Genomic DNA, 55,862 nt, shown 5'->3' on the forward strand with positions numbered 1-55,862 from the left:
TTTTGTATTTGCTTCAGTAAGCTTCTTCCCTTGATCTGATACTACATTGTTTAAATCACTTACTGTGGAAGATAATCCACTTGCTGTTTGCTCCACTGTAGACATACGCTTTTCAAATCCAGCTTGGCTGTTTTGAACATTCGTTACGCTAGTTTTCACGCCATCCACACTTTTTTCAATCTCTGTTGTTTTCTTGGTGAATTCATCGGTCGTTACTTGCTCTTCTGCTGCTGGTCTATATTCAGTTGCTTTATTTCCAAGTTCAATTTGCCATTCTTTAAGTTCAACCATGCCTTTTACATTTCGAATTAAACTATTTATATAACCAGTTTTAATTGCTTTGTTTTTTATTGTAACAACAGCAGAATAACGAACCCAACCTTGAGAGGTAGCGACTTTGTCTTCTATACGAATAGGCAGCCAAACTTGCTCATTATCTTCATACGTCACTGATAATTCCATACCGATCCAAGGGCTAGGTGTTCCCTTCGAAAAAGCTTGTGTTCTAGCTGTAATAGACAGAGCAACTTCTTGGCCTCTAATCATTTCAAACGTATCAGGAACAAATTTAAAAGATTTTGAATTAGTATTTGAAATGTTCGTTCCAGTGTCAGATTTAAGTGTGCCACCTGTATTTAACAGAAGGTTACGTCCGCTAAACTTCATATCATCAAACTTTTTCTCTACGCTAGTCAACTTTTCGGTGATTTTCCCTGCTTGTTCTTTAATTTCATTTGTTGTTTGTTTAAGTGATGTTGTATCGGATTGTATATCAGATATCGTTTTTTTCGTACCTTCCACAGTGGATTCAACCGTATTTAACTTATTACTAATTTCAGTATCTTTTTTAGTTAACGATTCAATAGTAGTTTTAAATCCATCTGCGGTTTGCTCTGATTTTGTTACACGTTCAGTAAGCTTTCCTTGTTCGTTTTGAACATTGGAAACAGTAGTATTAATACCCTTAATAGTAGTCTCAATTTCTACTGTCTTTTTAGTAAAGTCAGTTGTTGTTACTTGATCTTCTGGTGCTAGCGAGTAATCAGTAGCGACATTACCTTCTTCTAATTTGAAATTTCTAAGATTTACATAATCCCCCACTGCTGCGGTAGTTGGAATGTCACCAATAATCAAGATATTAGTAAAGTCACCGTCGTATTTTAATGTAACGTTGATACGTTGATAAATCGTAGATTTTGGAATACGTGTACTAAAGTATTTATTTGCTTTATCATCCCTGATTTTAAAGATACAGCCGTCTATCGTTGCCATTGCGTCCACACTTAATACATATTCCTTACCTTTTTCGAGTGCCTTTGTCCAGTTCGGTGCAGTAAAGTAATAGAAACTAGATGCTCTACTCATATTAATAGTAGTTATTTTAGCTTGAAGATAACGACCTTCAGCATCAGACAAAATAGTCCTAGAAATATTATTGGGAGTATCCGAACTCCAACTAGTATTTAAAATAACAGAATCCTTTAATAAGTTGCGCACACTGATTTTTGTGTTATCAACTTTCGTTTTAAGCTCTGTTAAAGTCTGTTTTGTGCCATCAGCAGTGGTCTTAATCTCGTTCGTCTTTTGCTCCAACTGCGATAAACCTTCATTCGTTTTCTTCAACTCAGACTTCTCGGCTTTCTGTGTAAGAGCTTCATTTGTTTGACTAATAGATGTGTTAATCTCTTGGAACTTCTGTACGTTCCCTTGTTTATCAGTTTCATACACTTGTTTACCGATGAAACCATCTTTAATTTCATCTTTTGTGTATACACCAGATTTATCGGCCTTATCTTTAAGCTGATTATCAATCCATGTTTGATCCACTTTATTATTAACTTGCTTTTGAACATCAACTATTTGTCCAGCTATTTCTTGCGCTTTACCTTCCACACTTTGAACCTTTTGATTTAACTCCGTTTTGGCAAACTCAATATCTTTATTAACCTGCTCAAGTGTTTCTTTCTTAACTGATTCAACATCAGGTACAACCGATTCCCAATCTTTACCTGTCCATATTTTTAAAATACCGGGCTTTCCGTTACTAATATCACGCCAAAGCGTTTTAAAAGGTTTAAGTCCTGTTGTTGGTGGATTCTTAGCTTCTATAATTTCAACCGTATTGTTTTTAATATCCTCTTGTACTTTTTCAGCTAGTGTTTTTGCTGCTTCTGACTCCTTCTTTGCATTACTAGCTGTTTCATTAGCATCTTGAACCAATTTATCTAGCTGATCAATCATTTCTTGTTTATTGCCTAATGAACTGAGGATACGGTTATAAATCTTTCTTAATTCCTCATTTTGATTAACTATCTCACGATAATCCCCGAATTCATATTTATCCTGTGTTGGGTCTGTGAAAGATTCATCTCCAGCTATCACTCGTGCTTCAAGATATAATTCTGGTGTAAACCCTGTATCTTTAATTTTTATAGTGTCGCCTTCATTGATTAGTTCATGTTCTAGGCCGAAAATACGACCAATTGATTGTGCTTCCACTTCATAAGAGATTGAGGAATTGACACGCTTTTTCAATTCTATTTCCATAAGCGTCAATAAACGTTTTGGAGTCATATCTAATTCTTCTGTTTCTGGTGTATAAAAACCGAATTTATGTTGTCCGTGTTCATTCCATCTTTGAAACGCATCTGCATCTACGATATAAGGTAGGCCATTATTAATGCTTTCAATAGTGATTACCTTGTCGCCTTCACCTTTTACAAATCCAACTAAAGCAGTGCAAATATTACGTGTATGTTCGATACGTGTTACACCGACTAAATCTTTTCCTAATTCTATTTCTTTGCCCGTATCATACCCACGTTTTTGAATCATATCTACATACCAACCAATGATTTGCGACCCTTTAACCTCAACACGATATCGGATTTCCAGTTTAAATAAAGATGCAATCTTCTTTAAAAAAGTAAGTGGATCCATATATTCATCGATTGTCATTGTGTGAAATCCAGCATATTCAGTAATTCCGCGTTGCCATTTCATACCTAAAAGCGCTAAATCAATAAACTCATTAACCGTCTTACTCTCTATCCGTTGTGGTTTTATAATCCCTGATTTAGCAATTTGAATCCAAGCTCCTGAAGCGTATGTGGTAATAGATCGTTTATCAGAATTTTTTTCAGTTTCTGTTATAACATATGGCACAATCCTTCCGTCGCGAACTTCTTTTAAAACGAGATTTTGCTGTTGTAACGTAGCTGAATTATCTGTTCCGTCAAAAGCAGTGAAATCCAACATATCAACATTATTTTTAAGTTCCCAATGCCGTTTGTCATCCCAATAATCCTGCGGCTGGATGGCTGCGATAATTTGATCTGTTTTAAAATCCACAACATGTAAAATCCCGCTTGGTTTCCTCATCTATATCTCTCCCTATAACTGATTGTTGCATTTACATCAGGTGGCATGATATCGATGCGATTTTCCCCACGTATTACAACGGGAAAATTACTAAAGATTTCTTTTATATTGATTGCATTCTTCCCGTTGATTGTGACAAGACTTTTCTCCGTATCGATAACAATTTTATCTCCAGTGTCAAAGATATATGGTTGTGCATTAGATGGGACTTTGTTTACTTTCCAAATTTTTAAGTCGTCGATACTCATCACTGAAACCGGATCATTTATATCCCATGCCATGATTGCAATCATGACTTGAGCTACTTTACGATTTGTCATTGGATTTCCGCTCTCGTCAATCCATCTTTCTACTAATGCAGCATCGTCAATCTCCGTTCCGTCTTTAAAACGTGCCACATAAACTGACCACTGATTGCCTCGTCTAGCGACTCTAAGCCTTCCGTAAAATTGATTAAATGTATTAGGATGTGCCCCATTCGTATCTACTAATTTTCGCAAACTGTTAGGTGTTCCGACATTTCCGATTTTCATGTGCGCTTTTGTAAGTTCGGCATCCCAGTAAAGGTCATTCATATTGATACGTGCAACGATATTACTCGTTTCATCTAAAAGAAGCACTTCTACACGGCCCATTTCGACAATGCTTTTCGATTTCAAACGCATCCATGCTTCCATTTCAAAGTCCTGCAACGGTCCTGACGGAATATTCTTTTTAGCCATAGCACCGTGGAAGCCTTTTTCCTTTCCGTAATCCTCACAATATAAAGCATAACCATCTCGTACTTTAAAAGAACCTGTCCCCTTCATATCATCAAATTGACCCGTAACAGGAGTCCAGCCTACTGTAGTAGACATTTCATCCCACATGACTCTTTCTCGTTCTTGTACCGTGGTTTGCTCCACAGTCAGAGGGTAGCCTATTCTGAAATAATCACGATTATGCGGATACTCTCCAAACCATACATCTAAAAAGGTACTTGGTTTTTTTACAGTCATTTCAATTAATGCTGGAGCTTCTACACTTCCCTTATTAGTAAAATAAGAAGTTGTTTCTGTAGACCACTCTTGCGTAAATTTGTGAGTATTTGTTTTCCCTAATTTATACGGCATTGGACAAACAAAAGTAATAACACCTCTGCCTCTATTGACTATTTCGTCCAAATCGACAGAACCATCGATTAATGCTAAATAAGTCCTGTCTAACTCATCATCAAAAATAAGTTCAGCGGGTTGCTCTGTATATAACCAATCCGCTAAATCTTCTTTTAACTTTTGTAAATCCGCCATATCTTTTTTCGCTTTAATAACAAGAGGAACGTCAATACGACGTTCCTCCGTTTCTGTATTAAGTAAAAGAGCCCCTGCGCGATGAGGGACTCTTACTAATCTTCTTTTTACTGGAGCCCATGAAGGACGTTTTCTTCCAACTAGCATTTGAATATAATCTTTTCTAATATTATTAAAAGTAAAACTAAGTTTCCCCAACGTGCTCACCACCCTTAAAATTCCGCTCTTCTTTTTTGTTCACGATCTTGAAGCTTTGTAGTATAGGTGTAACTTCCGTTTGCAAGCTCTTTTCCATCTAAAACATTAGTCATGTTTACGGTTAAATTCAGTTCTTGTTCTCCAGCTGGTCTATTTGGAAATATTGTTTTTGCCATAGATGCATTGTTATAAGATAATTGCGGTCGCGTATATCCGCTGAAATCGCTAAATGCATTTTGCGGGATACTATATTGATTCGTTTGGAATCCAAAATCAAAAACAGATGGCATATTCCCCATTTGTTTCTTAACAGTTCCGACTACATTTTTTGCTGCATCCACAACAAACCGTTTTCCCTTATCTATACCAACTCCAACACCTTCTGGAACTGCGCTACCGACTGGAATCATTACTTTAGATGGACTGTTAATTTCTAGTGCTCCAGAAATGGTCTTTTTAATCTCTCCTGCAATTTCTTTCGCTTTACTATACAAGCCCCCTGTTGCACTATCTAATCCTTTTTCAAGGCCTTCTATAATTGATTTACCGATGGAACTTAGATTTATAGAACTGAAAAATTTTTCAACTGTATTCCATTTTTCTTCAATACCGTTCTTTATTTCTTGCATTTTATCTGTAACAGCTTTTTTCTTTTCTTCAAATTTCCTTGAAACTGTATTTTTTATTTCCTCTACCTTATTACTTGCAGAGGTTTTCATATCTTCATACTTATTGGTAACATCTGACCACATTTCTTTCATTTTTCGAACAACATCATCTTTCATAACTTGATATTTCGATTTTACTTGGCCCGTTTCCCAATCTACTTGATTTGCATGTTCACCCGCCTGCGCTTTTGCCTCACTTACAATTTCTTGATGTTTATCTTTTGCAGTAGAAACCGTGCTATTATATTGACGATTCGCTTCCGCAATAGCTGCATCCGCTTCTTCTTTATTAAGTGTTCCTGACTCATCTCGTAAACGTATAGCATACGCAATTTTATCATCACGAGTTTTCTTTGCATCTTCAATAACCTTATCTCTTGCTTTAGCACTATTTTCAACAACTTCGGCTGCTTGTCTAGCTGTAATTTCGCTAGCTTGCACCCGCATATTTTCATAAATAACTTTTTGTTCCATTTGATTTTTAGACATATGTTGGATAGCTGTTCTATCCATTTCATCTTGTAAAGCTTGTAAAGAAATTCTTTCAGATGTAGTAAATTCACGTTTTTCATTTGCTGCCGTTTGAATAATTTCTTTAATTTTATTTTCTTTTTCTTGCGTCTTTAACTTTTCTTGTTCGTAATGTTGATTCATTTGTTCAATCCGCTTATTTTCTTCTTCTGCAGTTAATACATAAGAATCCGCAAAAAACTTTTTAAGTCCTTCGACTTCTTTTTGTTGTCTTGCATTTGTTTTTTCTATAATCGTATTACCTAATTTGTCGTATTGACCAATCAACTTCTGCGACTGTTCTTCTGTTATTACTTCATGATTCAATCTAATTTCAGTTAACTTTTGTCTAATACCGTCGGACAGCTTGAAATACTCACCAAGAACCTTCTTTGTTGAAGAGCTTACTTTCCCTTCTGTATTTGTAGCAAAGCGATCTACTGAAGCGATACTGTCTTCTGTTGCTTTTTGATATGCTTTATATGCAACAACTCCAGTCCCGATAAGAGCGGCTGCTACTAGACCAATTGGTCCTGTCAAAACAGCTAGTGCACTCCCCAAGAAACCAACTGCTCCTGCCGCAATTCCAGCAATCCCACCGACTGATCCTAATGCAAGAGATAAAGAACCAATTCCTGAAGCAATCATTCCAAACGCTGCTAAAACCACACCTATTGCTGTAGCCACAGCTGTTAAAGCAAGAACAATACCACCTGTAATTGCAATAGCCTTTTGTACGGGACCAGGTAATGCATTAAAGCCATCCACAAGTTTCTGTAATCCAGCAACAAAAACACTAACCACAGGAGCTAGTGCATCACCAATTGTTTTTTTCATTGTAGAAAATGCTGAATCTAATAATGTAAGACGTCCCTTTAACGTATCAATCTTGGTGGCTGCAACATCAGCTGCTGTAACTTTAGACATGGAATCCCACATCTCATTGACACCTTTAGCGCCTTCTTTAAACAAGATAGTCGCACCACGTACAGCATCGGAACCAAATAATGTTTCTAGGGCCATACTTCGTTGTTGGTCTGTTAAATCTTTCATCGATTCATGAAGTGTACCTGAAATATTTTCTAGACTTTGAATATGCCCCTGTTGATCGTAAAATTTTGATGATAAGAAAGCTGAGCTTGTTGCTAACTCACGGAATGTTGTATCACATTTATCGTTCCACTTTGTAACTCCTTCAGTTTTCATTACATATTTTTCTAATGCAACTTCGATATCTCCCACACTTCTAGATGCTGGAGTAACTCCATTTTTCACCAGGAAATCAAACCCTGCTTGAGCGTTATATGTGATAAGACCTAAATCACGCATTTTGTTATATGCTTCTTTAGTAGATGGATTTAACCTCATAAGCATCGTTTTTAAAGATGTCCCTGCATCTGAACCTTTTAAACCATTTTGAGCGAATACTGCTAAAGTTGTAGCGGTATCTTTAAACGTCATCCCTGCTCCTGCCGCTACTGCTGAAGAGGCAGCAAGACCATATTTTAATTCACGTACATCAGTTGCCGATGCGTTTGCCGCTCCTGATAATATGTTAGCTGCATCTGCTACTGAAAGATGATCCGCTTTGAAGGCATTTAACGCTGTTGATGCAATTTCTGCCGCTTCACCTAAATCTAATTCTCCAGCCGTTGCTAGGTTCAGAGCACCTGATAGACCTCCATTAATAATATCTGTTAAACTGACACCAGCTTTTATTAATTCTTCAATACCTTTTCCTGCTTCTACAGAAGAATACTTTGTTGTTTCACCCATATTAACAGCCAGTTCACTCAACTTTTTCATTTCTTCGCCAGTAGAACCAGATACTGCTTTAATGTTAGCCATCTGTTGTTCGAAGTTCATTGATTCAGTAACCGCCGATTTTAAACCACGCCCTATAGCGTAAGTCATTCCGCCAAACACCATACCAATTTGCATTCCTGCATTTTGCAAATGATTTCCCAATGTTTCCATACGGTTTCCGAAATTGAGAAGACGATTACCTTGTTGTTCTAGTTCATGATTTGACTGACGTAATTCAGTTTCGAATCGATTAAGTTCAGCGGTAGCTCGATGAATTTGTTCAGCATAATGTTGTGCTGATTGACTTGCTGCACCTTCTTCTGTTTTAGCACGATTGTAAACGGACTGAAGCTCCCTGATTTTCTCCTTTTGCTTATCTACCATACGAGATAGCACATCAATTTTTGCTCGAGTTTGTTCAGTAGCATTGGTATATCCATGCATTCCTGTTGTAACCGCTTGGAATTCAGCTTGTAAAGACTTCAATGAATTATTTAATTTATCCATTGCTGTTTGTTGTGCCTGACAATTCACTTGTTTGAGTTCATTTTCAAATCTATTTAAATCAGCAACTGCTTTATTAACTTGAGAAGCATATCGTTGAGTTGCTGCATCATTTTCACCTAATTTAGCCTTATTTTGATCATAGGCTTGTCGTAACGCTTTAACTTTCTCTTTTTGCGCATCAATGAGCCTACTAAGTGTATTCATTTTCGCTTGCGTTTGTTGACTAGCGTTAGCAAAACCACCCATACCTGTACTCACAGATTTTAATTCGTTCTGTAATGTTCTGACTGCACGCCCTGAATTCGCGATACCTTGTCGGAAGTTTACATTATCAAGGGAAAGCCTAACGACCAAATTATTCATTTCATTTGCCATAGTCTCACCCCCTCGTTAAATAATGTTTTCTGCCGGAACTTCTATTTCATTAGAGCTTGCATTTTCACTATTTGAATCACCTTGTTCACGACTCTTTTGATTCAGCTTTAAATAATGCCAAATATCCATTTCATTATCGATATGATGATGTTTATACCCTTGACGTAATAAAGAGAGGTAGAGTTCGTCCATAAACTCACTGAACGTTAGCCCTCCTCCCTCTACGCGTTTGGGTTTTCTTCTTCTCCAGATACAGGATTACCACCAGCTGCTTCCACAGTTTCATTTATAATTGCATTAATTACGTCTGAAGTTGTTGATAAAAATTTACGAGCATCAATCCCATCCCAATATTGGTCTAATGTAAATTGATTATCGTACACCTTCACCACGAATTTAACCATTTTATCCATATCTTCTGGACCAGGATTGTTTGGAATTTCAGCCAACTCAGGAGCCTGACGGATAACACGGGCTGGAATAAATTCTGGCATATTAAAAGTTTGTTTTTCTTTATTAATCATTAAAGTTAATTTCATAGTTTTTCCCTCCTAAATTTAATAAAAAAGAGAGAGCTTTTGCTCCCTCTTACTTTCCTGCTGGCGGTTGTGCCACAGGCTTCTCATATACCTTTTTAAACCAGTTATCTCCCACCGATTTGGTAAATGTAGGTTCGTCGGCATCTGCTGTAAATTTGGGTCTATCATCAAAATCACGCTCAATAAATGAACCTTTCAGTTTCGTTGTTTGGAAGTTTGGTTTATCCTTCTTAGTTTCGCCTTCTTCTTCCTCTTGTGAAAGCTTCCCTTTTAATAACCAAACATATCGATATTTTCCATTAGCCTTTAAGAAACGCCATCCGATTGCTAGATACGGCTTTTCACCTTCGCGTCTCTCATCTAACACACCGTCTTTAACTTCTGGATACCCTTCAATATCTGCTTTTGTTGTTAACGAGATGTTACGAAGCTCGATTTCCACTTCTACTTCTCCATCCGACTCAGCGATTTCCGATTTTTTATTGTCACTCCACATAATCTCCGAAGCTACCTTTTTGGATGTTTTAATCTTTACAGCACCTTCCATTTCTTTTACTGCACTGTATTCAACACCTGTTGCATCATCTTTCAATAACTTGGCGTAAACAAGGCTATCTACACCGACAGTCGAACTAATTTTAATCACTTCTCCAGCCATCTATAACTCCACTCCTTTCGCGAATCGCATCGCGTAATGAAAAATTTGTGTATCCTCTTCATATAAATCAGCAACCGCATAACGACAGAAACCAATACTTTTCATAATTTCATTCACTTTTTGATGGAATGCCGTTGTACTGCCTTTTGACCAAATATCAATTTGGAATGTAATTTCACTTTCACTTTCTTCATTATCTGCAAATCTATCTGGCCTATTGTCTAATTCAAAGAATGTAATCCGCGGAAACTCTTCAGCATTTTTGGCTTTACGATAATAAACGCGTTTTCCACCTAATAAAGAAACAAGCTCCTGATTATTTTCAAGAGCTTGCAAAATTTCAGGTCGTAAATTCATCATAAATTTAACCTCATTTCATTCTTCAAAATGTCTGTCATAGCGCGAATTGCTGCTGATTTTGAAGAATTAAAGCCCGGTTCTATAAATGGATGTGCTGGCATTTTTGATGTACCCCATTCTAAAAACTTTCCATAGAAATATGGAGAACGGTCCGCTTTGTCTATTCCAATCTTAATCGTTTTCACACCATTTTCCATTCGTGCCTTCGTAACTCGTATATTATCAAGCAAATGTTGGCCCGTACGCCAAGGTTCACTTTTGGAAGGTTTCTTAGGACTTGAACTCCTCGGTTCACTTCTTTCTGCAATAGCTTTTCGAATTTGTTCACCACCGGCTGCAAGAGCTTTATCTTCTATTTCCTCTCCACGTAACCCCATTTGATTTAATTCAGTAACTAAACGATCAAAACCTAACAAATCTACACCATCAGCCATTCATTCCACCACGCTTCCACATGATTGATAATGTGTATTTTTCAGTTGGAATAACCGAAAGAATGTCATAAATCGTATTCTTATACTTGATTTTCATGTCAGCATTCACATCTGCCCGAAATCGGATTTCTGTTTCACCCTGCACTTCACTGTTAGCTGCGGCTGCTTCAAAGTATTTTCTTCCCTTTAAAAAAATAAAAGAGCCCCATACAGTAAAAGAATCCTTATATCTTTCTATTGGATCACCGTCTGGGCTCTTTGCTTCATTATCTTTCACTTGAAATGTAAGACGTTTATCTAATTTACCTGGATTCACTTGAATCACCACCAGAATACTGCAACTGAACTAATATCGATTGCAAACTAAATGCTAACTGTTCTGCTTTTCCAACTGCTTCCCGATTTTCATGCCAATGGGAAATTAAAATACGAGCCGCCAATTTAGCAAGCTCGCTTTTTAAGTCCACATTTTTACTTGTAGCATTTTTAATATAGATTTCAGCTGCTATTACGAAAGATGTAATGAGATCGTCCTCCTCATCACCATCCACGCGAAGATACTTTTTAGCTTCCTCTAATGTTAGTACCAAGAAGGACACCCCCTAGCTTATTAAACTCCAGTTTTAGGCGCAACCGTAATTTGCCCATACACAACTGCTTCTTGGTCCCATAATGTGACATCTTCACGTTCGATTGCTCGGAATTCAGAAGTATTTGTTCTCCAAGCATTTCCGCCTTCTTTGGTCATATCAATAGATAATTGTTTTCTATCCCAAAGAATAACTGCCTCTTTTAAATCCCCAACAATGAAAGGTGCTTTTCCGTCTTTATCTGTAGCAATTGTTTTATTGGACAACACAATAACGGGCTTACCAGAAAATAACTTACGAGTTGGATTTGTTGGATCTGGTTGAAGTAGTGGACGACCATTTTTATCTTCTAATTGATCTAAGTAATTAAATCCATCTTGGTTTGTAAAAATGTTCGCTACTGCTGCAAACATTGGATCTAGTGTAACGTTTAATGTTGTTTTAAGGCCGTTATAATCCTTTAAATCAACTTTTGTTAGTTTATTGATTTCTTGTAAAATCAGATAGTTTCGAGTCGCAATAGATTTTTTCGCAATCCATTGACGTAAATATTCTTCTAAAGCTTGATCTGTATCATCTAATAAATCATTTGGCACCGGTAAGAAGCCTGCATAATCTTCAATAACATACGATAAACGATCGAATTCAGGAGAAGCAATTTCTTGCATTGCATTTGGCTTACCATACTCAGATAATGGTGCAAAAGGTGTAGATGCTGCACGTTTTTCTAGCGTACGGGCTCCCTTGTTTGTTGATACAGGTTGTACATTTACATATTGTTCTAAGCTATCAACCGTTTGTTTTAATTGATTAATTGTTGTCGTAATATCTTCTGGAACAATATAGCCGCCATCTTTACCTGAATTCTCAGATAAGGCCGCTTTGTATTCCTGCATAACGCATGCTTCTTCATGGCTTAAATTTTGACCACGGATAGCTTTCATAAATACTTCTTTATACGATGGATCTTCATTTTTAACTGATGCTGGAGGCAAAGCTCCTGCTTGTGAATTTACAGGGTCAGAAACTTGGATTTGCATCATCGCTAGATAGTTATCCAGTTCATTTTTCGCGTTTTTCGCTTCTTCAATTTTTGCCTTTGCCTCTTCATATTTACCGCTATTGTTAAATTCTTCTGCTTTCGCTTTTAAATCAGCAACTTTTTGACGTAATTCTTGTTCACGTTTATCCATTCGGTATTTCCTCCTTATATTGGCACAAAAAATAGACCTATAGTTCTAACAGGTCTAGTGCATTTTGGATTTTTAGTTGTTCATTATCGTCCTTCTTTGGAATAGACGGAGCTTTTGCTACAATCTTATTTGGTGTTTTTTGATATTTATCAAAGTAATCACTACTACAAGCTGCGACTTCTTTTGCCTCCACAACTTCTATATTAAAGTATTTTTCAGCTTCTTCACCACTTAACCAAGTCTCAGCATCTACTAATTGTTGAATCTTTTCAATTTCAACACCTTCTTTTAAGTTCTCTTTGTATACATTCATGATTCCTGATTCGATGTTATCAAGGTCCTCTGCTGCTTTTCGGAAATCAATTGCATTTCCAGCTGCATATGTCCAAGGCTTATGAATCATTAAGAATGCATTAGAAGGAACAACAACACGATCACCAGCTAGGGCGATTACAGAAGCAATAGAAGCTGCAACACCATCCACATAAACAGTTTTTTGTGCTTTATTGCGCTTTAACATGTTATAAATGGCTAAACCAGCAAATACAGAACCACCACCACTATTTACATAGATATTAAGGTTACTTTTATCATCCAATTGCCCTAAGATATTTTTCACATCATCAGGCATAATGTCAGAATCATCCCATTTCCAACCTGTATTATTTATGATGTCACCATAAATAAATAAGTCTGCTGATGATTCCGTTTGATTTTTAATAGTAAATACGTCTTTAATCGTCCTCACCTCCCTTCTGTATTGTCCCTCCATTTGCTTTCGCTAATTGATATTCATCCGCAATTTCAATAGATACATGATTTAAATCAACACGATGTTTATCACCGTATTCCCCAATCCCATCCATATCTTCCAGTTCTAGCACTTTATTGATTGAGAAAGCACCAGCATCTAACATAATTTTGTAAAATTCTGCTCTTGATTTAGAATCAGCACGTAATAAACTTGTTAGATTAAACTTTAAGTAATATCGTTTTTGCTCATTAAATGAAAATGCTTTATAAGAAAACTCTTCCTCGTATTGAATAAGAATTGGACTCAATGTATTTTGAATAAAATCCAGCGCTTGTTGCTCAATATTGGAGAAAGTAGCACGATCCAACTCATTAATCATGTGCAAAGGAATATTAAAGATGTTTGCAATCTCACCTTTATCAAATTTCATACCTTCAATAAATTGTGCATCTTTTAAAGGCATACCCACCTTTTCAAATTCTAGTCCAGCATCTAAAATGGCTATTCTTTGAGCGTTATTTAATCCCGTATTCGCTTCTTCCCAAGCATCACGAAGTATTTCTTTTGCCTCTTTACCAAGTGTTTGTTGCGTTTTTAATATCCCACTATGCGCTGCACCGTTTGTAAAGAACTTACCTTTAAACTTTTGTGCCGCCTGTGAGCTACCTATTGATTCTCTTGCAATTTGGATAGGTGGTTTCCCCTTTAAACCATCAGTAGACAATGTAGTAAGATGAATAATGTCATCATCAGGTATTTTTACAGGTGTACCGTCTGGCAAACTAGTAAAGTACCATAATTTATTTGTCTTCAGGTCCACATTGGGGGTTGTAACAGCCGGATTCAATACCCACAGTTCTTTTGGTCTTCCATCCACACCCCAATGGATATTGATATAAGCATTTCCCCATGTATTGCGATGTGTTTCGATTAGATGTTTAAATTTAAATGGGCTTTGGTAAGGATTTGGGCGTCTTTCCAAAACAAACGACACTTGATGTGCCTTATCCCGTTCTCTTCCCTTCGCTGTCTTTTTAAACGTTTGAAAAGGAAGCATCGCAACACTATTTGCAAGGATATTAATGCATCGATAAACCGTGGGAACACCTAAAGAAGACTCAACCGTTACCTTTTCACCACTTGCGGCTTGATAACCAAATAAACTTTTAAACCAAGGTGAAGGATTTTTTAAATCTGTCGTGTCCTGATTCCTAAATAAATGCCGAAAAATCAAAAGTTTCACCTCCTTTCTATCTTCTTATCATCACCACCCCCAGAATTGTGAGAATAATACCTAACAGATACCAGCCATAAATCGGATTAACAAAAAAAGTCGTTCCTACAATAATGGACAACCCTGAAATCAATAGAATATCTTCTAAAATACTCATAAAAAATAGCAAAAAGCGCATGTAATTCCTCCTAGAATGAGAAATCTTGACTTAAAATATAGGAATTTAAGTCCATCTCACCAGAATTAAGCATACAGCGAACATGTGAGTTAATTACAGCCGCTATCGGGTCAATTCTTTCTGTTGCTTTTGACTTGTCCAACATAATGTTTTCGTTAGCATCCTGTTTTGTTATAGCATTACTAACAGCCCAATTTAACACTGGATTGTTATTGTGAATGACTTTTTTCTGATAAACTTGTTCACGAAAATCCTTTGTAGGACCTGATAAAGTCGCCATTCCTTGACGTATTTCCACCACTGTATATCCTTCTGCTTCCATGTCTTGCATGAATTGCGTTGCATTCCAAGGGTCAGCGCATATTTCTTTTATTTTGAATTTATTCTCTTTTTCCATAGCTTTAATATGTTTTTTAATATATTCATAATCAACTACCGCACCAGGTGTTGTTGTAATCCATCCTTGCTGTATCCAAAGATCATACGGAACTTTATCTGTTTTTCTTTTCTCATGCAAGGTATCTTCCGGCATAAAACTATGACTAATTACAATATACGTATCATCCTTTTTAAATTCAAAATCTACACTTGTTAAGTCAATTTTTGCTGATAAATCGACACCTACTGTGCATTCCAACCCTTTTAATTCGGATAATTCCACCGTTTCCTTGCAATCCTTCCATTTTTGCATATCCATGTAGCCATTTTCTTTCATATCCACCCATCTATTCATGTTTTTCGTGAGATAATTACGCATTTTCTCAGGTACATCAAGGGCTGATTGGAGTTCTCCTTTTAAGAAAGTACGTCCTTCTTCATAACTACATAGAATTGGATTTGCTTTCTCCCACACTTCTGCATTTGTAATCTCATCATCTTTATCTAATTCATTAACCATGACAAAATATTCTTCGTTTTCAATATCAATATTAGGATCCAAAATTTTAGAAACATATTGATACTCTACACGATAGCAAGGATGACTTAAATTAAAACCAGCTGTCGTTATAATCATCATAAGCGGATTCGGACGAGCACCCGAACCTGACACCAGAACATCATAAATTTCAGAAGTAGGATGTGCATGATATTCATCAATAATTCCGCACTGAACATTCAGTCCATCACCAGATTTACCTGCATCTTTTGATAGCGCTGAAATAAAAGAATCAGTTTTAAGGTGTTCAATTTTCCCATACGCAATATTGAACTTTCCTTTTAAATCTTCACATCCATTCATTTGCGCTTTAATTTCATTCCAAACAATTTTACTTTGTTCCGTTTTCGTTGCTCCAATGTATACTTCCGACATATTTTCACCAAATGCCATCGCTTCATATGAACCTACACATGCTAAAGATTGAGACTTTGCGTTTTTACGTCCAACTTGCCAATATGCCTTTTTGAATCGCCTTAATCCCGTATTACGATGAACCCATCCGTAAATATTGCTAAATACAAAGATTTGTATCGAATGTGGTTCAATTCTCTGACCTGCTAATTTTCCTTTTGTATGTTTAAACAGAGACATCCACTTTAGGAAACGAAGTGCTTTTTCTTCCTTAAAAACATATGGGAAATCTTCAGAACCTTCACGCTCAATATCTCTTAAAAATCGTTTACAAGCCTGTTTATGCTTCTGACAAGCAACAACTTCATCATTTAGTACGTCATCACAGTAGTCCAGCATCCATTGTCTGATCATGTTATACGTCAAACTCCTTTTCTACATTTGTTTTCGGACCTTGTTTTATATTTGGAATGACAATTTTGGCTCTTGCACTCGGTGTAAGACCAAACTCAACAGCCAAAGCCTTCATTTGTTCATGCAATTGCTTTTTCTTTGTAAGTAATGGATGTGGAACTTTATTGGTTTCAGCTGCCTTATTGGTATATTCAACAAGAAGTCCTTCTTCTCGGATAATTTTGGTGCATTCAACATAGTCAGAATAAGCATCACAATACGTTGCTAATGCATTTACATCTATGTTTGTGATAACGTCTAGCTCTAGTAATTCACCAGCAATTCTCCTAAACTCTTTCTTTGCAACTGAATCTAACCACGTTGGTGGCTTTACCTTGTCTTTTTTTGCTTGCAACTGTTTTTCAGCTTTTAATCGCTTCTCAATTTCATCCTTTGTCAATCGATTTGTATTACCTTCTAATAAATGCAAATGAATCGGCTTCGCTTTCCTTCCTACGAGAACCACCTCCCTTGGCTGAACCCCCTTTTGTAGAATAAAACGAACTTTTTGCACGGAAAGCTAGGCGGCGGTCTCCAGGGAGTCGCCTTTTGCTTTTTCATGGTGGGGGGTTGTTTATGAATTTTTTCTTTCGAATTATTTTTTGTTTTTCTTTTCATCTTCTTTTGTTTTCTTATTGTGGCAAGCATGACAAAGTGTTTGTAAATTAGATGGTTCTAATCGTTTTGACCAATCAACACGAATAGGTATGATATGATCGACCACATCACCTATCTTAATGATATCCTTGCTTCTACATTGAACACATAGACCATGATCTCTACGATAAATAAGCTCACGCATATCCTTCCACAATCTTGAGTTGTAGAATGAACGTGAGCTTTTGTTTCGAATATGTTTGTCGTAATATCTTACAGTTTCTTTTTCCTTTTCGATATGTTTAGCGCAATACTTATCCCGTGTTAGTTCGTTGCAACCTAACGACTTGCACGGCTTGAATGGTTTACTTGGCACCTTCCATCCTCTTCCTTAACCGTTTCATTTCATCCCCGATGGTCAGATTCTTTTTATTTATCCGTTCATGACACTTAGCTATATCCGCTTGGTGCTTACGAATCTTATCGTTCACATATGCAGCGACATGCTCATGGCCACAATGAGGACAAATATAGAAACACTTCTCAATCTTTTTTGGAAGTTGTGTTACTTGTGGTTGCATATCGTAATCTTCATTACAGTTAGAACAGTAGACTTGCATTTATCCTCACTCCTTATTCTTCTAATAAACCATGAATAAGTTTATTTATTGCACTTACACTAGATTCTCTCATCTCATTTATTGTTGTATTATTAGCGATTTGTTCAGTTGTTTCAACGAATTGCTCTAATGAATGTTTACTCATACACTTCTCAAGATAATTCCCAAACTCATCCTCACCTAATGCCACATTAAACATACTAATAACAACCGCTATCTCAGTCTTAGTTAATTCCATCACCTTCACCTCATTTGAAAGAATATTCCGATTATATATTTACAAATAAATACAAGTTGTTATAATAGAGTTAACATTGCCATCTGGAAAAGTAATTCGCCCCCATGCGAGTTGCTTTTCCTTTTTTTATGGCTATTGTTTTAAAAATTCATCTATTGTTTTACCTAGCAAACTAATCATTGCTTCTCTCTTTTGTTTAGGTGTTGTATTATCTTCCAACTCATTAAAGATTGGAATTGCACTTTCTAATTTCTGTTTATCAATACGCTCATTCACAAGATCCTGTCCTAACATTGAAATGAATGTACCAATTGCAACCGCTTGTTCTTGTTTAGTTAGCTTCATTAGCTATCTCCCCCTACATTTCCTTAACATGTTCTTGAAGCTATTTCCCTTTCTGTTTCCGAAATTCTCGTAATACCTTCAGCTATTTTCCTTCCGTTTATAAGAACAGGAACTTCTATTTCAATTGAATTGTTCTTATTAGTAAGCCTACCCATAACACTTTCAAACTTCTCTAATGCAGCCACACATTCATTGGCAGCTTCAGTTACTTCTTTAATCTCTTCTAATGCTTCAGTTGTATGCGCAGTTACTTCAATAATTAATTTGTTATTGGCCATTTTGTGAATCCTCCTTATCAGCTTTCGTTGCTAGTCCTGCTTCTAACATAGTTACTCTTCGAACTAGATCTACAATCGTTTATTCCAGTCCAGTAACTTGCATTCTTAATTCAACAATTCCTAATTTTATTTCGTTGTTTGGATTATCCATCCCTCATCCTCCTCCAAAATAAATAGCACCCGAATGGATGCTTTATGATTAATTATTTGTTTACACTTCAATTACGGTAAATGAAGTTTTATTCTTCTCCCAATTACCTAATGTCGTTATATTCATCTGCTGCAGCAATATTAAGTAACTGGAAGAAGAGCAAAAGCCCTTCTTCGCTTGAATAACATAAATTGCAGTTGAATATGAAATCAAGAAACAACTATTCATCCAATCTGCAACCATCGCCACCGGTCATGACAATCCATTTTCATTATCAGGAATTTTGTGAGAAATGTTTTCCGCCACTTCTCACAATACAAATATATCACGTTGATTCCAAAACAACCGGCACATTTCCTGCCAAAAAGCGGTCACGAATCTGCCACTTATTTTATCTTTTCTAACTGACTCTCACTCTTATGTGGTTTTTACTAATGACTTACCCATATCTTATATTGTGTGTAACTGACCCCTTCGCCAAATCCCTTGATATCATTGACTTAATTAAACTTTCCCTTTTGAGTTACACAGTACAAAATTTATGAGTAACTGTATAGATTCAAAAAGAAAAAGCAATGCTTAGATTTTAAACCTAGTCATTGCTTTATCCATTGCATCTTGGTTTACCCCTATATAACGTAATGTGACCTTCTCTGACGAGTGATTGAATATCTCCATGAGTAATGCTATGTTTTTCGTTTGCATGTACATATGGTACCCGTACGTCTTTCTCAGCGTATGTGTGCCTATTTCATCTAATCCAAACTCTGCCGCTGCTCCACTTAATATCTTATATGCCATGCTGCGCCCAATAGGACGATTCTTCCCCTGTCTACTTTGTAATAAATACTCATGATCTTCTCTTTCTTCAATAAACCATTTAAGCTCCCTTTTAAGAGATGCGGTAATTTGTATTCGTTTCTGCTTCCCTGTTTTCTTTTCCCTCATGGATATATGACTGCCTTTAACATCTCCTACCTTAAGTTTCAGAATATCTGAGATTCTAAGGCCTGTATTAATGCCCATAATAAAGAGAATGTAATTACGTAAGCTCTTTTCCTTAAAATACTCTTTAAGCTGCTGTATTTGCTCTGGATCACGTATCGGCTGAACAAAATTCATTATTCATTACCTCCAGTTTCTTCAGTCTCATAAACCTCTAACCTAAGAGCAAAAGCAAGTTTATAAAACACTCTAGCCTTAACTCGTCGATAAGTACGCTCACTCATGCCAAGTTCGTTATACACCATATAATCGCATACATATTCATCTTCTAAATAACGCTTAATAATAATGTTTCTTTGGTCCTTTCCAGCACGCCCATTGCCTAATCGACTAAGAAACTGGTCAATGCGAAATGATGTTTGCTTAATCCACTCTTCTCGTTTACTTTGCTGTATATTAGCCATTGCGACATCTTCTAATGGCTTTCCTACATCATTTGTAGGTCCGTGATATCTAATTTCATAAGAAGGAGTGACTTTCATTTCTTCACGCATCATTCCAAACTGTCTATATAAACGTACGCTTTCCAGAACACCTTCTAATTTTTTCTGCGTTGCTACTCTATCGATTTTTGGTAAGAAAGATAATTGTTTAGTCATGTAAGACCACTCCTTTATATTTTTAAATTACTTTTGTCTTAATGCTCCACGTCTGCGTTCATATCGTGGTCCACGAATCCCCATTAAATCTTCAATATCACGAGTGCTTAATTTCTCTTTTCGTTTTTTCTTCTTTTTCTTCTTTGCTTGTTTCGATTGTTTTTCCCACTCACGTAACTGATCTCTTAGCACCTTCATTTCCCCATCTCCCTTTCCAAAATAAAAAGGACACCTATTCCTAAAACAGCTGTAATTGCTGCTTTAATGAATTGGTGTCCTCTAGTTTTCTAGCCGGACTATATTTTGTTTACATTTACTTTAAAATACCAGCTTGTACAAAAATGTTTCTCCAAGCTTTATTAACTTGATACTTCTCAACATCTTTTGCACGACGAGCAATCGCTTTTCTGATTTTTCTTTTCTTCAAAGCTTTCATTCTCCTAACCTCACTTTCTATTCTTCAACGTAATATTGCCTCATCCAATACACACACAGTACTATCGCAGCTATATCCCAAAGTGAATCTAAATATTTTTGTGATAAAAATTGATTTGCAACTTCTAATCCATTCTCAATAGCTGTTATAGTGAAAAGCATTGCTGCCCATTTTTTAACTCGACCATTTTCAATTACAAGTACAATGGCTATCAAAAGTGTCGCTCCACCTAACGTGTCCGCTACATCCCACCACTTCTTCTGTATCGCTGCTATAATTGCTAATCCCACATGAAGGGCAATAAGTAACGAGAATAAATGGTTATAGATCTTGTTATTTGGTAACATATTTTTCTCTCTTTCTATTCAAAGGATTATTTTGTTTGGTTTTGATTATCTACAATCAATTCGTATTCCGTTACTACAAATTCCCAAAAGTAATTTTCAGTTGATGCGACCATTTCTTTTCCTGCTGTCTCCGCTGCGGCTTCATTTTTAAACACACCATATACTTCACTCTCGTTATTATCTTCAAGTAACTCAAGTACAAAGACCTTGTCCATTTTCTTCTTCCTCCCCTGAATAAAACTCAATATTCCGTCAATACTGTAGATGGAGGAATTTTTACATACCCATTAATTCCTCCCTTTCTTTAAGGGTTGGACAGTTAGTTTCCGCTAGCTGTCCTTTATTCATTTGAATAATTACCATAACTTTGTGCATACTATCTATAAGCTGCTTTCTTAACAGTGTTGGCAGCCCGGAATCTTTTGTCAAAACGGAGCGGTCAGCTTTTGCTAGCCGCTCTTTTATTTTTTTACAACGTTTTTTGGACAAGCACGTAAAATGTATGGCAACTCTCCTGTTTTAGATAAACCAAAGTCCCCTAATCTCGATACCGTTACCACGGTATATTCTTCCCCTTTATAGAGAACTTTTTCACCTTTTAAAATACCGTTATAACCAACTATCCTGTTGTATCCATACATTGTTACACCTTTTAATTTCTTATCAAGTTCAATCATTGCAATTGTTTTAATGCCATCATCATTCTCTTCTGCTTCACGCCACTTTATATCTTCCAATCTTTATTCCCCCTTGAATAAATCTCAAAATCTTGTCCATACTATAAGTAACACTTAATGATTGAACTTCCTTCTTAACGTTTCTTTCGCAGAGCAGTTAGCTTTTGCTAGCTGCTCTTTTATATTCCTGTAATTCCTTCTCGAGTCTTTCAATATGTTCATCCCTTACTTGAACATCATCTTTTAAAAACTCAATTTCCTCTTTAAGTTTCATCCGTTCGTTAAACAATTGGCGATATTCATGTATAGACGATTCACGACCTGCTCTAAGAAGCTCAATTTCTTTATTCCTCAGTTCAATCTGTTTTACAGCATGATCGAAATCATCTTTTAATAATTGATACTTTGTAGAGCCTTTCACCCTAGCACCTCATTTCTCTACAAAATGAAATTTTTGTTTAGTTTCACTGGTATTAGTGGCAATAATACCACTAAAGTAATATGTCAAATCTATATTCTTGTCACATTTTTGTAAAAATTTTAAATTTATTTTCGTAATCTACATAATATGACATTTTTTTCTTTTTTCTATCGATATAATCAGGTTGTCTATCAAACTTAATAGAAAAATTGATAGAAACACACTAATAGAATGGAGATGTTTTTATGTTTAAAAAGTTAGCTATTGGAACATTTACAATGGGTATTATGTTCTCTGGTGTTACCGGTGTATCAGCGGCACAAATAAATGATGTACCGTCGAAAGCTTCTGCTAGCTCATGTAAAAATGTAAAGCATAAATTTTCCGAGTTATTTGATTCCAAACCTCCCCAAAAATATACAAAGAACGGGGTTAAAGGAACTCTGGTTTGCACTGAAGAAAGTATAGTTGGTTATATTGGCTATTATAATTAATAAGTAATCTAACCATAAAAGTTAGATTATTTGAATCCCTCACCACTTTTATAATTGGCGAGGGATTTTCATTTAAAATACACCTACATATCCTTCTCTTCCCATTTAAATAGCGTTTTTGTATAAATTTATTTCAAAGCACGAAACTCTTCTGCAACCCGTTCGCATAAATAAGAAATCTCGTTCGGATCAGATACCGTCATCACAAGTAAATCATCATAATCCTTATAATCCTCCATTAATGGAAGCAAGCGCTCTCTACACAATGCCTATTGCTCTAAAAGTTCATCCTTTTCTTCTTTTAACTTTTTGGCTTTTCTTTTGAGTTGCTCGTGTTCATACTGAGAACAGCGCATAACACCTTCTAATTTATCTTTCATTTATAACTCTCCCTTTTCTCTAAAATAACGATTTTGTTAAAATTTGATTCACTCTTTATTTTCAACTTCCATATACTTATACGGACTATAAAAAAAAATACACAATATAGCTCTTGGTCAAAGAGCGCCATAAGCCCTAATGGTGCTCTTTTCTATTCAAATTAAGAATTTGTTCACTTTATTGATACATTTATGAAACAATCATATGTTATCTTCAATATGTTCTTTTCTCTTTATAATACCGTGTGAGATATACTCAGACTTGAAGCCCTAGACCCCCTAACTCTAGGGCTTCTCTCTATTCAAATAACGAGTTTGTTTGTTTATTTATCTTCACATTCACAATCATGCAAATCTCCACCACATTCATTACAAACACAATCACAAAACGCTATTTCTTTATCACACTGATTACAATATTCGATTGATGAGTATGCCATTTTATTCCCTCCATATCCTTTATCACTAAATGCAAATATCGAGTTGCAACTTTAATTAACTTAGTGCTATAATTCGAGAGATCAATAGTTACATTCACTGATCAACCTCATGTAATTTTAATAAAAGTTCTCAAGATTCAGCCCCTAGCAGCGCACCGTTAGGGGCTGAACTCTTTTAAATAAAGACTTTATATAAATTTTTTCACCTTTTAATCAGACAAGCATATATTATTGTGTAGGGCACTCCAGTCCATACGTTCAAACCTTTTAGTCTAGAAGCACACTTATATGTGTGCTCTTTTTTTATTTAATTCCCATTCATCTTTTTGATTTCTTCGAATACATTAATATCACAAGAAATTCTACATGGTGCTCTGGTCAAGTTACCTTGAATTTCTTACACACCTTAGGGGAAGAATCCATTCATAAAAAATGGGTTCTTTTATTTTTTTCCTCACACAATAAAAATTTTGTTTCAAATGTATTCACTCTTTATTTTCAGCTTCCATATACTTATACGGACTATAAAAAATACAAAATATAGTTCTTGGTCCAAGAGCACCGTTAGGGCAAATGGTGCTCTTTTCGATTCAAATAATGCTTTTGTATATAATTATTTAGTTATTTTTCTAATCACAAATTCATAATTATTATGGAGGAACTTAAACAATCTGCTTAAGTTTCCTTATAACACTCCTGCAAATTGAAGTTGGGCACTATTTTAATGGTGCTCTTTTTTAATAAAATTCAAATTTGGTCTTACTTTACACCTACACGTGCTTAACTTGCTTCTCGACTAAATTCCCCATAAAATTCTCATTTATTGTAATTTTCTTGATATAATTCCCCATAGAGGGGAGGTGTAATTAATGAAAATAACTAAGCTTTCAGAAAAACTACTAAAATACATGGTAACTGAGTATAAAAACCATGGGACAGATATGTTCTCTTTTGAAACATTTAAAGAGTTGTGCCAAAATGAGACTGATGATTTTATTTCGAAAGCACTCTATCGTTTGCGAGATGAAGATTTAGTCTCTGTGTATGCAGCAGACAATGTCGCCTATAACACTGTCTTACTTCCACAAGGGATTGCATATTGTGAAGAAAATAATTTTTTAAAAACCGGATACAAAATTGCAAAAGAAGCAAGATCATGGCTACCTTAATCAACAATAATCCAATCATCTGCAATTAAATCATCTGCGCAGGGATTCCACGCCCTGCGCGGTTTAAATTCATTGGGATTAATTGGGTAGCTCCCACACAACTCATACGTATTTGTTGGCTTAATCTTGACCTTAAAGGTCTTTATAAAGTGTAATCGTGAAATAAATTTACTTTGTTCCATCGCTAACTTAGTAGCTTCTTGTATATTCATTATTTTCCCACCTCGTTTTCTGTTATTTGATAGAAATCTGCTGAATTTTTCATATTTTCATATCTCCTTTTTATACAAATTTAATTTTGTCTTACTTTACATCTACACGTGCTTGACTTGCTTCTCGACTAAATCCATCCGGATATCTTTTTGCTAGTTTTGCAATATTCATTTCAGCAATATCTTGTAACGTATATCCCAGTTCGTGCGCCATAATCGATACATAATACATAATGTCTCCAAGTTCTAAGGCTAATTTATAAGTGTTTCCGTCCTCTTCTCCCGGACAATGCGATGGTTGGAAGCCATGTCCGTGATAAATTGCTTTTTTAACAATATCAGCCACTTCACCAGCTTCTCCTGTAAGTCCTAAAGCCGCATTAGAAACACGTCCTCCAAAATCAGTTTTGTTATTCCAAGTGCGTAAAGTTGCTTCTTGATAATCGTTTAATTCGCCAATTGATAAAATGCTTGCAATCTGTAAAACAGTAGCTTCTTTTATAACCTGTTCACCTTTTCTTGCTTCACTAATTAATTTAGTTGCTTCCAATACACCGTTTTCCATAACGTTCATTTTGTTTTCCCCTTCCTATTTAGCAAATTCCTAATCCTGTCGGACGATTTTTAATTAAATACTTATCAGCCTGATCTATTACAAGGAGCGCAACTTCCGCTTGGTGTCTCCTTAGTGCTTCTGCCATCTCTGGTAAACTCATACCTTGATTCCACATTTCACGAAAACGAATTACATCTCTTTCATCCCAAATGAAGTTAGCTTCTTCTAAAGCGATGTAAATTTTCAATCTCGATTCCTTCATCGCCTCATGATTTCTTGCTACACTCATAAGCGAACCTACTTTCTAAAAATGATTATTTTATCTTTTCAGTAAACTTAGTATCCACACGGTCGACTTTACCGTTTACCCAAACCGCAACTTGCTCACCAAATCCGCTCATTGGTGGATTTACTGCTGTTACATTTCCGTCCTTCACTATTAAAAGCTTGTTGCTGCTAACATCAATTTCTATTTTTTTCATATGTCCATCTCCCTTTTTACTACCTCATGTACTCTACAACATCAGGTTTAAAACCACTTCCTAAATAAATCCGTACCGGGATAATTTCTTTTTTATCCCTTGCTGCCTTACATAACTCTTCCGCTGTATCCCAACTAAAAAACTTATCTACAGCGCGTTGGAATCTCCAAATTGCCATTACATATTGTTCAAAGATGTCATAGCGATCATCTTGTTTAGTTGTGCGTGGTAACTCATCCGTACCCTTTGCATTTCTTGGAACCTGGACACGTACATCTGTATATGTAACGCGTCCATTTCCTTTTTTTACATTGGCTTTCATTACATCGAACTCACAAATCGCTGGCTCTACATCGAAAATATTCAATTGTTTAGGCATGTACCTTCACACTCTTTTCAAGAATGTCCAGTAATTCAGTTGCTCCTTCTTTACTTAGAAACATTCTTCCATCTAGCAATTCCATGTTTGATTCAGAAACTTCACCTGTTACAAAACATGACTTTTCATGTTTTCTTAAAACGATGTTTTCCCCGTCAACATGAAAGTCTAATGCCGTTCCTTCAGCAATCCCTAAAGTTCTGCGTAACTCTACCGGAATTACTACACGCCCTAGCTCATCTACATTTCTTGCAACACCTGTATTTTTCATATCTTTCTCCCCCTGTTAACTAACTTTTTGTTGTTTGTTACGACGTAACTCTTGTTTCATGGATTCGAATTTTATTAACCATGCTCGCCAACGCTTATCATTTTCTGCTTGCTGTTGCTTTGCTATTTCACAATTACAACCGTTCGTTTCAATTACACCTGGATAAGTTTCTTTAAGAATAATTCCTGTATCATGACATAATACACACATGCTTATTCCTCCTTTTTGAAGTTTCGTAAACTGTAATTTTCACCATACATTTTCAGCACTTGAGTATCTTCCATAATCCGACTAAACTCACGTTCTCCATACATTCCAGCTAACTCCATAACTCCAAAGTTTGTTGTGAATAAGTTCGTTCTGCCTAATCTGCGTTCTAGAATGTCCTTTGTTTTCGTTTTCTTCCAAGTAACTCCCTCGGCATCCTTTTCCGTGAACTCGGCTCCAAAGTCATCTAATACAAGTACATCCACATTTGCGAGGATAGACATTAGCTTGTCCTCAGTTAATTCGCTATTTTTATTCCACGTAGATGTAATTTTTGTAAAGAGTGCGTTCATTTCTATAAACATTGCGCTATAGCCTTTTCTCATAATTTCTTTTGTAGCTGCTACACATAAATGACTCTTCCCAACTCTGTAATTACCTGTAATCACAATGCTTTCTGACTTGTTAGGCTCAAAGTTTCTAGCAAAATCCATCATTACTTCTTTAGCCTTTGCTAATTCCTTTGTAGGTGGTTCATAGCTATCAAATGTCGCCTTTTTCAATTTAGGATTAATAAGGCTGTTATCTGAAAACGAATCGTATAAATGAATAATTTCGTTTTTCTTCTTAATAGCCAATGTTTCTTTTGCAAGTTGTTGGTCTTCTTGCTCTACCGATCTACATTGCGGACAAAATTCTTCATTTGTTTTTGTATCTATAAGTAAACGTTTATTACAAACATCTTTAATTTTGTCTTTTCCGACCAAGAAAACATTTGTACATCTATTAGGAGACAACATATAACTTTGAGCAAATTTACTCAAAATCGTATTTTTCGATGAAGCTACTGTTTTTCCTAACGCTTGCATTGTTTTTCTCTCCTTTTTTACCTTTGTTTTTAAACTCTATTTCTGCTGCATTCACGTCAGCTAAAGTACGAATGTTTTTGTTGACCCACTGTTTTAAAATACCCTCAGCATAATTCCATTTCTTCTGCTGCTTCAAAGCACGTTCCATAGCTGCTTGTACAAGTTCTTCGCTTGTATCGTTTACCCATTGAGCAATACTTTCGGCTATGAATGAATTTAAAATACCGAAATTATTTTCGTAGAAAGAGAAGATGCTACTACTACTTTGTATATTAGTACTTAGTTCTTTAGTATTTAGTTCTTTAGTATTTAGTAGCTCGGGATTTTCCACCGGTGGTTTTTCCACTGGTGGCTTTACCTCTGGTGGAATTTCCACTGGTGGCTTTACCTCTGGTGGAATTTCCACTGGTGGCTTTTCCGCCACTGGGTCATTTTGTGGAACTTCATATATGATTGTTTCCCACTTAATAATTTTGTTGTTATCATCTCTCACTGGAAATCTTTTAAGATACCCATATTCCTTTAGTTCTTTCATTCCAGCTCTTAAACTATCTAGCCCATCCTTTGCATGCCTAGATAATTCTTCTCTATAAAAAACCCAATCATCAGGAAGTGTAAGAATATACGCTAAAATCCCTTTTGCTTTCCAACTTAATCTTTTATCTTTAAGACCTGTATTATTTATTGTCGTGTAGTTCTTATCTTTATTAACTCGAAAAGTAGCCATTCATTTACCTCCTCGTACAAACTGCCACATATGCTTGTCCACTTTGGATAATGCGTTGTATTTCATAATGTGGATACCCAACCTTAAAGTACCTTTCAATCATTCGTTTTAATTCATCTTTGCTTTTTGCTAAGTCCCAAAATCTATTAGGTAATAGCACTTGATATTCAATTAAATCCATGTACTATTTCCCTACTTTCCGTGATATACTTATAACAACTTATTTTTACTAAAGGACCCATTGCCGTGGGTCTTTTTATTTTGTTTTACGTCACTCCAAGCCCATCTTTTTATCGGTTCATAAGTGATGTATCCTAATCCAATACTACATGCGATAAACATTGCGAATGCTACTAATGATGTTGTATCTTCCACCAGATCACCTCCTTATCTTTCAGATAGCCATTGCAAAAGAAACTCTTTAGCTTTTTGAGATGGAAAGTACCATTTTGAACCAACTTTAAATTTTGGGAACCTCGGATCAAAGAAAAACTCTTTTTGAATTGTGTTCCAACTCATACATGTTCTTCTTTTCAATTCATTTGTGTCCCAAAATACTAACTCCGCATCGACAGTCCTTACTTTTTCTTCGACTTTTTCTAAGTAAATTTTTCTAACTTCTTTTTCATCAACTTGCACACTAATCATTTTTTGAATCTCCTTTTCTATAAAGTATCTATTAAGAAATGAAATCATCTAATGCACCAGGTCTTTCTGGTGGATACCATCCTGCGATAAATCGCATAGCATTTTGATAATATTTCCTTGGGATTTTATCGTATTTGGCTACACCAAAATGTCTTTTCAGTGCGCCATATATTCCCTGATACGATGCATTGACATAACCTTCTTTTTTAAGTTCAAAAACACGTTGTTTTACCTTACGCTGCACAGCTCCTTTATGTTGCTCGGTAAGCCATAGTTCGTTATCTACTAAAAGTTTCATTTTGCTCATTTCTTCTTCTGTGTGATCTTGTCGTGATTTTATTTGTTTGAGTTCAGTCATACTATAGATAATTGCATCTTCAACACTTTTAGGTTGTTGCTGTAACTTTTGGATGTACTCTTTCATTCTCTTAAATTCTTGTAAGAACTTAATTTTCATTTTCATTGCTTCTGGTGTTATGTAACTCATTGCAACAATTGCGAATGCATCTTCTGTAAGATTAAATTTTGGATACCATTGTTTATTTTGATAATGCTGGTATTGGGTATGCTCAAAGTTGAGCTGCCCCCATTCCATTTCATTTGCTTCAGCCAATTTTTCTAACTGGACCTCAACATCTCGAATTACATTTTTATGTTCTTTCCCAAACATTTGAGCCATTGTTAAACTGTCTGTAACAACTTGGCTTCCTTCCATAAAAACAAACTCACTTACTGGATGGTGCAAAACTTGTAATTGTTTCATTATTCTTCTCCTCTCTCTAGTGGTTAAATTAAAGTTAACTTTTGATTAAAAAAATAAGGTAACTATTGGTTATCCTACTAATAAATCATCAACTTTTATTTCATATAACTTTGCTAACATCCCTAATTTAGATACACTTGGTTGCCTGTCTCCAGATTCTAGCAGCGAATATGCACCTTTGTGTGTATAACCTAGGTATTTCGCTACAAAATGTTGACTATAACCATGTTGTTCCCTTAAGGATTTCACCTTCTCTGTATTAAGTTTTATCATGTCATCACCTTTTGTTTAATTCGTTAATTTGAGTATACACAAAGGTTAACTTAAAGTAAACCACTAAATATTAAAAAATTTAAAGGTTGTCTTAGAGTTAACTTTTCTGTTACATTTTATATAGAATATTACTGTAGTACTATTACAGTAAAACACAATATCGGAGTATCTACGTTGCTGTAGAAGGGGAGAATTTTATATGAATCATGAACTAATTAGTCGGAGGGTAAAAGAAATTAGGACTGAAATATTAAAGATGAGTCAAAGAGAATTTTCTGAGGCATTAGGGGTTAGCAAACCTCTTATATCTATGTGGGAAAATATTAATAATGAAAAAGGCCCCTCTAAGGAGATGGCGATTAAAATAGCAAGATTGGCAAATATATCCGTAGCTTACGTACTGGGAGAATCCGATGAAAAGAACTCTATTACGAGTGTTCAAGATGAATTCGAAGAACTAATAACTCAATTTAGAGAAAAAGATCCCGAAAAACAAAAAGAAATCATGAAATTATTTAAAGACTTAATGAAAATAACAGGCGATTAATAGCTTTAACAGCTACTGATCGCCTGTTTTATTTTTAATATTATTTTAATGGATTTTTCATCACCTTCGTGCGCTGCTTTCATTACATCCAATAATTGTGATTCAAATTCCACAACTTCTTTTAATGTTACGTTCTCTAATTTCTCTTTTCTCATCCCTAAGCCCCCAGTATTCTTATATAATTTGTGAATGTTTCACAAACTATAACTATTTTTCAAATTCGAAATTTAGTTAAGAGTCCTATAAACGACGAATGCGATTGCCTCTTTATGAGACAATCGCATTCAATCTATTTGTATAACCTTGAAACTTTTGAGTTAACCCATGCCTGTTCCAGGGTCCATTTTAAGCATAATTTGAGTTTGAGCTTCCTTAGCTACTTGTTTAGGTTGCTCTTTTTGATCTTTAGTAGGAGTTACATATAATGCTCCAGCCAAAGCCAAAATTGTTACTAAAGATAATACTTTTTTCATTTAACATCACCCTTATATATTATACCATTTTTATTAATATCTACCAATATCTTTCTAGGTAAATAACTATAAAATTTACATCCTTGTGAATAAAATAATTCAATTGATTTTTTCAACAATTTTTCATCTTCTAAAGCCATTCCTAAATAACATAACTTCATTGGAGAAAGACTACCATTCTCTTTTTCGTAATTTCTTAATATAGTAACCGCCTGTTCCTTCTCTCCCTTTACTATATACCATAGTGCTTCTTCACCTACGTCAAAAATTTGCAAATCATGCATATCTTTTTGATGGATCATTCTAAGATAAGACCTCATATTTAAAAATTCTTTTTTTCGATTGTCAGCCTTCTCAAAATACAGTTGATCTAGCATTTCAATCCCTTTATTTAAGTACCACAAGGATTGTTCGTAATTTTCAACATACGATTCTCCTAAATATCCTAGTGCGGAAACCTTAAGTAATCGTAAATAACCACACTCGTCATTAGCGTTTAAAATACTGTGACATAAATCTCTGGCCTTCTCTATTTGATTATCCATTAATAATGCATAAGCTAACCATTCTTTGATACGATTGCTATATAAATCTTTTATAAATTGATTAGAAACTTCTTCAATTTTTGCTTGCAATGTTTCTGTGTACCCGTTCAAAAAATTAAAATCTCTACAATCATACATTGAATATAAAGTCAAAATATCATACATTATTTTAGTTTCTTTATTTTTAAGTACTTTACTCTTTTTTCTGTTTTCGGTTTCCTCTAAGAATTCATCTGTCTTCAAGATTTTCTTAGCTCTTAACCATACAAGTTCATATACATGTGCCCATTCATAGGTTTTAGTATTATTAGATTCGAACCCTCTTTGAATAGCTATTCTAAGTAATTCTAAATCACCTAAGGCATTTCCATACTCCATTGCTATTCTTATATTTTTTTTACTAGTTGTCTTTTTACAAAACTCATGAATCATATATTTTATTTCTAACGAATCTTCATATAAGTCCTCAACTAACTTCACCATATTCAAAAAATCTAATTCACTCTTTCCAGATAAATTCTTTGAGAATGCAGGTCCACTAATTCCTAATGACTTAGCTATTTTTTCTCTACTTTTCTTTTGAAAATCAATTTTATCAATAATTTTAGCTAACCAATATTTCATTTTGCTCCTCCTTGTCGGAACAAAAAGACACGTAAACCCCATTTTGTTACATATAAAGGAAAACGTGTCACTCTCAATCTAAGGTGTGTTATAATAGTTATGTACAAGATCCGCGACAATGTTCCCTAGGTGGATTAGGGGGCAGTGTAAGAGTGTTACCAGCACTACTTACACCGTGGGTCTTTTTTTCGTCCGTTTATTTTATTATTATCATAATATCACATTTTTTCCAAAATTCAGTCGTGTTGTTATCAGATAATTATTGAGAAAGTTGAAAAAGCGCTATATATCAACATATCTCAAATTAAATAAAAATAAATATGCAACTATGCATTTAACGTATGAAGACCTCATATGCATATTTTACCACAAAACCGAACTTCTGTTCTATTTTATTTTAAATTAAAATAGATTTTCTATCAATATACTACAAATGACAGTAAATCTATCATTTGTAGTATATCAATATGTATATAATTATACTTGTACTATGAAAACATTTAGTGAAACTTTAAAAGCGTTAAGAAAAAGTCGTTCATTACGGCAAGAAGATTTAGCTCACGAATTAAACCTTAGTAGAAGCCAAATAAATAATTACGAAAATGGTTTTTCTGAGCCTGATCTCACTACATTATTTCGCCTCGCTTCCTATTTCAATGTAACACTAGATGTACTTACAGGCTACATTGATAATTCGGATGATGAAATGTTACATAATACTCTGCTTGGCGTTCAGAAAACATATGGGGTGTTATCTGAACATCAAAGAAAAAACTTCTGCAAACAACTAGATTATTATGTGCGTTTCCTTGGTGAGAATAATGAAATATTATGATTTGATTTCATCATAAAAGAAATCATTTCCAATTTCAAATTGTAAAACTTTCTTCATTTTACAATTTGAGTAAGAGAGCGACTGCTCTCTTTTTTTATTTTCTACAATTTAGTCAAATTGAATGATTTCTATAAAGTTTTCTTAAAATAAAGGTATTCCCCTCTAGCACTGTAGAAGATATAATAAAAATTGGTAAGTTTTTCTTAAAATATACAATTATGGGGTGTACTTATGAGTAAAGAATTGGATTTCAAATTAGAAACTATTAAAGGTAACTCTTATCAAAGAATTTACGCTAATGATACACATCTAGCTAGAACAGCTGATATGTTTACTATTGATTTCATCGAAGAATATGTCGATTCTATTAAAATGTATGAGAGAGATTCCGATGATGAAAAAGTTTATCTAACTAGAGAGCTTAAAGGTGCAGTAGCATTACCAATAGAAGAGGCAAGGGATTTAGCTAATAGAATACTAGGATGGCTTGGAGAAGAAGAGGAAAAAATAAAAAAAGAAGAAGTTGAAATGTCATGAGTACTGAAACCTTAGTAAAAACTAAAGCTCAAATCTATGATATACGTGAATTTACAAATCGGGACAATCGAGATTTATTTGAAGATTTTTCTTCTAATAAGTATGATGATTTCATTAAAAAACAAAATGAAATGTATAAGATGATACACAGTATTCAAAAGCATGTTGTACCACCAAAGTATCACGAAATAGATTTTTTTGCAGATATTAAAAAGCTTGAAGTCACTAAGACGACTGTACCTGATCCGCAAACAAAAACATACATAGATGAGTCAACGCATAACTTTAGTAAGAATAAAGAATATGTGGATGGAGGGACTACTATGGTAATAGAACCAAAAAGATTAGTATCTCTAACCCTAAAAAATGAGTCATTTGTTCAAGAACTCTATTCTTACACAGAAGGTGATGTTGAAAACTTTATTATTATTTTAAAGAATAATAGCATTGAAGTAACTTCTCGTTTGACTGACCTATATTGGGAACTTTTTGATGAATTCGATGAGCAAATGCCCGGATATTCATTTGAATTTTGTACAAAAGACGGGCAAAAATTCGATTTAGCTGATCTTCCCAATAATCATGTAAAGTTATAACATTTTAAATCATTGTTATTAATAAGAATTTATTCAAAGGGGTAGTGTTAAAGTGATACCATCTGTTGCAGGACATACAGATCAATACAATAAAAATAAAAATTTTTTAAATCACCTTTCTACATCAAAAGAGCCTGAGCACAATTGGATCATAACTGTAGCATTTTATACTGCATTGCACCTAGTTGAAAAAGAGTTGAAAAATAAAGGTCTTAGTGCTACTAATCATGTGAATCGAAATACTCTTATTGGTAAACAATTAAAAAATATCCGAAAAGAATATATTAATTTATATCGTAAGAGTAGAGAATCTAGATATGACTGCTTTATTTTTAAACAGGTTGATTCAGATTGGGCAATTAATCAATTAAATATAATTGAGAGCAAATTAAGTTCTTGATAAAAAACACTCACCTGAGTGTTTTTTATTTATGTGAAGTATACTTATTACCTTTTACAATTATTAGGTCATCATGCTATTATTCAATTACAGTTAATGTACACGGTATACACAAATGTATATCAGCTTAAACACATGAAAAGGAGGTTTCTTATGGCTAGCTTTAGAAAAGTAAGCAATGGCTGGCAATATAGGATTAAGTTCAAAGACCCCTATACTCACCAATACAAAGAAAAAACTAAACGTGGCTTTAAAACAAAAAAAGAAGCCCAAATTGCGGCTGCTGAAGAAGAGCAAAGGATATTGAATGGTTTCGAAATTGAAAATGTTCCAACGTCTTTAAAGTACTTTTTAGAAGATTGGCTTAAAGTGTACAAAGAAAATACCGTAAGAAAAAACACGTTCATCCTACACAAACGAAACATTGAAAAACACATCATCCCGTACTTTAAAAATATTAATTTAAAAGATTTAAAACCGATGATGTACCAAAACTTTATTAATCATCTCACTGATCAAGGATACAGCAAGGGAACTGTAAAAATAATTCATCGAACTATGAATAATGCAATGTGTAAGGCTGTTAGCTTAAAAAAGATTGGAACAAATCCTTGTGATGATGTTGTAATCTCAAATAAAAATCAAAAAAAAGAGGAAGGTCTCAAGTATATGCGTACAGAAGACATTCCACGATTCTTAAAAGCATCTTATCAATATAATTATATCTATTATATCTTTTTTAAGACACTTATCAATACTGGAATGCGAAAAGGTGAAGCTGCGGCACTTCAATGGAGTGATATTGATTTTAAAGAACAAACGATAAATATTACAAAGACATTAGATTTCACAGCAAAAGATGAAGAAGAACTATTCGGTGATACAAAAACATTTTCATCCAGACGAACAATTATGATTCCAGCTCCACTCGCTAAAGATTTGTTAAACCATAAGAAATGGCAAAATGAAAATAAATTAGTATTACAAGAAAGTTATAAACATAATTTAGATTTAGTTTTCACCCGAACAGACGGTAATTTCTTACCAAAATCAACTTTATTTAATGCCTTTTCAAGAATTTTGAAAAAGGTTAACATACCTAGTCTTGATATCCATTCTTTAAGACATACACATGCTGTTTTGTTATTAGAATCAGGCGCTAACTTAAAATATATACAAGAACGATTAGGTCATAAAAGCATCGAAATGACATCCAATGTCTATTCACATATTAGTGATAAAATTAATAAAGACTCAATTTCTGAATTTGAAAAGTATATGAGTAATGTTTTAGAGTAGAATTTTTTTTGGTGTTTTTTGTGGCTTTTTTGTGGCTGTTTTTCATTTTACAACCACATAAGGTTATGACGAGAGGAAAATAAAAAACCCTTGATACCAGTTGTATCAAGGGTTTGAACCTCTTAGTAAAGAGACATATATTGGTCGCGTTCCCATTGGTGAACTTGCGTACGGAAGATATCCCACTCAATTTCTTTCGCTTCGATGAAGTGCTCAAGTAAGTGATCTCCTAATGCGTTACTAATTACTTCGTTAGATTGTAATGTAACTAAAGCTTGCGCTAATGTTGCTGGTAAGTCAACGATACCTGCTTCTTCGCGCTCTTCTTTTGTCATTACGTAGATGTTACGATCTACTGCAGCTGGTGGAGTTAATTTGTTTTTAATTCCATCAAGACCTGCTGCTAATAATGTAGCCATTACTAAATATGGGTTTGCAGCTGGGTCAACACTACGTACTTCTACGCGTGTACTAATACCACGAGATGCAGGGATACGTACTAATGGACTACGGTTTTGTGCAGACCATGCTACGTAACAAGGAGCTTCGTATCCAGGTACTAAACGCTTGTAAGAGTTTACAGTTGGGTTTGCCACCGCTGTAAATGCTGGTGCGTGTTTTAAAATACCTGCGATGAAGTGACGAGCATCATCACTTAATTGTAAGTCACCGTTTTGATCATAGAATACGTTCTCACCATTTTTGAATAGTGATAAGTTACAGTGCATACCTGAACCGTTCACACCGTATAATGGTTTTGGCATAAATGTTGCGTGTAAACCGTGTTTACGAGCAATTGTTTTTACAACAAGTTTGAATGTTTGAATGTCATCACATGAACGAATTGCATTTGCATATTTGAAGTCAATTTCGTGCTGCCCTGGAGCAACCTCATGGTGAGACGCTTCAATTTCAAAGCCCATTTCTTCAAGTTCAAGAACGATATCACGACGACAGTTTTCCCCTAGATCCATCGGCGCAAGGTCGAAGTATCCACCGTTATCGTTTAATTCTAATGTTGGATTTCCTTTTTCATCTACTTTGAATAGGAAGAATTCTGGCTCTGGTCCAAGATTGAAATCTGAGAATCCTAAAGCTTCCATTTCTTTTAATACACGTTTTAAGTTGTTACGTGGATCCCCTTCAAATGGAGTGCCATCTGCATTGTAAATATCACAGATCAATCGAGCTACTTTACCTTTTTCAGCTGTCCAAGGGAAAATCACCCAAGTATCTAAGTCTGGATATAAGTACATATCAGATTCTTCAATACGTACGAAACCTTCAATAGAAGATCCATCAAACATCATTTTGTTATCAAGAGCTTTTGTTAATTGGCTCACTGGAATTTCTACGTTTTTAATTACTCCTAAAAGGTCCGTAAATTGTAAACGTATATACTTTACATTCTCTTCTTTCGCCAAACGGAAAATATCTTCTTTTGTGTACCTAGCCATTATAAATTCCTCCTTAGTCCCTCTAAACACCTTCAGAATCAGTTCTCTTTAGTGAAAAAACCTTGAAATATCACCTTGTCGCAATGAAGTTCGATTAAATCTACCTGTATGTTGTAGTTCGTCTCGAAGTATTTTGCGAAGCTCAGTTTTTGAAATTTCTTTCGTTTCTTCTTTTACTTTCACTGCTTCTGTTTGATTTTCTTTCATTAGTAACACTTGTTTAATACCAGCCATATTCAAGCCTTGATCTAATAAATCTTTAATCTCTAACAACTTATCTACATCGTTAAATGAAAATAATCTACGATTCCCCTTTGTACGGGTTGGAGAAACAAGATTATGCTCTTCATAGTAGCGAATTTGACGTGCAGATAATTGTGTTAAATCCATAACAATACCAATAGGAAACAGCGGGGCAGAACGTCTATCTTCTTTCATCGTTTCAGTTCCTCCTTCGCCTTAACTGCTTCTCATTTTATACCATGTTATGTTTGATGTCAATAGATGTTAGCTTTTCTTACATGATTTTTTTAAAAGTTTTTTCATTCTTTTTTCTAATGCAATAAATCATTACTTTCACACGAAAAAAAGCTGTCGAAATCGACAGCTTCCCTTTAAGAAATTGTTAATAATTCTTTTTCAATTAATGCATCAATTGCAGAACAGATCGCAATCTTCACATGCGAATAAGTTAGCCCACCTTGTACGTAAGCAACATAAGGCGGACGAATTGGACCATCAGCTGACAATTCAATACTTGCACCTTGAATAAAAGTTCCCGCAGCCATAATTACATCATCTTCATACCCCGGCATATAGTTAGCATATGGAGTGAAGTGAGAATTAATCGGGGATGCATATTGAATTGCTTGGCAGAATGCAATCATGCGATCTTTGTCATCAAATTGAACAGATTGAATTAAATCCGTTCTTGGTGCATTCCACGCTGGTGATGTATTCATTCCTAACTTTTCTAAAAATGCAGCTGTAAAAATCGCACCTTTTAGCGCTTGTCCTGCTACATGCGGCGCTAAGAAGAAACCTTGATACATTTCTTGCAGACTGTATAAAGATGCCCCTGCTTCCGCACCGATTCCTGGAGATGTTAAACGATATGCACACGCTTCAACATACTGTTCTTTACCAACAATGTAACCACCAGTTTTAACAATTCCCCCACCCGGGTTTTTAATAAGCGAACCTGCCATTAAATCTGCACCAACATGACATGGCTCTTGCTCTTCAATAAACTCACCATAACAGTTATCTACAAACACGACAACATCCGGTTTAATTTCTTTAACAAACGCTATCATTTCTTTAATTTGAGAAATAGTAAACGACGGACGAGTAGCATAACCTTTTGAGCGCTGAATACCGATCATTTTCGTATTACTATGAATGGCAGCCGCAACAGCTCCAAAATCAACAAGCCCCTCTTCAGTAAGCGGAACTGCATTATAACCAATATTATATTCTTTGAATGACCCTACACCTTTTCCGCGTACACCAACAATTTCCTCTAACGTATCATACGGCTTACCAGTGATGTACAATAACTCATCTCCCGGACGTAAAATACCGAATAGCGCTGTTGAAATTGCGTGAGTACCTGAAATAATTTGCGGACGAACAAGACCAGCTTCCGCTCCAAATACATCTGCATACACTTTTTCTAACGTATCACGACCAATATCGTCATAACCGTAACCTGTCGTTGGAATAAAATGTGAATCGCTAATTTTATGTTTACGAAAACTTTCTAACACACGAAACTGATTACTTTCAATTACTTCATCCGCACGTTTATGTACTTCTGTAATTTGGCTCTCTACTTCTTTTACGATTGGAGCAATTTTTTCTCCATTTTTCAAACGATCAAACATTTTTATTTTCTCCTTCTTCCACTAAAAATCTCTTTAATTGTACATTAAGCGATGAATGAGCAAAAATATACCCCGCGCAATCATATACAAATTTATCTTCCAAAAACTCCATTTTTGTTAATAGCGTCTCCGTCTTTAATAGAGTTAATAACTTACCTTCACTCGGAGGAATCTCCACTTGATAACGATTCATTTCTTCCTTCATTTTCGTTTCTATCGCTTCTTTTATATGTAATAGATCCTTTTCTTCAAAAGCACTAGTCATTAAGAAGTCATTTTTCGGAAACGGAATAAAGTTTTGATGTAATTCATCTTTTTTATTATATAACGTAATAATAGGAATATGATTTATTTCGAGTTCTGACAATAATTGTTTTACTGTTTTCTCATGCCCTACATAATTAGGATCTGCAGAATCCACAACATGTAAAATAACATCCGCTTCACCAGCTTCTTCTAACGTCGAACGGAATGCAGCAATTAATGACGTAGGTAAATCTTGTATAAAACCAACCGTATCAGTTAGTAATACTGTATAACCAGAAGGTAACGGCATCTTCCTTGTCGTCGGGTCTAGCGTCGCAAACAACAAATTCTCTTCAAACGTATCAGCTTCCGTTAATCTATTAAACAGTGTAGATTTTCCCGCATTCGTATATCCTATTAATGAAACTTGGAATACTTTATTATCTTTTCTTCTTTCACGATATCTTTTTCGATGCTCCACAACAACTGCAAGTTGCTTCTTTATTTCATCAACGCGCGCTCGAATATGACGACGATCAGTCTCAAGTTTCGTTTCACCTGGCCCTCTCGTTCCAATACCACCACCAAGACGTGATAAAGACAATCCTTGCCCCATAAGACGCGGCATTGTATATTGCAACTGAGCTAATTCTACTTGAAGCTTCCCTTCTCTCGACTTCGCACGTTGCGCAAAAATATCTAATATGAGTTGCGTTCGATCAATTACCCTCGCATCTAATACTGCGGATAAATTCCGAATTTGACTCGGTGTTAATTCGTTATTAAATACGATAACATCCGGTTCTAGTTCTTCAGTTAACATTGTAAGCTCTTCTAATTTACCTTTACCTATATAAGTCGCCGGATGAAACTTCGGTCGTTTTTGCGTTGTAGACACTAACAATTCTGCTCGTGCAGTTTTCGCTAATGATGCAAGTTCTTTCATGGAATGCATAAATTTTTCATCATCATCTTGCGGCAATTGACAGCCCACTAATATGACTTTCTCTTTTTCTTCCATCAAATATGTTCACTCATCCTTTTCGAAATTTAAACCTTCTAATATAATAGCAGAGGAAGCACATTTCATCTAGTTAGCGGGGGAGAAAATTCATGGCATGGGAGATTTTTAGCATCATAGGCACAATTGCTTTCGCATTAAGCGGGGCTATTGTTGCAATGGAAGAGGATTATGATATTTTCGGGGTGTATATTTTAGGAATGGCAACCGCATTTGGGGGAGGTGCCCTTCGTAATTTATTAATCGGTTATCCGATTGTCGCGTTTTGGCAACAAGACATGTTATTCCAAATCGCACTTTTATCAATGACGATTATTTTTCTTTTTCCAAATAAATTAATTAGACACTGGAAAAAGTGGGAAAACATCACTGATGCTATCGGCTTATCAGCATTTGCCGTACAAGGGGCATTATACGCTCAAAAATTAAATTTACCAATTAGCGCTACAATCGTAGCAGCCGTTTTAACTGGCATTGGAGGCGGTATTATCCGCGATCTTTTAGCCCGTAGAAAACCTCTCGTTCTTCGAGCTGATGTATATGCTTTTTGGACGATTCTGGCAGGTTTCTTAATCGGCGCTCAAATTATTGTTAGCGATTGGGCTCTATACACCTTATTCATTTTAATTGTTTGCTTCCGCATGGTTTCTATTCATTACAAATGGCATTTACCGCATAGACGCATCGACACAAACGAACGTTCAATGCATAAATAGCAATCCAGCCTCTTTACAAATCGTAAAGGGGTTTTTCTTTTCTAATGAGTTTTTCTTTACAGAATGTTTATACTAATCCTCAAAGCGAGGTGAATACAAATGACAAACCATGTGAATAAAGGGGCTCAAAAAAGCTCAGTAGGTCAAATTGGACACGACCCTAATTCCGCACACGAAAAAAGTGCTAAAATGGAACGATTCCATAAATCTTATCAAGAAAAAGCAAAAAAATAATAGAAGCACTTATACAGAAAAACAGACGCACAGCTTACGTACTGTGCGTCTCCTCTTCAAGCATCAAATCACTGCTTGATATTCCAATCAAATCATATTTATCATACGCATCCTCTTGTAACAACCGCATAGCTTGTGTACGAATCGATTTTTCAACAATATTCCGGACGTATCGTCCATTACTAAAGGATGTAATTTGCGATGAGTACTTTACAGCATGTAAATGATCTCTAAATTTCCATTCAGCCTCTTTCGATAACTGATATTCACGTTCTTCATACATCCTCTTCCCTATTTCTAACAGCTGATTTACTGAGTAATCCGCAAACTCAATTATAAACGGAAAACGAGATTGCAGTCCTGGATTCAATGAAAGAAAGTGATTCATCTCTCTGGAATATCCAGCTAAAATCAATACAAAACCGTGTTGTTTATCTTCCATATGTTTTACGAGCGTATCAATTGCTTCTTTTCCAAAATCTTTTTCTCCCCCTCGTGCTAATGAATAAGCCTCATCAATAAACAAAATTCCCCCCATTGCTTTTTTTATTAAATCTCTTGTTTTTTGAGCCGTATGACCGATGTACTCTCCTACAAGATCTGCACGTTCAGCTTCAACTAAGTGCCCTTTTGATAGAATATTCATCTCAAATAACAATTTTCCTATCATTCTAGCAACAGTTGTCTTCCCTGTACCCGGATTGCCTTTAAACAACATATGGAGTACTTGCTTCTCAGACTTCAATCCTATTTCTTGTCTTTTTTTATTCACATAAATCCAAGCATATATTTCTTTTATTATCTTTTTTATATCATCCATCCCAACGAGTTTTCCCATCTCTTCTTCAATTCTTTGCAGCATCTCATGTTTCGTAGTAGTTTCATTTGAAATTACTGTTTTATTTTCTGCAGCCGGTAAAGAAATTTTCTTTCGATGATTTAACACAATGTTAATTTGATTATTATTTTTCTTTCGCATCGATTGTTCCATACAATCACCTCATTTTATCCACTCACCAAATATTATTATTCTTGTCTCCTTTGCAAATGACTATTTTCAGAAAAGTTTGCTATAATAAAAGAAATAATGAAGGTGGTGGGACTATGGAGACAACGGAATTCCATGATACAATACAAGCCTTTTCTATTTTTTTATTGAATAAAGGCCGAAAACCTTCAACCATTAAACGTTATGTTTATGACATTGAAGATTTCGGACATTGGTTAGAAAAAAACAAAAAGCTCCCTTCCAGTAATATATGGGCTACACTTTGTACAAAAGACTACGAAGATTACTTTTCCGACTTAAAAAAGAATCGACATTACTCAGAGAAAACGATGCACCGTGTATTCATTGTATTAAATCGAATGCATCACTTTCTAAATATTCCCAACCCATTAAAGAACATGGAAATTTCTATTCAACCAGACCGCACACTCCGCAATGAAGATTTCATTTCATCTGATGAAGAAAAAAGATTAAAACATATAGTCACTTCATTAGAAGGACTTTCAGAAAAACAACGTCCTGTACGCCCTTTATTGATGGATCGTAATATCGCTATTTTAAATTTATTAATTGACTATGGATTATCCTTACAGGAACTTACAGCATTAACTATGCATCACGTCCACTTTGAAACTAACACATTATCTATACCTGCAACTGCAGGAGTAGAAAGAACAATTACTTTAACTAGCGAAGACAAAAAACAACTATATACTTATTACAAAAGCATCCCCGAACCCGTTCGTCCAAAATATCATAGTAATGACCCATTATTTGTCGCATTCGATTTTAATCGCGGAACATATAGATGGGTATACGAAAATGATGCACCGAAGGGATTAACAGAAATCGCTATCCAAAAAATGATTCGCCTTGAAGTATCCAGAGCTAATTTACGCAAAGGAATCTCAGGACAACACTTTCGTAACACCTATATTTTAAACTTAATAAAAAAAGAAACTCCGGAGTCAGAAATTATAAAGCTAGCTGGCTTCAAATCAAAGATTTCACTAAAACGATATTATCAATACGCAGAAAATAGAAAAAACGCCTTATTATAAGGCGTTTTTTCTATTTTTTCTTCAAACAAACGATTTTACTATGACCATTTAACTAATTTTTGCATCTACTATGATGAGTTTCGTTCATATCCTCATTAGAAAGGAGAGATTTAATGTCTCATTATAACGACAGTCAGAACAAATTCTCCAAACCATGCTTTCCAAGTAGCGCTGGACGAATTCCAAATACTCCATCAATCCCAGTTACTAAGGCACAACTTAGAACATTCCGCGCAATCATTATCGATTTAACAAAAATAATCCCAAAACTTTTCGCAAATCCATCTCCCCAAAATATTGAAGATCTAATTGATACATTGAACCTACTAAGTAAATTTATTTGTTCACTAGATGCTACTTCCTCCCTGAAAGCACAAGGGTTAGCTATTATTAAAAACTTAATAACTATATTAAAAAATCCAACTTTCGTAGCAAGCGCTGTATTTATCGAGCTTCAAAATCTAATTAACTATTTACTATCCATTACAAAACTATTCCGAATTGACCCTTGCACACTTCAAGAGCTTCTTAAATTAATCGCAGCATTACAAACCGCTCTAGTTAATTCTGCTTCATTCATTCAAGGACCTACTGGACCTACTGGGCCAGCAGGGGCTACCGGTGCTACTGGCGCTACCGGACCTCGGGGTAATACGGGGGCTACTGGTGCTACTGGACCTCAAGGTAATACGGGGGCTACTGGTGCTACCGGACCTCGAGGTAACACGGGCGCTACTGGTGCCACTGGACCTCAAGGTAACACGGGCGCTACTGGTGCCACTGGACCTCAAGGTAACACGGGCGCTACTGGCGCCACTGGACCTCAAGGTAACACAGGCGCTACTGGTGCTACTGGACCTCAAGGTAACACGGGCGCTACTGGTGCTACCGGACCTCGAGGTAACACGGGCGCTACTGGCGCCACTGGACCTCAAGGTAACACAGGCGCTACTGGTGCTACCGGACCTCGAGGTAACACGGGCGCTACTGGTGCTACCGGACCTCAAGGTAACACAGGACCTGCTGGGGCTACTGGGGCCACTGGACCTCAAGGGCCTCAAGGTAACACGGGCGCTACTGGCGCTACCGGATCTCAAGGACCTGCTGGGGCTACTGGGGCCACTGGACCTCAAGGACCTCAAGGTAATACGGGCGCTACTGGCGCTACCGGATCTCAGGGACCTCAAGGTAATACAGGGGCTACTGGCGCTACCGGTGCTACTGGTATAGGAGTTACAGGACCGACCGGACCTTCTGGTGGGCCTCCTGGACCGACTGGACCTCAAGGTAACACGGGTGCTACTGGACCTCAAGGACCTCAAGGGCCGGCGGGTGCTACCGGCGCTACTGGACCTCAAGGACCTCAAGGGCCGGCGGGTGCTACTGGTGCCACTGGACCTCAAGGCGTTCAAGGTAACACGGGCGCTACCGGCGCTACTGGACCTCAGGGTGCTCAAGGGCCGGCGGGTGCTACTGGACCTCAAGGCGTTCAAGGTAATACAGGTGCTACTGGTGCCACTGGACCTCAAGGCGTTCAAGGTAATACAGGTGCTACTGGTGCTACTGGACCTCAGGGTGCTCAAGGGCCGGCGGGTGCTACTGGACCTCAAGGCGTTCAAGGTAATACAGGTGCTACTGGTGCCACTGGACCTCAAGGCGTTCAAGGTAATACAGGTGCTACTGGTGCCACTGGACCTCAAGGCGTTCAAGGTAATACAGGTGCTACTGGTGCCACTGGACCTCAAGGCGTTCAAGGTAATACAGGTGCTACTGGTGCCACTGGACCTCAAGGCGTTCAAGGTAATACAGGTGCTACTGGTGCCACTGGACCTCAAGGCGTTCAAGGTAATACAGGTGCTACTGGTGCCACTGGACCTCAAGGCGTTCAAGGTAATACAGGTGCTACTGGTGCCACTGGACCTCAAGGCGTTCAAGGTAATACAGGTGCTACTGGTGCCACTGGACCTCAAGGCGTTCAAGGTAATACAGGTGCTACTGGTGCCACTGGACCTCAAGGCGTTCAAGGTAATACAGGTGCTACTGGTGCCACTGGACCTCAAGGCGTTCAAGGTAATACAGGTGCTACTGGTGCCACTGGACCTCAAGGCGTTCAAGGTAATACAGGTGCTACTGGTGCCACTGGACCTCAAGGCGTTCAAGGGCCGGCGGGTGCTACCGGCGCTACTGGACCTCAAGGCGTTCAAGGTAACACAGGTGCTACTGGTGCCACTGGACCTCAAGGCGTTCAAGGGCCGGCGGGTGCTACCGGCGCTACTGGACCTCAAGGCGTTCAAGGTAACACAGGTGCTACTGGTGCCACTGGACCTCAAGGCGTTCAAGGTAACACAGGTGCTACCGGCGCTACTGGACCTCAAGGTATTCAAGGACCAGCGGGTGCTACCGGCGCTACTGGACCTCAAGGTATTCAAGGACCAGCGGGTGCTACCGGCGCTACTGGACCTCAAGGTATTCAAGGACCAGCGGGTGCTACCGGCGCTACTGGACCTCAAGGCGTTCAAGGTAACACAGGTGCTACCGGCGCTACTGGACCTCAAGGTACTCAAGGACCGGCGGGTGCTACCGGCGCTACTGGACCTCAAGGTATTCAAGGACCGGCGGGCGCTACTGGTGCCACTGGACCTCAAGGCGTTCAAGGTAACACAGGTGCTACTGGTGCCACTGGACCTCAAGGCGTTCAAGGTAACACGGGCGCTACCGGCGCTACTGGACCTCAGGGTGCTCAAGGGCCGGCGGGTGCTACCGGTGCTACTGGACCTCAAGGCGTTCAAGGTAATACAGGTGCTACTGGTGCTACTGGACCTCAAGGCGTTCAAGGTAATACAGGTGCTACTGGTGCTACCGGACCTCAAGGTATTCAAGGACCGGCGGGTGCTACTGGTGCTACTGGACCTCAAGGTGTTCAAGGTAACACAGGTGCTACTGGTGCCACTGGACCTCAAGGTGCTCAAGGACCGGCGGGTGCTACCGGCGCTACTGGACCTCAAGGCGTTCAAGGTAACACAGGTGCTACTGGTGCTACCGGCGCTACTGGACCTCAAGGTAACACGGGCGCTACCGGCGCTACTGGACCTCAGGGTGCTCAAGGGCCGGCGGGTGCTACTGGTGCCACTGGACCTCAAGGTGTTCAAGGGCCAACGGGTGCTACTGGTATAGGAGTTACCGGACCTACTGGACCTTCTGGTGGGCCTCCTGGACCTACTGGACCTCAGGGACCTCAAGGTAATACAGGTGCTACCGGACCTCAAGGTATTCAAGGACCGGCGGGTGCTACTGGTGCCACTGGGCCTCAAGGCGTTCAAGGACCGGCGGGTGCTACTGGTGCCACTGGGCCTCAAGGCGTTCAAGGACCGGCAGGTGCTACCGGTGCCACTGGACCTCAAGGTGCTCAAGGACCGGCGGGCGCTACTGGCGCTACTGGACCTCAAGGTGTTCAAGGGCCAACGGGCGCTACTGGTATAGGAGTTACCGGACCTACTGGGCCTACTGGACCTAGCTTCCCTATAGCAACAATTGTTGTAACAAACAACATTCAACAAACAGTACTACAATTTAATAACTTTATCTTCAGTACTGCAATTAACGTAAATAATATTATCTTTAATGGCACAGACACAGTTACAGTTATCAACGGTGGTATTTATGTAATTAGCGTATCCATCTCTACAACTGCACCAGGATGTGCGCCACTCGGAGTAGGAATTTCAATAAATGGAGCAGTCGCAACTGACAACTTCTCTTCAAATTTAATAGGCGACTCACTTTCATTTACTACAATCGAAACATTAGCTGCAGGAGCAAACATTTCTGTCCAATCTACTCTTAACGAGATTACGATCCCTGCAACAGGAAACACTAACATTCGTCTAACTGTATTTAGAATCGCTTAAATTTCACTATTTATTGTTTATAGCAAATAAAAAAAGAGCGAGAAATTTCGCTCTTTTTTGTTATGTACAATAATTCATTACTATTCTAATTCAATTGAAACATTTTTTTGTGGTACAAATGTAGAAATTGCATGTTTATAAATAAGCTGTTGCTTACCTTCTGTTTCCAGTAGGACTGTAAAATTATCAAATCCTTTAATTAATCCACGAAGCTGGAAACCATTTAATAAGTACAGCGTAACAAACGTATTCTCTTTACGGAGTTGATTTAAAAACTGATCTTGAATATTGATTGATTGCTTCATGTCGAATCCTCCTCTTTTTCTCTACTTACTATTATTCGACTTTAGTTGTAGCTTTCCTTCTATGTATCGTAAAATTTCTGACGTTTTTTCACCGTCTGTAACATCAAACCATGTGACATCCATCTTATTACGGAACCACGTTAATTGACGTTTTGCATAACGACGTGAATTCGTCTTTAATTGTGATACCGCTTCTTCTAAAGAGACACGATCCTCAAAATAATCATATATCTCTTTATACCCAATCGCTTGAATAGATTGACAATCTCGTATCCCTCGATTATACAACCCTTCTACTTCTTCTAATAAACCTTGGTCCATCATTATATCAACTCGTAAGTTAATGCGATCGTATAGCATTTCACGATCCATTGTCAAGCCAATTAAGGAAACATCGTATAATAACTCGTTTTCTTGTTTTTCAAGTTGATCACTCATTTTTTCACCCGTCGTGTGGAAAATTTCTAACGCCCTAATGACACGGCGTACATTATTTGCATGAATACGCTCAGCGCTTTCTGGGTCTACTTCCTGTAATTTCTTATGTACATATTCCACACCACGTTCTAATGCTAACTTTTCCATTTGTTCTCGGTATATAGCATCACCAGCATCATCCGTAAACTGATAATCGAATAAAACAGATTGTATATACAGACCAGTTCCACCAACGATAATCGGCAATTTACCACGCTCTGTAATCTCGCGAATATGCTTACGAACACGTTCTTGAAATTCGGCAACCGAAAATGATTCTTCTGGATTTTTTATATCAACCATATAATGTGGAATTCCGTCCATCTCTTCTTTCGTCACCTTTGCGGTTCCAATATCCATCGTACGATAAATCTGCATGGAATCTCCACTTATAATTTCACCATTTAACGCTTTGGCAAGATCAATACTTAACTTCGTCTTCCCAACAGCAGTTGGTCCAATGATGACAGCAACTTTTTCACGTTGCACTTCTCCCATATCATTCAACTCTCTTTATGTAATGTACTCCATCTATTGATTATATCCAATCTTACCAATTTTAACGGCATGATTGCAAGTTCTTTCATTACGGTACATGAAATTATAAATAAAAAAGAACATAGTTTGTCCAATTCCGCATATACATGATTAAAAATACCTTCGAGAGGATGAGTTAACTATGAAACAATCCACTATCAATTTTTCATCTTTGACAAAAGACCTCATTTTAGCTACTGCTACAAAAGAACACAATTGTTCACAAGAAGAATTATACTTCGCCTTAAATTGTTTACTACGTTCTTTTCATTCTGCTCTCCAAGAAACAACATTACATCTAGAAAATAAAGATACAGAGTATATACAAAACCAATTTTGCAGCGCATATAAAATTATTACAGGTAAAACTATTTATCCTTTTCAATAATCCATAAAAGGCGATTGCTTACATACTTTCAAGCAACCGCCTTTTATATTAATACACATATACTACTCTATAACTTTCACTTTTACAGATTTGCGCCCCCAGCTATTCGCACTACCATCTGATCCAACTAAAACATCAATACGATTTCCTTTAATCGCACCACCAGTATCTCCAGCAATCGCTTCTCCATATCCTTCTACCCATACTTTTGATCCAAGTGGAATTACTTTAGGATCAACAGCAATTACTTTCATATTTGGATTCGCTGTTAAGTCATGCCCCATTGCAGTTAATACACGACCACCATACGAACCATTTTCACTCGGATCTGCTGTATATGCTGTCGCTTCTACCGTTATTTCACGTCCACTAGTCGGTGCACTTGTTTCATTAGATTTCGCAACTTGTTTCGTAGTTGACTGCTGTTTTGCCACAGGTTTACTTGATTCTACATTCTTAACAGATTCTTTACTCTTAACTACTTTATTACTTTTAACCGGCGTATTTACTCTTTCCGGCGCTTCTTCTTTCGTTGCAACTTCTTTCTTTTCAATCACTGGTGCCGTTCCTGTTAAAAATGGCACATGAACATATCCTGTTTTTCCATTATAGTCAAATTGCAACCATTCATTTTGAACTTGATTTGTCGTTTCAATTACATCATTTTTATTCAGTTTTCCAAGAATTTCTGAGTCAGTATTCGCTCCAGCGCGAACATTTAACACACCCGCCGTCACATAATATGTACTTTTTGTAAATTCAGCACTTACAAATGCTTCTTGACCATTTAATTTAATTTTTGTCCATCCGTTTTCTGTATTTACAACATCTAATTTATTTCCACTTAACATTTTACCTACAAGCTTAGACTCTACAGTTGGGTTTTCTCTAACATTTAATACGTCTGTTGTTACAATCGTTTCCGCTTTCGCAGAACCTGCAAAAATCCCAAGACCAAAAACTGCCGCCGTTGCTATACCTAATAATTTTTTCATGAATAGCCTCCATTTGCTTTGTTTTCGTATTTTTATTATAGCAACGGATTTTTAAGATTTTTAGAAAACACACAATTACAAACCATTCGTAATATACGATTAATGAGCTGTAACATAAATTTCCATATTAATGAATTACATTTCCAATAGAATTCCCAATAGTTTTCATATATTTTCCACATACAAGCACCAGAATTTTTTTCCAGAAAAAATTACAGTATTACTTTTTTGTTACAAAAAAATCATATTTCATTACATCTTTTACCAAAATTCATCATTCTCCAATTATCAACCTCCTTTTTTGTAATAAAAAGGAGCAGCTAATAAAAGCTACTCCCTTTACACGTATTATTTAACTTTCTTTTTCCAAATTCCCATCATAAGAGCAGAAACAACTGCCCCTATCAATATCGATAAAATATATAACACTGGTTTATTTACTAAAGCGATAACAAACAATCCACCATGCGGTGCTGGTAATGTAATTTGGAATAACATTGATAATGCACCTGCAATACTTGAACCGACAACACAACTGACAATTACCCGAACCGGATCTGCTGCTGCAAACGGAATCGCACCTTCTGTAATAAACGATGCCCCCATAATATAATTTGTTAAACCAGACTTACGTTCCGCTTCTGTAAACTTCGATTTAAAGAAGGTAGTTGCTAACGCAATTGCAAGCGGTGGCACCATACCACCAGCCATAACCGCTGAATGTACCCCAAAGTTCTTCGCTTCTATCGCAGCAATACCAAACGTAAATGCTGCTTTATTAATTGGACCACCCATATCAATTGCCATCATCGCACCTAAAATAAGACCTAGTAATATAGCATTTGTACCGTTCAAACCATTTAACCATCCTGTTAACATTTCATTCAATGCTACTACAGGCGGAATTACTACTTTTTGCATAACAACTCCTGTAATCAATAATCCAAAGACCGGATATAACAATACAGGTTTAATTCCTTCTAATTGTACTGGTAGGCCTGAAAATAATTTTTTCAATCCTAAAACAACATATCCGGCTAAGAAACCAGCAATTAATCCACCTAAAAATCCAGCATTCGCATGTGCCGCTAAAAATCCTCCGACAACACCGGGCATAAAACCAGGACGATCAGCAATAGAACTAGCAATAAACCCTGCTAAAATTGGTACAAGGAATAAAAATGCCCCTGTTCCCCCTCCTCCAATAGACATGAACAATTCAGCTAAAGGACCTTCTGCTTTTATACCACCAAACGAAAACGCTAGCGCAATTAAAATCCCGCCACCAACAACGAATGGAAGCATATTACTTACGCCGTTCATTAAATGCTTATAAATTCCTAATCCATTTTCTTTCTCCGTATTTTCTGCCTTTCCATCCTCTTTTACACCTTTAAAGATTGGTGCATCTTGTTTTACAGCCCGATTAAGAAGTTTTTCAGTTTTTCTAATCCCGTCAGCGACTGGCACTTGAATAACATGTTTACCAGCAAAACGATTCATTTCTACTTGTTTATCTGCTGCAACAATTATAGCTGTTGCGCGTTCAATATCCTCTTTCGTTAAACCGTTTTTTATACCTGTTGATCCATTCGTTTCAACTTTAATTGCAATTCCTAGCTCTGCTGCTTTTGCTTTCAAGCTATCTGCAGCCATATATGTGTGAGCGATTCCAGTCGGGCAAGCTGTAACAGCTAATACGTACGGTTCATTCCCTTCTGGTTTTGCAACTTCAACCTCTTCTTCTTCTTTTTCATTTTCTTTTTCATCAAATAAACGAAGAAGTTCTTCTTCATCCTTCGCTTCTAACAATTGCTTACGAAACCCTTCATCCATTAATAGTGTAGATAGGCGTGATAACGTTTCTAAATGCGTATTATTCGCCCCTTCACTTGCAGCAATCATAAAAAATAAATGCGCAGGTTGTCCGTCAAGCGATTCATAGTTGATACCGCTTACACTTCTACCAAAACAAATCGCTGGTTGCTTAACAGCTTTTGTTTTCGCATGAGGTATAGCAATCCCTTCACCAATGCCGGTTGTACTTTGTGACTCCCTTTTTAAAATAGCTTCTTTAAATTCAGCTTTGCTATTTAAACGATTTGCCCCGTTTAATTTCTCAACTAACTCATCTATGACAGCTTCTTTATTTGAAGCTGTCAAATTCATAATAACTGTATCCCTTTTTAATAGTTCTGTAATTTTCATATGTTGCTTCCCCCTATCGCTTAGTTACAATTACTTGCGACAATAATTCTTCTACTTTTTCCTTTTCACATAAATCGGCTGAAAATGCTGTTGCACTCCCTGTTGCAACGCCATATTGAAATGCCTTTTCAATATCTTTTGTCTGTTCATATCTTCCTACAAATCCCGCAACGAGAGAATCTCCAGCCCCAACCGAATTAATTACAACGCCTTTTGGAATAGTTGCTTCATATATACCTTCTGCCGTAAATAATAAAGCTCCATCTCCGGCCATTGATACAATAACGTGCTCTACACCTTGTTCAACTAATTTTCTTCCATATGGTAAAACATCTTCTACTGTGGAAATCTCTACTCCGAATAACTCACCAAGTTCATGATGATTAGGCTTTATTAAAAATGGTTTATTTTTAACTACATGCTGCAGCGCACTACCACTTGCATCTACTACTACACGAATGCCTTTTTCACCTCCGAACGCTGCGATTGATTCATAAAAAGTAGTTGGGATAGACGCTGGTACACTTCCAGCTAGTACAACACAATCTCCCTTTTGCATACTTTCAATTTGTTTCATTAATTGTTCAAATTGTTCCTTAGTCACACTAGGTCCTTGCCCATTTAATTCTGTTTCTTCTTTCCCTTTTATTTTCACATTAATTCGAGTATCTTCATTTACTTGGATGAAGTTTGTTATTACACCTTCCGTCTGTAATACATCTTTAATAAATCGACCGGTAAATCCACCAGTAAATCCTAGCGCTACATTTTCCACACCTAAACGATGAAGAACGCGAGAAACATTAATCCCTTTCCCTCCAGGAAACTTCATATCTTTTTCCGCTCGATTTACTGCGCCTAACTCTAAGGAATTAACTTGTACTATATAATCAATAGATGGGTTTAAAGTTACTGTATAGATCATTGTTTATCAGCCTCAATTACATTGGTTTGTCTTTTATATTTTTCTAAATCAATTTCTAAATGGTTTGTAATAATATTCGCCTCTTCCACATTGGCAATTTTCGCAAACGCAACTTCCGAAAACTTACTTTCATCAATTAAGAAATATCCTTCATTTGCTAATGTTAATGCCATTTGCTTTAAAAGTGCCTCTTCTGGATCTGGTGTTGTAAAACCAAGCTGTTCATGTACACCATTCGCTCCTAAAAAACATTTATCAAAACGATACTTTTGCATGCTTTCCTGCGCCATTGCACCGATTAAAGCTTTCGTCCTACTCTTCATCATTCCGCCTAGTAAATATGCACGAATATTATTTTCAACTAAAGCTTCAATATGCATAAGTCCATTCGTAACGACAGTAACATCCTTATTTATTAAAAATGGAATCATTTCAAATGTTGTACTTCCTGCATCTAAATAAATGCAATCACCTTGTTCCACAACGCTAGCCGCATACTTCGCAATTTGTTGTTTTATTTGAATGTTTTTGGATGATTTTTCAACCATCGTCGGCTCCTGTCCTTTTCCTGTTAAAACAGCCGCACCACCGTGAACTCTTTTTAATAACCGTTGTTTTTCCAATTGCGCTAAATCACGACGAATTGTTGATTCAGAGCTCGCTGTTCTTTCCACTAATTGCTGTAATTTAACAACCTTCTGCTCTTTTACAAGTTGCAATATCATTTGATGACGTTCAGGAGTTAACATTTTATTCACCTCTTCTTTGATTACAGTATAATGAAAACGATCACAAAAATCAACCATAAACATTCATAAATAACCAAAAACAATCACAAACAGTTATAAACAACAAAAAGAAACCCATTTGATTGTGATATCAAATGGGTTTCTTTTCTCGATTCTCTTATAAGGAAGCTTTATATATGCTTAAAACATCGTCTTTATTTAATTTTTTAAAATTACCAAATTCGCCATAAGCCATCGCTTTATCCGCCATTAAATCAATTTCATTTTCTCCAATAGCGTAATCAGATAACTTTACTGGTGCCTCAATTGAAGTCCAAAATTGACGTAAAACCTCAATTCCTTCTAACGCAATTTCTCGATCAGTCTTTCCATCTGTTTCTACATCGAATACACGAATAGCGAACTGTTTAAAACGACTTACATTTTCATCTACAACATGCTTCATCCAGTTCGGGAATAGAATCGCAAGGCCACCCCCGTGTGGTATGTCATGAACCGCAGAAACTGCATGTTCAATATTATGAGTTGCCCAGTCTCCTTTTACTCCCATCGCTAAAATCCCGTTTAACGCCATAGTACCGCAATATAAGATCGTTTCTCTATGCTCATAATTTTCTAAATCACTTAAAAGCTTAGGAGCTGTCTCAATTACTGTTTTTAAAACAGACTCACAATAACGATCTTGTAATTCTGTATTTGTTCCATGATGGAAATATTGCTCTAATACATGTGACATAATATCTACCATACCGTAAATTGTTTGATCCCTTGGCACAGACGCAGTATGGAGGGGATCTAAAATTGAAAACTGAGGGAAAGTAACTGGGCTACCCCAGCCATATTTTTCATTCGTTTCCCAATTTGTAATGACAGAACCAGCATTCATTTCAGATCCTGTTGCCGCAAGCGTAAGTACAGTACCAAATGGTAATGCCTCATTAGCAAATGCTTTTTTCGTTACAATATCCCATACATCTCCATCATATTTGCTACCAGCTGCAATTGCCTTCGTACAGTCAATTACACTTCCTCCACCAACTGCTAAAATGAATTCAACACCATTCTCTTTACAAATTTGAATTCCTTTCTTTACAGTTGATACACGTGGATTCGGTTCAACACCTGTCAATTCAAATACTTCCGCATTTATATCCTTTAAAATAGAAATTACATTATCATAAATACCGTTTCTTTTAATGCTGCCTCCCCCGTATACGAGAAGAACTTTTTTACCGAACTGTGGAATTTCAGTTTTCAATTGCTCTAATTGACCTTTACCGAAAATAAGTTTCGTTGGATTACGAAATACAAAATTTTGCATATCCCTTTACCATCCCTTCTATATAAAAAGCAACTATACTTTTGTATACCATATTTTTTTCATTTTACAAAAATATTTGCCTAACGAAAAAATCCCAGCCTATAGGCTGAGATTTTTTTATTGATAATAAGGTGAGATCATTAAGTAAACAATAACACCAGATAAACTTACATATAACCAGATCGGCATCGTCCAACGTACAATTTTACGATGACGTGTTAATTGATTTGTAAAACCAAATACAAGTGCAAACAATGCAAGTGGTACGATAATTGCTGCAAGGATAATATGTGTAATTAAAATGATGAAATACACATATTTAATGAATCCTTCGCCACCAAAATGTGTTGCTGGCGCCAAGTAATGATACGATAAATAAGAAACACAAAATAGCAACGTCGTCGTAAATGCTGCTAGGATGAAGCCACGATGCATTTTCACATTCTTCTTAATAATAGAGAATAACGCTGCTAATAAAAATACGAACGTAAAGCTATTAAAAATTGCGTTTAACATTGGTAAAATCGTTACATCAAAATGTACTTCTCCTTCATAGCCAAC

72 protein-coding genes (2 of these 72 running past the window's edge) are annotated in these 55,862 nt (G+C 36.5%); 13 read left to right on the top strand and 59 right to left on the bottom strand.

Annotated elements, in window-relative coordinates; genetic code table 11:
• From NLJ82_RS17585 to NLJ82_RS17725, 29 genes are all read right to left on the bottom strand, one after another.
• Nucleotides 1-3,381, bottom strand: partial view of a phage tail spike protein gene (locus NLJ82_RS17585; protein ID WP_254754536.1) — the 5' portion only. 765 nt of this gene lie to the left of the window's left edge; 3,381 of the gene's 4,146 nt are visible here — the first part of the coding sequence; its start codon is at nt 3,379-3,381; its stop codon lies beyond the left edge, outside the window.
• Complete coding sequence (locus NLJ82_RS17590; protein WP_016718557.1) at nt 3,378-4,868, bottom strand: distal tail protein Dit; 1,491 nt, start codon at nt 4,866-4,868, stop codon at nt 3,378-3,380. The genes NLJ82_RS17585 and NLJ82_RS17590 overlap by 4 nt, the downstream gene beginning before the upstream one ends.
• 14 nt (nt 4,869-4,882) lie before the next feature.
• A complete protein-coding gene (locus tag NLJ82_RS17595; protein WP_254754538.1) occupies nt 4,883-8,734 on the bottom strand; it encodes a phage tail tape measure protein in 3,852 nt (1,283 codons plus the stop codon).
• Between the two features lie 15 nt (nt 8,735-8,749).
• Nucleotides 8,750-8,926: a hypothetical protein gene (locus NLJ82_RS17600; protein WP_000344046.1), complete on the bottom strand. Its 177-nt coding sequence runs from the start codon at nt 8,924-8,926 to the stop codon at nt 8,750-8,752.
• A gap of 29 nt (nt 8,927-8,955) precedes the next feature.
• Nucleotides 8,956-9,273 carry a phage tail assembly chaperone G gene (gpG, locus tag NLJ82_RS17605; RefSeq protein ID WP_254754540.1) on the bottom strand — a complete coding sequence of 106 codons (318 nt, stop codon included), beginning with the start codon at nt 9,271-9,273 and terminating at the stop codon, nt 8,956-8,958.
• Nucleotides 9,274-9,322: 49 nt separating this feature from the next.
• Nucleotides 9,323-9,931 (bottom strand): major tail protein, encoded by a 609-nt coding sequence (locus NLJ82_RS17610; protein ID WP_061185043.1) that lies wholly within the window; start codon nt 9,929-9,931, stop codon nt 9,323-9,325.
• The gene (gene gp17, locus NLJ82_RS17615) at nt 9,932-10,291 is read right to left on the bottom strand and encodes a tail completion protein gp17 (RefSeq protein ID WP_061185044.1); all 360 of its coding nucleotides are present in this window, start codon (nt 10,289-10,291) and stop codon (nt 9,932-9,934) included.
• Nucleotides 10,288-10,725: an HK97-gp10 family putative phage morphogenesis protein gene (locus tag NLJ82_RS17620; protein ID WP_016718563.1), complete on the bottom strand. Its 438-nt coding sequence runs from the start codon at nt 10,723-10,725 to the stop codon at nt 10,288-10,290. The genes gp17 and NLJ82_RS17620 overlap by 4 nt, the downstream gene beginning before the upstream one ends.
• On the bottom strand, nt 10,718-11,041 hold the full coding sequence (locus tag NLJ82_RS17625; RefSeq protein WP_061185045.1) for a phage head closure protein: 324 nt from the start codon (nt 11,039-11,041) through the stop codon (nt 10,718-10,720). Before NLJ82_RS17625 ends, NLJ82_RS17620 begins: the two co-directional genes overlap by 8 nt.
• Nucleotides 11,028-11,315 carry a head-tail connector protein gene (locus tag NLJ82_RS17630; RefSeq protein ID WP_000244593.1) on the bottom strand — a complete coding sequence of 96 codons (288 nt, stop codon included), beginning with the start codon at nt 11,313-11,315 and terminating at the stop codon, nt 11,028-11,030. Before NLJ82_RS17630 ends, NLJ82_RS17625 begins: the two co-directional genes overlap by 14 nt.
• A gap of 20 nt (nt 11,316-11,335) precedes the next feature.
• Nucleotides 11,336-12,508, bottom strand: coding sequence for a phage major capsid protein (locus NLJ82_RS17635; protein WP_061185046.1), 1,173 nt, complete (start codon nt 12,506-12,508; stop codon nt 11,336-11,338).
• Between the two features lie 37 nt (nt 12,509-12,545).
• Complete coding sequence (locus tag NLJ82_RS17640) at nt 12,546-13,256, bottom strand: head maturation protease, ClpP-related (protein ID WP_080444474.1); 711 nt, start codon at nt 13,254-13,256, stop codon at nt 12,546-12,548.
• The gene (locus NLJ82_RS17645) at nt 13,243-14,496 is read right to left on the bottom strand and encodes a phage portal protein (protein WP_061185048.1); all 1,254 of its coding nucleotides are present in this window, start codon (nt 14,494-14,496) and stop codon (nt 13,243-13,245) included. Before NLJ82_RS17645 ends, NLJ82_RS17640 begins: the two co-directional genes overlap by 14 nt.
• A 16-nt stretch (nt 14,497-14,512) precedes the next feature.
• On the bottom strand, nt 14,513-14,674 hold the full coding sequence (locus NLJ82_RS17650; protein ID WP_201027915.1) for a hypothetical protein: 162 nt from the start codon (nt 14,672-14,674) through the stop codon (nt 14,513-14,515).
• Between the two features lie 10 nt (nt 14,675-14,684).
• On the bottom strand, nt 14,685-16,379 hold the full coding sequence (locus NLJ82_RS17655; RefSeq protein WP_061185049.1) for a terminase large subunit: 1,695 nt from the start codon (nt 16,377-16,379) through the stop codon (nt 14,685-14,687).
• A gap of 1 nt (nt 16,380) precedes the next feature.
• Entirely contained in the window at nt 16,381-16,884 is a 504-nt protein-coding gene (locus NLJ82_RS17660) for a phage terminase small subunit P27 family (RefSeq protein WP_061185050.1), read from the bottom strand.
• 129 nt (nt 16,885-17,013) lie between these two features.
• A complete protein-coding gene (locus NLJ82_RS17665) occupies nt 17,014-17,391 on the bottom strand; it encodes an HNH endonuclease (RefSeq protein WP_001139457.1) in 378 nt (125 codons plus the stop codon).
• A complete protein-coding gene (locus NLJ82_RS17670) occupies nt 17,381-17,635 on the bottom strand; it encodes a hypothetical protein (RefSeq protein ID WP_061185051.1) in 255 nt (84 codons plus the stop codon). Before NLJ82_RS17670 ends, NLJ82_RS17665 begins: the two co-directional genes overlap by 11 nt.
• Before the next feature lie 13 nt (nt 17,636-17,648).
• The gene (locus NLJ82_RS17675) at nt 17,649-17,873 is read right to left on the bottom strand and encodes a hypothetical protein (protein ID WP_061185052.1); all 225 of its coding nucleotides are present in this window, start codon (nt 17,871-17,873) and stop codon (nt 17,649-17,651) included.
• Nucleotides 17,874-18,005: 132 nt separating this feature from the next.
• Nucleotides 18,006-18,218: a hypothetical protein gene (locus NLJ82_RS17680; protein WP_061185053.1), complete on the bottom strand. Its 213-nt coding sequence runs from the start codon at nt 18,216-18,218 to the stop codon at nt 18,006-18,008.
• 23 nt (nt 18,219-18,241) lie between these two features.
• On the bottom strand, nt 18,242-18,496 hold the full coding sequence (locus NLJ82_RS17685) for a hypothetical protein (RefSeq protein ID WP_061185054.1): 255 nt from the start codon (nt 18,494-18,496) through the stop codon (nt 18,242-18,244).
• Nucleotides 18,497-19,226: 730 nt separating this feature from the next.
• The gene (locus tag NLJ82_RS17690) at nt 19,227-19,769 is read right to left on the bottom strand and encodes a site-specific integrase (RefSeq protein WP_001012162.1); all 543 of its coding nucleotides are present in this window, start codon (nt 19,767-19,769) and stop codon (nt 19,227-19,229) included.
• On the bottom strand, nt 19,769-20,251 hold the full coding sequence (locus NLJ82_RS17695) for an ArpU family phage packaging/lysis transcriptional regulator (RefSeq protein WP_061185055.1): 483 nt from the start codon (nt 20,249-20,251) through the stop codon (nt 19,769-19,771). The genes NLJ82_RS17690 and NLJ82_RS17695 overlap by 1 nt, the downstream gene beginning before the upstream one ends.
• 27 nt (nt 20,252-20,278) lie before the next feature.
• Nucleotides 20,279-20,449, bottom strand: a complete 171-nt coding sequence (locus tag NLJ82_RS17700) for a hypothetical protein (protein WP_061185056.1) — start codon at nt 20,447-20,449, stop codon at nt 20,279-20,281.
• A gap of 115 nt (nt 20,450-20,564) precedes the next feature.
• Complete coding sequence (locus NLJ82_RS17705; protein WP_000645582.1) at nt 20,565-20,687, bottom strand: DUF3983 domain-containing protein; 123 nt, start codon at nt 20,685-20,687, stop codon at nt 20,565-20,567.
• 17 nt (nt 20,688-20,704) lie between these two features.
• On the bottom strand, nt 20,705-21,034 hold the full coding sequence (locus NLJ82_RS17710; protein WP_061185057.1) for a hypothetical protein: 330 nt from the start codon (nt 21,032-21,034) through the stop codon (nt 20,705-20,707).
• A 26-nt stretch (nt 21,035-21,060) separates the two neighbouring features.
• On the bottom strand, nt 21,061-21,249 hold the full coding sequence (locus tag NLJ82_RS17715) for a hypothetical protein (protein ID WP_061185058.1): 189 nt from the start codon (nt 21,247-21,249) through the stop codon (nt 21,061-21,063).
• 246 nt (nt 21,250-21,495) lie between these two features.
• The gene (locus NLJ82_RS17720) at nt 21,496-21,771 is read right to left on the bottom strand and encodes a hypothetical protein (RefSeq protein WP_061185060.1); all 276 of its coding nucleotides are present in this window, start codon (nt 21,769-21,771) and stop codon (nt 21,496-21,498) included.
• 97 nt (nt 21,772-21,868) lie between these two features.
• Nucleotides 21,869-22,132, bottom strand: coding sequence for a hypothetical protein (locus NLJ82_RS17725; protein WP_061185061.1), 264 nt, complete (start codon nt 22,130-22,132; stop codon nt 21,869-21,871).
• Nucleotides 22,133-22,377: 245 nt separating this feature from the next.
• On the opposite strand from NLJ82_RS17725, the gene NLJ82_RS17730 reads away from it, so the two are divergent.
• On the top strand, nt 22,378-22,626 hold the full coding sequence (locus tag NLJ82_RS17730; protein ID WP_061185062.1) for a hypothetical protein: 249 nt from the start codon (nt 22,378-22,380) through the stop codon (nt 22,624-22,626).
• Nucleotides 22,627-24,315: 1,689 nt separating this feature from the next.
• Complete coding sequence (locus NLJ82_RS17735) at nt 24,316-24,615, top strand: lactate permease (RefSeq protein WP_061185063.1); 300 nt, start codon at nt 24,316-24,318, stop codon at nt 24,613-24,615.
• On the opposite strand, the gene NLJ82_RS17740 is transcribed toward NLJ82_RS17735, so the two are convergent.
• The 14 genes from NLJ82_RS17740 to NLJ82_RS17805 form a co-directional block, all read right to left on the bottom strand.
• The gene (locus NLJ82_RS17740) at nt 24,612-24,827 is read right to left on the bottom strand and encodes a Thoeris anti-defense Tad2 family protein (RefSeq protein WP_061185064.1); all 216 of its coding nucleotides are present in this window, start codon (nt 24,825-24,827) and stop codon (nt 24,612-24,614) included. The two genes, NLJ82_RS17735 and NLJ82_RS17740, sit on opposite strands and share 4 nt — an antisense overlap.
• Before the next feature lie 91 nt (nt 24,828-24,918).
• Nucleotides 24,919-25,401, bottom strand: a complete 483-nt coding sequence (locus NLJ82_RS17745; RefSeq protein ID WP_061185065.1) for a nucleoside triphosphate pyrophosphohydrolase family protein — start codon at nt 25,399-25,401, stop codon at nt 24,919-24,921.
• Nucleotides 25,402-25,420: 19 nt separating this feature from the next.
• Nucleotides 25,421-25,672, bottom strand: coding sequence for a helix-turn-helix domain containing protein (locus NLJ82_RS17750; RefSeq protein WP_254754542.1), 252 nt, complete (start codon nt 25,670-25,672; stop codon nt 25,421-25,423).
• A 25-nt stretch (nt 25,673-25,697) separates the two neighbouring features.
• Nucleotides 25,698-25,865 carry a DUF3954 domain-containing protein gene (locus NLJ82_RS17755; protein ID WP_000717826.1) on the bottom strand — a complete coding sequence of 56 codons (168 nt, stop codon included), beginning with the start codon at nt 25,863-25,865 and terminating at the stop codon, nt 25,698-25,700.
• Nucleotides 25,866-25,884: 19 nt separating this feature from the next.
• A complete protein-coding gene (locus NLJ82_RS17760) occupies nt 25,885-26,244 on the bottom strand; it encodes a hypothetical protein (protein WP_001125952.1) in 360 nt (119 codons plus the stop codon).
• A complete protein-coding gene (locus tag NLJ82_RS17765) occupies nt 26,237-26,515 on the bottom strand; it encodes an AbrB/MazE/SpoVT family DNA-binding domain-containing protein (RefSeq protein ID WP_061185067.1) in 279 nt (92 codons plus the stop codon). The genes NLJ82_RS17760 and NLJ82_RS17765 overlap by 8 nt, the downstream gene beginning before the upstream one ends.
• 15 nt (nt 26,516-26,530) lie before the next feature.
• Nucleotides 26,531-26,725 (bottom strand): hypothetical protein, encoded by a 195-nt coding sequence (locus NLJ82_RS17770; RefSeq protein WP_061185068.1) that lies wholly within the window; start codon nt 26,723-26,725, stop codon nt 26,531-26,533.
• A 2-nt stretch (nt 26,726-26,727) separates the two neighbouring features.
• Nucleotides 26,728-27,591 (bottom strand): ATP-binding protein, encoded by an 864-nt coding sequence (locus NLJ82_RS17775; RefSeq protein ID WP_061185069.1) that lies wholly within the window; start codon nt 27,589-27,591, stop codon nt 26,728-26,730.
• Complete coding sequence (locus NLJ82_RS17780; protein WP_254754544.1) at nt 27,539-28,318, bottom strand: DnaD domain protein; 780 nt, start codon at nt 28,316-28,318, stop codon at nt 27,539-27,541. Before NLJ82_RS17780 ends, NLJ82_RS17775 begins: the two co-directional genes overlap by 53 nt.
• Before the next feature lie 4 nt (nt 28,319-28,322).
• Nucleotides 28,323-28,499: a hypothetical protein gene (locus NLJ82_RS17785; RefSeq protein WP_061185071.1), complete on the bottom strand. Its 177-nt coding sequence runs from the start codon at nt 28,497-28,499 to the stop codon at nt 28,323-28,325.
• A gap of 29 nt (nt 28,500-28,528) precedes the next feature.
• Nucleotides 28,529-28,693, bottom strand: coding sequence for a hypothetical protein (locus NLJ82_RS17790; RefSeq protein WP_061185072.1), 165 nt, complete (start codon nt 28,691-28,693; stop codon nt 28,529-28,531).
• Between the two features lie 12 nt (nt 28,694-28,705).
• The gene (locus NLJ82_RS17795) at nt 28,706-28,966 is read right to left on the bottom strand and encodes a group-specific protein (RefSeq protein ID WP_061185073.1); all 261 of its coding nucleotides are present in this window, start codon (nt 28,964-28,966) and stop codon (nt 28,706-28,708) included.
• A 31-nt stretch (nt 28,967-28,997) separates the two neighbouring features.
• Nucleotides 28,998-29,729, bottom strand: a complete 732-nt coding sequence (locus NLJ82_RS17800; protein ID WP_061185074.1) for an ORF6C domain-containing protein — start codon at nt 29,727-29,729, stop codon at nt 28,998-29,000.
• Between the two features lie 69 nt (nt 29,730-29,798).
• Nucleotides 29,799-30,002, bottom strand: a complete 204-nt coding sequence (locus tag NLJ82_RS17805; RefSeq protein ID WP_000593840.1) for a helix-turn-helix domain-containing protein — start codon at nt 30,000-30,002, stop codon at nt 29,799-29,801.
• A 199-nt stretch (nt 30,003-30,201) separates the two neighbouring features.
• Here NLJ82_RS17805 and NLJ82_RS17810 point away from each other — a divergent pair, with 199 nt between their 5' ends.
• A complete protein-coding gene (locus NLJ82_RS17810; protein WP_001015177.1) occupies nt 30,202-30,549 on the top strand; it encodes a helix-turn-helix domain-containing protein in 348 nt (115 codons plus the stop codon).
• Between the two features lie 5 nt (nt 30,550-30,554).
• Here the strand turns inward: NLJ82_RS17810 and NLJ82_RS17815 are convergent, their stop codons facing one another.
• From NLJ82_RS17815 to NLJ82_RS17825, 3 genes are all read right to left on the bottom strand, one after another.
• Nucleotides 30,555-30,704 carry a hypothetical protein gene (locus NLJ82_RS17815; RefSeq protein WP_201027916.1) on the bottom strand — a complete coding sequence of 50 codons (150 nt, stop codon included), beginning with the start codon at nt 30,702-30,704 and terminating at the stop codon, nt 30,555-30,557.
• 162 nt (nt 30,705-30,866) lie between these two features.
• Nucleotides 30,867-31,022, bottom strand: a complete 156-nt coding sequence (locus NLJ82_RS17820; protein WP_000757193.1) for a hypothetical protein — start codon at nt 31,020-31,022, stop codon at nt 30,867-30,869.
• Nucleotides 31,019-32,191 carry an AimR family lysis-lysogeny pheromone receptor gene (locus NLJ82_RS17825; RefSeq protein WP_061185075.1) on the bottom strand — a complete coding sequence of 391 codons (1,173 nt, stop codon included), beginning with the start codon at nt 32,189-32,191 and terminating at the stop codon, nt 31,019-31,021. Before NLJ82_RS17825 ends, NLJ82_RS17820 begins: the two co-directional genes overlap by 4 nt.
• 490 nt (nt 32,192-32,681) lie before the next feature.
• Here NLJ82_RS17825 and NLJ82_RS17830 point away from each other — a divergent pair, with 490 nt between their 5' ends.
• From NLJ82_RS17830 to NLJ82_RS17850, 5 genes are all read left to right on the top strand, one after another.
• On the top strand, nt 32,682-33,026 hold the full coding sequence (locus NLJ82_RS17830; protein ID WP_000847491.1) for a helix-turn-helix domain-containing protein: 345 nt from the start codon (nt 32,682-32,684) through the stop codon (nt 33,024-33,026).
• Nucleotides 33,027-33,257: 231 nt separating this feature from the next.
• Entirely contained in the window at nt 33,258-33,563 is a 306-nt protein-coding gene (locus tag NLJ82_RS17835) for a hypothetical protein (protein ID WP_061184317.1), read from the top strand.
• Nucleotides 33,560-34,159, top strand: a complete 600-nt coding sequence (locus tag NLJ82_RS17840) for a hypothetical protein (RefSeq protein ID WP_061184316.1) — start codon at nt 33,560-33,562, stop codon at nt 34,157-34,159. The genes NLJ82_RS17835 and NLJ82_RS17840 overlap by 4 nt, the downstream gene beginning before the upstream one ends.
• Before the next feature lie 52 nt (nt 34,160-34,211).
• Nucleotides 34,212-34,559 (top strand): hypothetical protein, encoded by a 348-nt coding sequence (locus NLJ82_RS17845; protein ID WP_071730825.1) that lies wholly within the window; start codon nt 34,212-34,214, stop codon nt 34,557-34,559.
• 153 nt (nt 34,560-34,712) lie between these two features.
• Entirely contained in the window at nt 34,713-35,858 is a 1,146-nt protein-coding gene (locus NLJ82_RS17850) for a site-specific integrase (protein ID WP_061184856.1), read from the top strand.
• Between the two features lie 122 nt (nt 35,859-35,980).
• Here the strand turns inward: NLJ82_RS17850 and glnA are convergent, their stop codons facing one another.
• From glnA to hflX, 4 genes are all read right to left on the bottom strand, one after another.
• On the bottom strand, nt 35,981-37,315 hold the full coding sequence (gene glnA / locus NLJ82_RS17855; protein ID WP_000135330.1) for a type I glutamate--ammonia ligase: 1,335 nt from the start codon (nt 37,313-37,315) through the stop codon (nt 35,981-35,983).
• Nucleotides 37,316-37,363: 48 nt separating this feature from the next.
• Complete coding sequence (glnR, locus tag NLJ82_RS17860) at nt 37,364-37,753, bottom strand: transcriptional repressor GlnR (RefSeq protein WP_000656783.1); 390 nt, start codon at nt 37,751-37,753, stop codon at nt 37,364-37,366.
• Nucleotides 37,754-37,929: 176 nt separating this feature from the next.
• Nucleotides 37,930-39,201: a methionine gamma-lyase family protein gene (locus tag NLJ82_RS17865; RefSeq protein WP_000460296.1), complete on the bottom strand. Its 1,272-nt coding sequence runs from the start codon at nt 39,199-39,201 to the stop codon at nt 37,930-37,932.
• Nucleotides 39,194-40,468 (bottom strand): GTPase HflX, encoded by a 1,275-nt coding sequence (hflX, locus tag NLJ82_RS17870; RefSeq protein ID WP_000391389.1) that lies wholly within the window; start codon nt 40,466-40,468, stop codon nt 39,194-39,196. The genes NLJ82_RS17865 and hflX overlap by 8 nt, the downstream gene beginning before the upstream one ends.
• A gap of 92 nt (nt 40,469-40,560) precedes the next feature.
• Here hflX and NLJ82_RS17875 point away from each other — a divergent pair, with 92 nt between their 5' ends.
• Nucleotides 40,561-41,184, top strand: a complete 624-nt coding sequence (locus NLJ82_RS17875) for a trimeric intracellular cation channel family protein (RefSeq protein ID WP_000312265.1) — start codon at nt 40,561-40,563, stop codon at nt 41,182-41,184.
• A 99-nt stretch (nt 41,185-41,283) separates the two neighbouring features.
• The gene (locus NLJ82_RS28670) at nt 41,284-41,418 is read left to right on the top strand and encodes a hypothetical protein (RefSeq protein ID WP_000181496.1); all 135 of its coding nucleotides are present in this window, start codon (nt 41,284-41,286) and stop codon (nt 41,416-41,418) included.
• A 34-nt stretch (nt 41,419-41,452) separates the two neighbouring features.
• On the opposite strand, the gene spoVK is transcribed toward NLJ82_RS28670, so the two are convergent.
• Nucleotides 41,453-42,409 carry a stage V sporulation protein K gene (gene spoVK, locus NLJ82_RS17880; protein WP_000438181.1) on the bottom strand — a complete coding sequence of 319 codons (957 nt, stop codon included), beginning with the start codon at nt 42,407-42,409 and terminating at the stop codon, nt 41,453-41,455.
• Between the two features lie 113 nt (nt 42,410-42,522).
• On the opposite strand from spoVK, the gene NLJ82_RS17885 reads away from it, so the two are divergent.
• Together NLJ82_RS17885 and NLJ82_RS17890 are read left to right on the top strand one after the other, a co-directional pair.
• Complete coding sequence (locus NLJ82_RS17885; protein ID WP_000450313.1) at nt 42,523-43,488, top strand: tyrosine-type recombinase/integrase; 966 nt, start codon at nt 42,523-42,525, stop codon at nt 43,486-43,488.
• 113 nt (nt 43,489-43,601) lie between these two features.
• Complete coding sequence (locus tag NLJ82_RS17890) at nt 43,602-47,396, top strand: Gly-Xaa-Xaa repeat protein (RefSeq protein ID WP_254754546.1); 3,795 nt, start codon at nt 43,602-43,604, stop codon at nt 47,394-47,396.
• An 80-nt stretch (nt 47,397-47,476) separates the two neighbouring features.
• On the opposite strand, the gene hfq is transcribed toward NLJ82_RS17890, so the two are convergent.
• The gene (gene hfq, locus NLJ82_RS17895; RefSeq protein WP_000813896.1) at nt 47,477-47,701 is read right to left on the bottom strand and encodes an RNA chaperone Hfq; all 225 of its coding nucleotides are present in this window, start codon (nt 47,699-47,701) and stop codon (nt 47,477-47,479) included.
• 21 nt (nt 47,702-47,722) lie between these two features.
• Complete coding sequence (miaA, locus tag NLJ82_RS17900) at nt 47,723-48,676, bottom strand: tRNA (adenosine(37)-N6)-dimethylallyltransferase MiaA (RefSeq protein ID WP_000504941.1); 954 nt, start codon at nt 48,674-48,676, stop codon at nt 47,723-47,725.
• 181 nt (nt 48,677-48,857) lie between these two features.
• Here miaA and NLJ82_RS17905 point away from each other — a divergent pair, with 181 nt between their 5' ends.
• A complete protein-coding gene (locus tag NLJ82_RS17905) occupies nt 48,858-49,103 on the top strand; it encodes a hypothetical protein (protein ID WP_000814415.1) in 246 nt (81 codons plus the stop codon).
• Between the two features lie 62 nt (nt 49,104-49,165).
• Here the strand turns inward: NLJ82_RS17905 and entD are convergent, their stop codons facing one another.
• The 6 genes from entD to NLJ82_RS17935 all read right to left on the bottom strand — a co-directional run.
• Entirely contained in the window at nt 49,166-50,098 is a 933-nt protein-coding gene (entD, locus tag NLJ82_RS17910; RefSeq protein ID WP_000734633.1) for a cell wall-binding protein EntD, read from the bottom strand.
• Nucleotides 50,099-50,446: 348 nt separating this feature from the next.
• Complete coding sequence (locus NLJ82_RS17915; protein ID WP_000704629.1) at nt 50,447-52,306, bottom strand: PTS fructose transporter subunit IIABC; 1,860 nt, start codon at nt 52,304-52,306, stop codon at nt 50,447-50,449.
• Between the two features lie 13 nt (nt 52,307-52,319).
• Nucleotides 52,320-53,231, bottom strand: coding sequence for a 1-phosphofructokinase (pfkB, locus tag NLJ82_RS17920; RefSeq protein ID WP_000640768.1), 912 nt, complete (start codon nt 53,229-53,231; stop codon nt 52,320-52,322).
• Nucleotides 53,228-53,980, bottom strand: a complete 753-nt coding sequence (locus NLJ82_RS17925; RefSeq protein WP_000957268.1) for a DeoR/GlpR family DNA-binding transcription regulator — start codon at nt 53,978-53,980, stop codon at nt 53,228-53,230. The genes pfkB and NLJ82_RS17925 overlap by 4 nt, the downstream gene beginning before the upstream one ends.
• Before the next feature lie 157 nt (nt 53,981-54,137).
• Nucleotides 54,138-55,301 carry an iron-containing alcohol dehydrogenase gene (locus tag NLJ82_RS17930; protein WP_001179083.1) on the bottom strand — a complete coding sequence of 388 codons (1,164 nt, stop codon included), beginning with the start codon at nt 55,299-55,301 and terminating at the stop codon, nt 54,138-54,140.
• A 117-nt stretch (nt 55,302-55,418) separates the two neighbouring features.
• Nucleotides 55,419-55,862: the 3' portion of a DUF420 domain-containing protein gene (locus tag NLJ82_RS17935; RefSeq protein ID WP_000228315.1), read on the bottom strand. Its footprint extends 99 nt past the window's final position; only the last 444 of its 543 coding nucleotides appear in the window; its start codon lies off the right edge, out of view; it ends in the stop codon at nt 55,419-55,421.

The sequence above is a fragment of the Bacillus paranthracis genome (genome assembly GCF_024296885.1).
In the GTDB taxonomy this organism is placed as follows: Bacteria; Bacillota; Bacilli; order Bacillales; family Bacillaceae_G; genus Bacillus_A; species Bacillus_A paranthracis.

What these genes read in the sequence shown, in the direction of transcription:
- NLJ82_RS17595 (WP_254754538.1), bottom strand. Translation starts at nt 8,734, where the DNA reads ATGGCAAATGAAATGAATAATTTGGTCGTTAGGCTTTCCCTTGATAAT.
- NLJ82_RS17600 (WP_000344046.1), bottom strand. Translation starts at nt 8,926, where the DNA reads ATGGACGAACTCTACCTCTCTTTATTACGTCAAGGGTATAAACATCAT.
- gpG (WP_254754540.1), bottom strand. Translation starts at nt 9,273, where the DNA reads ATGAAATTAACTTTAATGATTAATAAAGAAAAACAAACTTTTAATATG.
- NLJ82_RS17610 (WP_061185043.1), bottom strand. Translation starts at nt 9,931, where the DNA reads ATGGCTGGAGAAGTGATTAAAATTAGTTCGACTGTCGGTGTAGATAGC.
- gp17 (WP_061185044.1), bottom strand. Translation starts at nt 10,291, where the DNA reads ATGATGAATTTACGACCTGAAATTTTGCAAGCTCTTGAAAATAATCAG.
- NLJ82_RS17620 (WP_016718563.1), bottom strand. Translation starts at nt 10,725, where the DNA reads ATGGCTGATGGTGTAGATTTGTTAGGTTTTGATCGTTTAGTTACTGAA.
- NLJ82_RS17635 (WP_061185046.1), bottom strand. Translation starts at nt 12,508, where the DNA reads ATGGATAAACGTGAACAAGAATTACGTCAAAAAGTTGCTGATTTAAAA.
- NLJ82_RS17650 (WP_201027915.1), bottom strand. Translation starts at nt 14,674, where the DNA reads ATGCGCTTTTTGCTATTTTTTATGAGTATTTTAGAAGATATTCTATTG.
- NLJ82_RS17655 (WP_061185049.1), bottom strand. Translation starts at nt 16,379, where the DNA reads ATGATCAGACAATGGATGCTGGACTACTGTGATGACGTACTAAATGAT.
- NLJ82_RS17670 (WP_061185051.1), bottom strand. Translation starts at nt 17,635, where the DNA reads ATGCAAGTCTACTGTTCTAACTGTAATGAAGATTACGATATGCAACCA.
- NLJ82_RS17675 (WP_061185052.1), bottom strand. Translation starts at nt 17,873, where the DNA reads ATGGAATTAACTAAGACTGAGATAGCGGTTGTTATTAGTATGTTTAAT.
- NLJ82_RS17680 (WP_061185053.1), bottom strand. Translation starts at nt 18,218, where the DNA reads ATGAAGCTAACTAAACAAGAACAAGCGGTTGCAATTGGTACATTCATT.
- NLJ82_RS17685 (WP_061185054.1), bottom strand. Translation starts at nt 18,496, where the DNA reads ATGGCCAATAACAAATTAATTATTGAAGTAACTGCGCATACAACTGAA.
- NLJ82_RS17690 (WP_001012162.1), bottom strand. Translation starts at nt 19,769, where the DNA reads ATGAATTTTGTTCAGCCGATACGTGATCCAGAGCAAATACAGCAGCTT.
- NLJ82_RS17695 (WP_061185055.1), bottom strand. Translation starts at nt 20,251, where the DNA reads ATGACTAAACAATTATCTTTCTTACCAAAAATCGATAGAGTAGCAACG.
- NLJ82_RS17700 (WP_061185056.1), bottom strand. Translation starts at nt 20,449, where the DNA reads ATGAAGGTGCTAAGAGATCAGTTACGTGAGTGGGAAAAACAATCGAAA.
- NLJ82_RS17705 (WP_000645582.1), bottom strand. Translation starts at nt 20,687, where the DNA reads ATGAAAGCTTTGAAGAAAAGAAAAATCAGAAAAGCGATTGCTCGTCGT.
- NLJ82_RS17710 (WP_061185057.1), bottom strand. Translation starts at nt 21,034, where the DNA reads ATGTTACCAAATAACAAGATCTATAACCATTTATTCTCGTTACTTATT.
- NLJ82_RS17715 (WP_061185058.1), bottom strand. Translation starts at nt 21,249, where the DNA reads ATGGACAAGGTCTTTGTACTTGAGTTACTTGAAGATAATAACGAGAGT.
- NLJ82_RS17730 (WP_061185062.1), top strand. Translation starts at nt 22,378, where the DNA reads ATGTTTAAAAAGTTAGCTATTGGAACATTTACAATGGGTATTATGTTC.
- NLJ82_RS17735 (WP_061185063.1), top strand. Translation starts at nt 24,316, where the DNA reads ATGAAAATAACTAAGCTTTCAGAAAAACTACTAAAATACATGGTAACT.
- NLJ82_RS17740 (WP_061185064.1), bottom strand. Translation starts at nt 24,827, where the DNA reads ATGAATATACAAGAAGCTACTAAGTTAGCGATGGAACAAAGTAAATTT.
- NLJ82_RS17745 (WP_061185065.1), bottom strand. Translation starts at nt 25,401, where the DNA reads ATGAACGTTATGGAAAACGGTGTATTGGAAGCAACTAAATTAATTAGT.
- NLJ82_RS17750 (WP_254754542.1), bottom strand. Translation starts at nt 25,672, where the DNA reads ATGAGTGTAGCAAGAAATCATGAGGCGATGAAGGAATCGAGATTGAAA.
- NLJ82_RS17755 (WP_000717826.1), bottom strand. Translation starts at nt 25,865, where the DNA reads ATGAAAAAAATAGAAATTGATGTTAGCAGCAACAAGCTTTTAATAGTG.
- NLJ82_RS17760 (WP_001125952.1), bottom strand. Translation starts at nt 26,244, where the DNA reads ATGCCTAAACAATTGAATATTTTCGATGTAGAGCCAGCGATTTGTGAG.
- NLJ82_RS17765 (WP_061185067.1), bottom strand. Translation starts at nt 26,515, where the DNA reads ATGAAAAATACAGGTGTTGCAAGAAATGTAGATGAGCTAGGGCGTGTA.
- NLJ82_RS17770 (WP_061185068.1), bottom strand. Translation starts at nt 26,725, where the DNA reads ATGTGTGTATTATGTCATGATACAGGAATTATTCTTAAAGAAACTTAT.
- NLJ82_RS17775 (WP_061185069.1), bottom strand. Translation starts at nt 27,591, where the DNA reads ATGCAAGCGTTAGGAAAAACAGTAGCTTCATCGAAAAATACGATTTTG.
- NLJ82_RS17780 (WP_254754544.1), bottom strand. Translation starts at nt 28,318, where the DNA reads ATGGCTACTTTTCGAGTTAATAAAGATAAGAACTACACGACAATAAAT.
- NLJ82_RS17785 (WP_061185071.1), bottom strand. Translation starts at nt 28,499, where the DNA reads ATGGATTTAATTGAATATCAAGTGCTATTACCTAATAGATTTTGGGAC.
- NLJ82_RS17795 (WP_061185073.1), bottom strand. Translation starts at nt 28,966, where the DNA reads ATGATTAGTGTGCAAGTTGATGAAAAAGAAGTTAGAAAAATTTACTTA.
- NLJ82_RS17800 (WP_061185074.1), bottom strand. Translation starts at nt 29,729, where the DNA reads ATGAAACAATTACAAGTTTTGCACCATCCAGTAAGTGAGTTTGTTTTT.
- NLJ82_RS17805 (WP_000593840.1), bottom strand. Translation starts at nt 30,002, where the DNA reads ATGATAAAACTTAATACAGAGAAGGTGAAATCCTTAAGGGAACAACAT.
- NLJ82_RS17810 (WP_001015177.1), top strand. Translation starts at nt 30,202, where the DNA reads ATGAATCATGAACTAATTAGTCGGAGGGTAAAAGAAATTAGGACTGAA.
- NLJ82_RS17815 (WP_201027916.1), bottom strand. Translation starts at nt 30,704, where the DNA reads ATGAGAAAAGAGAAATTAGAGAACGTAACATTAAAAGAAGTTGTGGAA.
- NLJ82_RS17820 (WP_000757193.1), bottom strand. Translation starts at nt 31,022, where the DNA reads ATGAAAAAAGTATTATCTTTAGTAACAATTTTGGCTTTGGCTGGAGCA.
- NLJ82_RS17825 (WP_061185075.1), bottom strand. Translation starts at nt 32,191, where the DNA reads ATGAAATATTGGTTAGCTAAAATTATTGATAAAATTGATTTTCAAAAG.
- NLJ82_RS17830 (WP_000847491.1), top strand. Translation starts at nt 32,682, where the DNA reads ATGAAAACATTTAGTGAAACTTTAAAAGCGTTAAGAAAAAGTCGTTCA.
- NLJ82_RS17835 (WP_061184317.1), top strand. Translation starts at nt 33,258, where the DNA reads ATGAGTAAAGAATTGGATTTCAAATTAGAAACTATTAAAGGTAACTCT.
- NLJ82_RS17840 (WP_061184316.1), top strand. Translation starts at nt 33,560, where the DNA reads ATGAGTACTGAAACCTTAGTAAAAACTAAAGCTCAAATCTATGATATA.
- NLJ82_RS17850 (WP_061184856.1), top strand. Translation starts at nt 34,713, where the DNA reads ATGGCTAGCTTTAGAAAAGTAAGCAATGGCTGGCAATATAGGATTAAG.
- glnA (WP_000135330.1), bottom strand. Translation starts at nt 37,315, where the DNA reads ATGGCTAGGTACACAAAAGAAGATATTTTCCGTTTGGCGAAAGAAGAG.
- glnR (WP_000656783.1), bottom strand. Translation starts at nt 37,753, where the DNA reads ATGAAAGAAGATAGACGTTCTGCCCCGCTGTTTCCTATTGGTATTGTT.
- NLJ82_RS17865 (WP_000460296.1), bottom strand. Translation starts at nt 39,201, where the DNA reads ATGTTTGATCGTTTGAAAAATGGAGAAAAAATTGCTCCAATCGTAAAA.
- hflX (WP_000391389.1), bottom strand. Translation starts at nt 40,468, where the DNA reads ATGGAAGAAAAAGAGAAAGTCATATTAGTGGGCTGTCAATTGCCGCAA.
- NLJ82_RS17875 (WP_000312265.1), top strand. Translation starts at nt 40,561, where the DNA reads ATGGCATGGGAGATTTTTAGCATCATAGGCACAATTGCTTTCGCATTA.
- NLJ82_RS28670 (WP_000181496.1), top strand. Translation starts at nt 41,284, where the DNA reads ATGACAAACCATGTGAATAAAGGGGCTCAAAAAAGCTCAGTAGGTCAA.
- spoVK (WP_000438181.1), bottom strand. Translation starts at nt 42,409, where the DNA reads ATGGAACAATCGATGCGAAAGAAAAATAATAATCAAATTAACATTGTG.
- NLJ82_RS17885 (WP_000450313.1), top strand. Translation starts at nt 42,523, where the DNA reads ATGGAGACAACGGAATTCCATGATACAATACAAGCCTTTTCTATTTTT.
- NLJ82_RS17890 (WP_254754546.1), top strand. Translation starts at nt 43,602, where the DNA reads ATGTCTCATTATAACGACAGTCAGAACAAATTCTCCAAACCATGCTTT.
- hfq (WP_000813896.1), bottom strand. Translation starts at nt 47,701, where the DNA reads ATGAAGCAATCAATCAATATTCAAGATCAGTTTTTAAATCAACTCCGT.
- miaA (WP_000504941.1), bottom strand. Translation starts at nt 48,676, where the DNA reads ATGGGAGAAGTGCAACGTGAAAAAGTTGCTGTCATCATTGGACCAACT.
- NLJ82_RS17905 (WP_000814415.1), top strand. Translation starts at nt 48,858, where the DNA reads ATGAAACAATCCACTATCAATTTTTCATCTTTGACAAAAGACCTCATT.
- entD (WP_000734633.1), bottom strand. Translation starts at nt 50,098, where the DNA reads ATGAAAAAATTATTAGGTATAGCAACGGCGGCAGTTTTTGGTCTTGGG.
- NLJ82_RS17915 (WP_000704629.1), bottom strand. Translation starts at nt 52,306, where the DNA reads ATGAAAATTACAGAACTATTAAAAAGGGATACAGTTATTATGAATTTG.
- pfkB (WP_000640768.1), bottom strand. Translation starts at nt 53,231, where the DNA reads ATGATCTATACAGTAACTTTAAACCCATCTATTGATTATATAGTACAA.
- NLJ82_RS17925 (WP_000957268.1), bottom strand. Translation starts at nt 53,980, where the DNA reads ATGTTAACTCCTGAACGTCATCAAATGATATTGCAACTTGTAAAAGAG.
- NLJ82_RS17930 (WP_001179083.1), bottom strand. Translation starts at nt 55,301, where the DNA reads ATGCAAAATTTTGTATTTCGTAATCCAACGAAACTTATTTTCGGTAAA.